Origin of the sequence: Microbacterium sp. BWT-B31 (assembly GCF_041379855.1) — a bacterium.
Taxonomy (GTDB): domain Bacteria; phylum Actinomycetota; class Actinomycetes; order Actinomycetales; family Microbacteriaceae; genus Microbacterium.
The window spans coordinates 55,753-113,423 of sequence record NZ_JBFECU010000008.1; the positions used below are offsets into that span (position 1 = coordinate 55,753).

The 57,671-nt window shown below is 70.0% G+C and carries 50 protein-coding genes (2 of these 50 only partly in view); 12 read left to right on the forward strand and 38 right to left on the reverse strand.

Annotated features, from left to right (window positions below; genetic code table 11):
• From AB1K54_RS10010 to AB1K54_RS10020, 3 genes are all read right to left on the reverse strand, one after another.
• On the reverse strand, positions 1 to 313 hold the beginning of the coding sequence (locus AB1K54_RS10010) for an ABC transporter ATP-binding protein (RefSeq protein ID WP_371202601.1). Its footprint begins 548 nt before the window's first position; only the first 313 of its 861 coding nucleotides appear in the window; its start codon is at positions 311 to 313; its stop codon lies beyond the left edge, outside the window.
• Between the two features lie 107 nt (positions 314 to 420).
• Positions 421 to 2,085, reverse strand: a complete 1,665-nt coding sequence (locus tag AB1K54_RS10015) for an ABC transporter substrate-binding protein (RefSeq protein ID WP_371202602.1) — start codon at positions 2,083 to 2,085, stop codon at positions 421 to 423.
• 85 nt (positions 2,086 to 2,170) lie between these two features.
• The gene (locus tag AB1K54_RS10020) at positions 2,171 to 4,654 is read right to left on the reverse strand and encodes a beta-glucosidase (protein WP_371202603.1); all 2,484 of its coding nucleotides are present in this window, start codon (positions 4,652 to 4,654) and stop codon (positions 2,171 to 2,173) included.
• Between the two features lie 124 nt (positions 4,655 to 4,778).
• On the opposite strand from AB1K54_RS10020, the gene AB1K54_RS10025 reads away from it, so the two are divergent.
• Positions 4,779 to 5,495, forward strand: a complete 717-nt coding sequence (locus AB1K54_RS10025; protein WP_371202604.1) for a TetR/AcrR family transcriptional regulator — start codon at positions 4,779 to 4,781, stop codon at positions 5,493 to 5,495.
• Positions 5,496 to 5,506: 11 nt separating this feature from the next.
• Here AB1K54_RS10025 and AB1K54_RS10030 read toward each other — a convergent pair whose 3' ends face one another.
• The 9 genes from AB1K54_RS10030 to murC all read right to left on the reverse strand — a co-directional run bounded on the left by AB1K54_RS10030 (position 5,507) and on the right by murC (position 13,087).
• Positions 5,507 to 6,427: an RluA family pseudouridine synthase gene (locus AB1K54_RS10030; RefSeq protein WP_371202605.1), complete on the reverse strand. Its 921-nt coding sequence runs from the start codon at positions 6,425 to 6,427 to the stop codon at positions 5,507 to 5,509.
• 1 nt (position 6,428) lies between these two features.
• Positions 6,429 to 7,058 carry a signal peptidase II gene (gene lspA, locus AB1K54_RS10035; protein WP_371202606.1) on the reverse strand — a complete coding sequence of 210 codons (630 nt, stop codon included), beginning with the start codon at positions 7,056 to 7,058 and terminating at the stop codon, positions 6,429 to 6,431.
• Between the two features lie 9 nt (positions 7,059 to 7,067).
• On the reverse strand, positions 7,068 to 7,646 hold the full coding sequence (locus AB1K54_RS10040; protein WP_371202607.1) for a DivIVA domain-containing protein: 579 nt from the start codon (positions 7,644 to 7,646) through the stop codon (positions 7,068 to 7,070).
• A 157-nt stretch (positions 7,647 to 7,803) separates the two neighbouring features.
• Complete coding sequence (locus AB1K54_RS10045; protein ID WP_371202608.1) at positions 7,804 to 8,103, reverse strand: YggT family protein; 300 nt, start codon at positions 8,101 to 8,103, stop codon at positions 7,804 to 7,806.
• A 3-nt stretch (positions 8,104 to 8,106) separates the two neighbouring features.
• Positions 8,107 to 8,562 carry a cell division protein SepF gene (locus tag AB1K54_RS10050; protein WP_371202609.1) on the reverse strand — a complete coding sequence of 152 codons (456 nt, stop codon included), beginning with the start codon at positions 8,560 to 8,562 and terminating at the stop codon, positions 8,107 to 8,109.
• 45 nt (positions 8,563 to 8,607) lie between these two features.
• Positions 8,608 to 9,291: a YggS family pyridoxal phosphate-dependent enzyme gene (locus tag AB1K54_RS10055; RefSeq protein WP_371202710.1), complete on the reverse strand. Its 684-nt coding sequence runs from the start codon at positions 9,289 to 9,291 to the stop codon at positions 8,608 to 8,610.
• Positions 9,292 to 9,309: 18 nt separating this feature from the next.
• Positions 9,310 to 10,476, reverse strand: coding sequence for a cell division protein FtsZ (gene ftsZ / locus AB1K54_RS10060; RefSeq protein WP_371202610.1), 1,167 nt, complete (start codon positions 10,474 to 10,476; stop codon positions 9,310 to 9,312).
• Between the two features lie 166 nt (positions 10,477 to 10,642).
• On the reverse strand, positions 10,643 to 11,656 hold the full coding sequence (locus AB1K54_RS10065; protein ID WP_371202611.1) for an FtsQ-type POTRA domain-containing protein: 1,014 nt from the start codon (positions 11,654 to 11,656) through the stop codon (positions 10,643 to 10,645).
• A 6-nt stretch (positions 11,657 to 11,662) separates the two neighbouring features.
• Positions 11,663 to 13,087 carry a UDP-N-acetylmuramate--L-alanine ligase gene (gene murC, locus AB1K54_RS10070; protein ID WP_371202612.1) on the reverse strand — a complete coding sequence of 475 codons (1,425 nt, stop codon included), beginning with the start codon at positions 13,085 to 13,087 and terminating at the stop codon, positions 11,663 to 11,665.
• Between the two features lie 117 nt (positions 13,088 to 13,204).
• On the opposite strand from murC, the gene AB1K54_RS10075 reads away from it, so the two are divergent.
• Positions 13,205 to 13,558 (forward strand): GntR family transcriptional regulator, encoded by a 354-nt coding sequence (locus AB1K54_RS10075; protein WP_371202613.1) that lies wholly within the window; start codon positions 13,205 to 13,207, stop codon positions 13,556 to 13,558.
• An 87-nt stretch (positions 13,559 to 13,645) separates the two neighbouring features.
• Here the strand turns inward: AB1K54_RS10075 and AB1K54_RS10080 are convergent, their stop codons facing one another.
• The 10 genes from AB1K54_RS10080 to AB1K54_RS10125 form a co-directional block, all read right to left on the reverse strand.
• The gene (locus AB1K54_RS10080; RefSeq protein ID WP_371202614.1) at positions 13,646 to 14,734 is read right to left on the reverse strand and encodes a glycosyltransferase; all 1,089 of its coding nucleotides are present in this window, start codon (positions 14,732 to 14,734) and stop codon (positions 13,646 to 13,648) included.
• A gap of 58 nt (positions 14,735 to 14,792) precedes the next feature.
• Entirely contained in the window at positions 14,793 to 16,028 is a 1,236-nt protein-coding gene (gene ftsW / locus AB1K54_RS10085; protein WP_371202615.1) for a putative lipid II flippase FtsW, read from the reverse strand.
• Positions 15,988 to 17,526, reverse strand: a complete 1,539-nt coding sequence (murD, locus tag AB1K54_RS10090) for a UDP-N-acetylmuramoyl-L-alanine--D-glutamate ligase (protein WP_371202616.1) — start codon at positions 17,524 to 17,526, stop codon at positions 15,988 to 15,990. The genes ftsW and murD overlap by 41 nt, the downstream gene beginning before the upstream one ends.
• Positions 17,523 to 18,635 (reverse strand): phospho-N-acetylmuramoyl-pentapeptide-transferase, encoded by a 1,113-nt coding sequence (mraY, locus tag AB1K54_RS10095; protein WP_371202617.1) that lies wholly within the window; start codon positions 18,633 to 18,635, stop codon positions 17,523 to 17,525. Before mraY ends, murD begins: the two co-directional genes overlap by 4 nt.
• Positions 18,632 to 20,044, reverse strand: coding sequence for a UDP-N-acetylmuramoyl-tripeptide--D-alanyl-D-alanine ligase (gene murF, locus AB1K54_RS10100; RefSeq protein WP_371202618.1), 1,413 nt, complete (start codon positions 20,042 to 20,044; stop codon positions 18,632 to 18,634). The genes mraY and murF overlap by 4 nt, the downstream gene beginning before the upstream one ends.
• A 23-nt stretch (positions 20,045 to 20,067) precedes the next feature.
• On the reverse strand, positions 20,068 to 21,855 hold the full coding sequence (locus AB1K54_RS10105; protein ID WP_371202619.1) for a peptidoglycan D,D-transpeptidase FtsI family protein: 1,788 nt from the start codon (positions 21,853 to 21,855) through the stop codon (positions 20,068 to 20,070).
• A 4-nt stretch (positions 21,856 to 21,859) separates the two neighbouring features.
• Complete coding sequence (locus AB1K54_RS10110) at positions 21,860 to 22,477, reverse strand: hypothetical protein (protein ID WP_371202620.1); 618 nt, start codon at positions 22,475 to 22,477, stop codon at positions 21,860 to 21,862.
• Positions 22,474 to 23,445, reverse strand: coding sequence for a 16S rRNA (cytosine(1402)-N(4))-methyltransferase RsmH (gene rsmH / locus AB1K54_RS10115; protein WP_371202711.1), 972 nt, complete (start codon positions 23,443 to 23,445; stop codon positions 22,474 to 22,476). The genes AB1K54_RS10110 and rsmH overlap by 4 nt, the downstream gene beginning before the upstream one ends.
• A gap of 109 nt (positions 23,446 to 23,554) precedes the next feature.
• The gene (mraZ, locus tag AB1K54_RS10120) at positions 23,555 to 23,986 is read right to left on the reverse strand and encodes a division/cell wall cluster transcriptional repressor MraZ (RefSeq protein ID WP_371202712.1); all 432 of its coding nucleotides are present in this window, start codon (positions 23,984 to 23,986) and stop codon (positions 23,555 to 23,557) included.
• Between the two features lie 251 nt (positions 23,987 to 24,237).
• Positions 24,238 to 24,603: a DUF3040 domain-containing protein gene (locus AB1K54_RS10125; RefSeq protein ID WP_371202621.1), complete on the reverse strand. Its 366-nt coding sequence runs from the start codon at positions 24,601 to 24,603 to the stop codon at positions 24,238 to 24,240.
• 66 nt (positions 24,604 to 24,669) lie between these two features.
• Between AB1K54_RS10125 and AB1K54_RS10130 the strand changes: the two genes are divergently transcribed.
• A complete protein-coding gene (locus AB1K54_RS10130; protein ID WP_371202622.1) occupies positions 24,670 to 25,770 on the forward strand; it encodes a polyprenyl synthetase family protein in 1,101 nt (366 codons plus the stop codon).
• Between the two features lie 21 nt (positions 25,771 to 25,791).
• Here the strand turns inward: AB1K54_RS10130 and AB1K54_RS10135 are convergent, their stop codons facing one another.
• Positions 25,792 to 26,142: an Rv2175c family DNA-binding protein gene (locus AB1K54_RS10135; RefSeq protein WP_371202623.1), complete on the reverse strand. Its 351-nt coding sequence runs from the start codon at positions 26,140 to 26,142 to the stop codon at positions 25,792 to 25,794.
• A 191-nt stretch (positions 26,143 to 26,333) separates the two neighbouring features.
• On the opposite strand from AB1K54_RS10135, the gene AB1K54_RS10140 reads away from it, so the two are divergent.
• Both AB1K54_RS10140 and pknB read left to right on the forward strand, forming a co-directional pair.
• Entirely contained in the window at positions 26,334 to 27,404 is a 1,071-nt protein-coding gene (locus tag AB1K54_RS10140; RefSeq protein WP_371202624.1) for a LysM peptidoglycan-binding domain-containing protein, read from the forward strand.
• Between the two features lie 57 nt (positions 27,405 to 27,461).
• Positions 27,462 to 29,402 (forward strand): Stk1 family PASTA domain-containing Ser/Thr kinase, encoded by a 1,941-nt coding sequence (gene pknB / locus AB1K54_RS10145; protein ID WP_371202625.1) that lies wholly within the window; start codon positions 27,462 to 27,464, stop codon positions 29,400 to 29,402.
• Positions 29,403 to 29,431: 29 nt separating this feature from the next.
• On the opposite strand, the gene AB1K54_RS10150 is transcribed toward pknB, so the two are convergent.
• From AB1K54_RS10150 to AB1K54_RS10160, 3 genes are all read right to left on the reverse strand, one after another.
• Positions 29,432 to 30,769, reverse strand: a complete 1,338-nt coding sequence (locus AB1K54_RS10150; protein ID WP_371202626.1) for a class II 3-deoxy-7-phosphoheptulonate synthase — start codon at positions 30,767 to 30,769, stop codon at positions 29,432 to 29,434.
• 103 nt (positions 30,770 to 30,872) lie between these two features.
• The gene (locus AB1K54_RS10155) at positions 30,873 to 31,592 is read right to left on the reverse strand and encodes a lysophospholipid acyltransferase family protein (protein ID WP_371202627.1); all 720 of its coding nucleotides are present in this window, start codon (positions 31,590 to 31,592) and stop codon (positions 30,873 to 30,875) included.
• 2 nt (positions 31,593 to 31,594) lie between these two features.
• Positions 31,595 to 32,548: an ROK family glucokinase gene (locus tag AB1K54_RS10160; RefSeq protein ID WP_371202713.1), complete on the reverse strand. Its 954-nt coding sequence runs from the start codon at positions 32,546 to 32,548 to the stop codon at positions 31,595 to 31,597.
• A gap of 622 nt (positions 32,549 to 33,170) precedes the next feature.
• Between AB1K54_RS10160 and AB1K54_RS10165 the strand changes: the two genes are divergently transcribed.
• Entirely contained in the window at positions 33,171 to 37,409 is a 4,239-nt protein-coding gene (locus tag AB1K54_RS10165) for a hypothetical protein (RefSeq protein ID WP_371202628.1), read from the forward strand.
• Between the two features lie 98 nt (positions 37,410 to 37,507).
• Here the strand turns inward: AB1K54_RS10165 and AB1K54_RS10170 are convergent, their stop codons facing one another.
• A complete protein-coding gene (locus AB1K54_RS10170; protein WP_371202629.1) occupies positions 37,508 to 39,925 on the reverse strand; it encodes a LuxR C-terminal-related transcriptional regulator in 2,418 nt (805 codons plus the stop codon).
• Between the two features lie 185 nt (positions 39,926 to 40,110).
• On the opposite strand from AB1K54_RS10170, the gene AB1K54_RS10175 reads away from it, so the two are divergent.
• Complete coding sequence (locus tag AB1K54_RS10175; RefSeq protein WP_371202630.1) at positions 40,111 to 41,937, forward strand: long-chain fatty acid--CoA ligase; 1,827 nt, start codon at positions 40,111 to 40,113, stop codon at positions 41,935 to 41,937.
• Between the two features lie 74 nt (positions 41,938 to 42,011).
• Here AB1K54_RS10175 and AB1K54_RS10180 read toward each other — a convergent pair whose 3' ends face one another.
• Genes AB1K54_RS10180 through AB1K54_RS10190 form a run of 3 tightly spaced genes read right to left on the reverse strand, consistent with a single transcriptional unit; the run spans position 42,012 to position 47,730 of the window.
• A complete protein-coding gene (locus AB1K54_RS10180; RefSeq protein WP_371202631.1) occupies positions 42,012 to 42,503 on the reverse strand; it encodes a peptide deformylase in 492 nt (163 codons plus the stop codon).
• A 4-nt stretch (positions 42,504 to 42,507) separates the two neighbouring features.
• Complete coding sequence (locus tag AB1K54_RS10185; RefSeq protein ID WP_371202632.1) at positions 42,508 to 44,274, reverse strand: MinD/ParA family protein; 1,767 nt, start codon at positions 44,272 to 44,274, stop codon at positions 42,508 to 42,510.
• A gap of 48 nt (positions 44,275 to 44,322) precedes the next feature.
• On the reverse strand, positions 44,323 to 47,730 hold the full coding sequence (locus tag AB1K54_RS10190; protein ID WP_371202633.1) for a pyruvate carboxylase: 3,408 nt from the start codon (positions 47,728 to 47,730) through the stop codon (positions 44,323 to 44,325).
• Positions 47,731 to 47,805: 75 nt separating this feature from the next.
• Between AB1K54_RS10190 and AB1K54_RS10195 the strand changes: the two genes are divergently transcribed.
• On the forward strand, positions 47,806 to 48,618 hold the full coding sequence (locus AB1K54_RS10195; protein WP_371202634.1) for a ParA family protein: 813 nt from the start codon (positions 47,806 to 47,808) through the stop codon (positions 48,616 to 48,618).
• A gap of 111 nt (positions 48,619 to 48,729) precedes the next feature.
• On the opposite strand, the gene AB1K54_RS10200 is transcribed toward AB1K54_RS10195, so the two are convergent.
• The 3 genes from AB1K54_RS10200 to AB1K54_RS10210 all read right to left on the reverse strand — a co-directional run bounded on the left by AB1K54_RS10200 (position 48,730) and on the right by AB1K54_RS10210 (position 50,580).
• A complete protein-coding gene (locus tag AB1K54_RS10200) occupies positions 48,730 to 49,275 on the reverse strand; it encodes a MerR family transcriptional regulator (RefSeq protein ID WP_371202635.1) in 546 nt (181 codons plus the stop codon).
• A gap of 106 nt (positions 49,276 to 49,381) precedes the next feature.
• On the reverse strand, positions 49,382 to 50,071 hold the full coding sequence (locus tag AB1K54_RS10205) for a MerR family transcriptional regulator (RefSeq protein WP_371202636.1): 690 nt from the start codon (positions 50,069 to 50,071) through the stop codon (positions 49,382 to 49,384).
• Complete coding sequence (locus AB1K54_RS10210) at positions 50,071 to 50,580, reverse strand: FHA domain-containing protein (protein WP_371202637.1); 510 nt, start codon at positions 50,578 to 50,580, stop codon at positions 50,071 to 50,073. The genes AB1K54_RS10205 and AB1K54_RS10210 overlap by 1 nt, the downstream gene beginning before the upstream one ends.
• Before the next feature lie 181 nt (positions 50,581 to 50,761).
• Here AB1K54_RS10210 and AB1K54_RS10215 point away from each other — a divergent pair, with 181 nt between their 5' ends.
• Entirely contained in the window at positions 50,762 to 51,106 is a 345-nt protein-coding gene (locus AB1K54_RS10215; protein ID WP_371202638.1) for a hypothetical protein, read from the forward strand.
• A gap of 21 nt (positions 51,107 to 51,127) precedes the next feature.
• On the opposite strand, the gene AB1K54_RS10220 is transcribed toward AB1K54_RS10215, so the two are convergent.
• Positions 51,128 to 51,523 carry a hypothetical protein gene (locus AB1K54_RS10220; RefSeq protein ID WP_371202639.1) on the reverse strand — a complete coding sequence of 132 codons (396 nt, stop codon included), beginning with the start codon at positions 51,521 to 51,523 and terminating at the stop codon, positions 51,128 to 51,130.
• 106 nt (positions 51,524 to 51,629) lie between these two features.
• Between AB1K54_RS10220 and AB1K54_RS10225 the strand changes: the two genes are divergently transcribed.
• Positions 51,630 to 52,328, forward strand: a complete 699-nt coding sequence (locus AB1K54_RS10225; protein ID WP_371202640.1) for a copper resistance protein CopC — start codon at positions 51,630 to 51,632, stop codon at positions 52,326 to 52,328.
• 9 nt (positions 52,329 to 52,337) lie between these two features.
• Positions 52,338 to 53,738, forward strand: a complete 1,401-nt coding sequence (lpdA, locus tag AB1K54_RS10230) for a dihydrolipoyl dehydrogenase (RefSeq protein WP_371202641.1) — start codon at positions 52,338 to 52,340, stop codon at positions 53,736 to 53,738.
• Positions 53,739 to 53,876: 138 nt separating this feature from the next.
• Here lpdA and AB1K54_RS10235 read toward each other — a convergent pair whose 3' ends face one another.
• The gene (locus AB1K54_RS10235) at positions 53,877 to 54,506 is read right to left on the reverse strand and encodes a CYTH domain-containing protein (protein ID WP_371202642.1); all 630 of its coding nucleotides are present in this window, start codon (positions 54,504 to 54,506) and stop codon (positions 53,877 to 53,879) included.
• The gene (locus AB1K54_RS10240) at positions 54,506 to 54,733 is read right to left on the reverse strand and encodes a response regulator (RefSeq protein WP_371202643.1); all 228 of its coding nucleotides are present in this window, start codon (positions 54,731 to 54,733) and stop codon (positions 54,506 to 54,508) included. The genes AB1K54_RS10235 and AB1K54_RS10240 overlap by 1 nt, the downstream gene beginning before the upstream one ends.
• 44 nt (positions 54,734 to 54,777) lie before the next feature.
• Between AB1K54_RS10240 and AB1K54_RS10245 the strand changes: the two genes are divergently transcribed.
• Positions 54,778 to 55,509, forward strand: a complete 732-nt coding sequence (locus tag AB1K54_RS10245; protein ID WP_371202644.1) for a glutamine amidotransferase — start codon at positions 54,778 to 54,780, stop codon at positions 55,507 to 55,509.
• 44 nt (positions 55,510 to 55,553) lie between these two features.
• Here the strand turns inward: AB1K54_RS10245 and AB1K54_RS10250 are convergent, their stop codons facing one another.
• Entirely contained in the window at positions 55,554 to 56,456 is a 903-nt protein-coding gene (locus tag AB1K54_RS10250; RefSeq protein WP_371202645.1) for an endonuclease domain-containing protein, read from the reverse strand.
• Positions 56,457 to 56,826: 370 nt separating this feature from the next.
• Positions 56,827 to 57,671, reverse strand: the 3' portion of a protein-coding gene (locus tag AB1K54_RS10255; RefSeq protein ID WP_371202646.1) for a glycogen/starch/alpha-glucan phosphorylase. The gene runs 1,672 nt beyond the window's last position; 845 of the gene's 2,517 nt are visible here — the last part of the coding sequence; its start codon lies off the right edge, out of view — the gene reads right to left on this strand; the stop codon is at positions 56,827 to 56,829.

A 57,671-nucleotide genomic window follows, 5' to 3' on the forward strand; every position in this document is an offset into this window, starting at 1 on the left:
TCGCCCCCTGGAACACCATCGACGCCTTGTCCCAGCGGAACGCCCGCAGCTGGTCGGTCGCGAGGCTCATGATGTCGATGTCGTCACCGTCGCGATCGTGGAACACGACGCTGCCGCTGATGACGGCCGGCGGCTTCAGCAGCCGCTGGATGCCGTAGGCCAACGTCGTCTTGCCGCAGCCGGACTCCCCTGCCAGGCCCAGGATCTCGCCGCGTTCGAGCGCGAGCGAGACCCTGCGCACCGCGTGGACCGGCGGCTGGACGTCGTAGACGACATCCACCTCCTCGATCGTGAGCAGCGTCGCTCGGGTCACTTCCATCTCCAAGGATCTGCCTGCCTCGCACAGGGGCAGGGCGTTGGTACGGCGGGTGCGCCCGCAGTTCGGGCTCCGGGCGCACCCGCCGTGCTCGTGCGGCCGTCTCAGCCGGCAGGCTGCAGCTTCGTCAGGATGAGCAGCTGCTGCGGGCGCGTGGGCTCGGGAACCGCGTACGGGTCCTCTTCGCTCGGCCACCCCACGTAGTTGCGGGTGTTGAACTCGCCGATGAAGGGGCGCGTGCCGATCGGCAGGATGACCGCCTCGTCGACGAACGCCCGCTGGATGGTGTCCAGCGCCGTGGCCCGCTCCTGGTCGCTCGCGGCGGTGGCGTACGCGGCCAGCGCGTCGGTGACCTCCTGGCTCTGGTAGCGGCCGAAGTTGTAGCCCTCGGACTGCTCGCCCAGCGGCAGGTAGCGCGCACCGTCCATCGCGTCGGAGTAGATGTCCCACGGGGTCAGGCCCGTGTCGGTCCAGTGCAGGATGGCGTCGAAGTCACCCGTGCCCTTCGCGGCCCACCACGTGTCGACATCCGGTGTGTCGATCGTCGCGTCGATGCCGATCTGCTTGACCTCGTCGGCGATGAGCGTGATGCCCGTCACATAGTCGCTCCAGCCCTGGGGCACCTGCAGCGTGAAGGTGACCGGCGCGCCAGACGCGTCGAGCAGCTTGCCCGAGGCATCCCACGTGTAGCCCGCCTCGGTGAGGATGGCCTTGGCCGCCTCGACGTCGACGGTGTACTCCTGGCCGGCGTACTCGTCGATGATGTACGGGTCGCCGGCGGGGGTCGGCAGGCCCGTCACCGAGGTGAGCGCCGGCACCGAGCCCTCGCGCGCGATCTCGCGGTGCTTGCCGCGGTCGACGATCAGGTTGAGCGCCTGACGCAGCGCCACGTCGTCGAACGGCTTGCGGGTGGTGTTGAACCACACCGCGTCGACGCCCAGCCCCGCGGGAGCCCAGTACTGGTTGGCGTCGTCCTTCGACAGGTAGGCGTCCTCGATGTTCGGGATGAACGCCTGCGCCCAGTCGGCCTCGCCGTTGGCCAGAGCGGTCGTGAGCGCGGTGTTGTCGTTGTACGAGACGTAGTACAGCGTCGGCACGGCCAGCTCGCCGCCCCAGTAGTCGTCGCGCAGGTCGACCCGGACGCTCTGCGAGCTGAAGCTCGTGAGCGTGTACGGGCCGGTGCCGACCGGGTCGGGGTTCGTCTCGGTGGTGACGTCCTCGACGTCCTTCCAGATGTGCTCCGGGACGATGAAGCTCTGCAGCACCTTGTCCTGCTTGACGAACATCGAGCTGCCGAACGTCACGGTGACCGTGTTGCCGTCGACCGAGATGTCCTGGAAGTCGATGGCCGCGGGGTTGATCGCGTCGTTGTCCTTCATCAGCTCGAGCGTGAACGCGATGTCGTCGGCGGTGAAGTCCTCGCCGTCGTTCCAGGTCACTCCGTCGCGGGCGGTGAGCGTGATGCTCTTGTAGTCGTCGGCCCACTCGATCTCGGACGCGAGCCACGGCACGACGTCCTGCGAGGGGTCGATCAGGTTGACGAACGCGAGCGGCTCGAAGATGACGTTCGCGTAGCCGAGCTTGAGGGCCGACGAGTCGCCGATCCACGGGTTGTTGCTCTCGGTGGCGATGGCGCCGTCGGGCTTGGCGATCGTGAGCGCGGCGCCGGCCGTGGCGTCGTCGGTGTCTGCGCCACCGCCCGCGCAGCCGGTGAGCAGCATGGTCGCCGCAAGACCGACGGCGGCGACCGAGGTCATCCACTTCTTCATGGACTGTCTCCTTGTGATGTAGGTGAGAGGTTCCGGCACGCGCCGGGTTGGTGAAGGTGCTGCCCGCGAGTGGTGCTGTGTCTCCTTACGGTGCGACGGGAGGATCGACCTGGACCGCGGCGTCCAGCTCGATCTGACGGGAAGATCGCCCGATCCCGAGCCCATAGGACCCGACAACGGTAATCCAGCGATCCCGGGTGGTGTCCCAGGCCTGAAACGACCGTCTGGGGACGGTCACCGCGACCCGGCGGCTCTCACCGGCGGGGACGTCTGCGCCGGCGAATCCGGCGAGCCAGCGGACCGGGCGCTCGATGGCCGTCTCCGCCGGCGGCTCGAGATAGACCTGCACGGTCTCGCGCGCGTCGCGGGCGCCGGTGTTGGTCACCGTGAGGGCGACCACGAGGTCGCCCTCGGGTGTCCACGCCGGCTCTTCGAGGTCGCTGTAGGCGAAGCTCGACCACCCGAGTCCGTGTCCGAAGGGCGCCGCGGGCACGGCGCCGGCGCGCTCCCACGCGCGGTAACCGACGTGGATGCCCTCGGTGTAGTGCAGGCGGCGGTCGGTTCCGGGGAGGGCGTCGGGCACGGGGACGTCGGCTTCTGAGGCCGGCAGCGTCCACGGCAGGCGTCCGGCGGGCTCGAGGTCGCCGCCGAGGATGCCGGCCAGCGCGTGGCCCATCTCCTGACCGGGGAACCACACCCACAGCACGGTGCGCGCCCGGTCGAGCCACGGCAGCACGACGGGCGCTCCGGCGTTGACGACGACGACCGCGTCGGGGTCGGCATCCAGCACGCGCTCGACCAGTTCGTTCTGCCGCCCCGGCAGCTGCAGATCGATGCGATCCCACCCCTCGGACTCGACCTCCTCGTTGGTTCCGACGACCACGACGGTCAGGTCGGCGACGGATGCCGCGGCCACCGCCTCGGCGATCTCGGTGTCGACATCGGTGCCGGGCGCGCGGTGGCGGAAGCCGGCGCGCACGATCTCGCCATACCCCCCGGCGCGGATGACCGTGTGGGCGGACTCGACCACGACGGTGCGCGGCTCGGTGATCTCGATGTCGCCGCCGTAGCCGTCGGGGGTGTTGATCGACGAGTCGAGGATCACCTCGACGCCCGCGGGCGCCGTGCTCTCGGCGACGAGCATGCCGTCGAGCCAGAAGCGGAAGGAGCCGACCGTCGCGACCTCGATGCGGTGCGTGCCGGGCTCGGCGAGCACGACCTCGGCGCGCACGACGACGGTGTGCACCTCGCCCAGGTCGCGCAGCCAGCCGTCCCACGAGGTGAGCCGGCGGGTGCCCCGCACCGTGCCGTCCTCGGCGAGGAACGTCGCTTCGAGGAGTGCGCCGTCGCTCGCCGCCGTGCGCAGGGCGAGGTCGAGGTCGGGTGCGTACCGGCGCGAGTCCCCGCCGCGGCGGACGTCGACCTCGGCGTCTGCGAACCGCGCGACCAGCCCTTCGGCGGGGCTCACGACGTGCGGGGGGTGCACGGTCGAGCTCCCTCCGCCGAGCACGTGCGGGCGCACGGCGTTGGGGCCGATGAGCGCGATGCGCGCGGGGGCGGGCCGATCCCACACCGGCGACTGGTCGTCGCGGCGCAGGACGACCGTCGACTGTGCGGCGACGCGGGTGATCAGCTCGTCCAGGGCGGGGCCTGTGTCGATCGCCTGCTCGGGGAGGTCGAGCGCCCCGACGCGACGGGCGAGAAGAAGGATTCGCGCCACCTTGTCGTCGATGACCTCTTCGGGCACCTCGCCGGCGCGGACGGCGTCGAGGAGGTTCTGCTCCCACGGTCCGCCCGGACCCGGCATCACGATGTCGAGACCGCCGAGGGCGCTGCCGACGGTGGTGCGGGTGGCCATCCAGTCCGACACGACCGCGCCGTCGAAGCCGAGCTCGCCTTTGAGCAGCTCGGTCAGTAGGCGCCGGTGGTCGGTCATCGGGGATGCCTCGACACCGTCGTCGACCTGGTTGTACGCGGCCATCACCGACCATGCCCCGCCCTCGCGAACGGCGTGTTCGAAGGGCGCGAGGTAGACCTCGCGCATCGTCTGATCATCGACCGTCGCGATGTACTCGGTGCGGTCGGTCTCGGAGTCGTTCGCGATGAAGTGCTTGACGCATGCGGCGACGCCCTGGTCCTGGATGCCGCGGATGACCCGCGTGCCCACGACCGAGGTCAGCAGCGGGTCTTCGGAGTAGCACTCGAAGTGGCGGCCACCGACCGGCGTGCGCTGGATGTTCACCTGCGGCGCGAGCACCACGTCGACGCCATGGGCGCGCGCCTCCTGCGCGAACGCGCGACCCACCTCGTACGCGGTGGCGGGGTCCCACGTCGCGCTCACGGCGCTCGGCGACGGGAACAGCGCCGAGGTCTCGCCCTCGACCTCGCCGAGCCCGCGGACGCCGACGGGACCGTCGGACATGGTGAGCGAGCGAAGGCCGACGGCGGGAAGCTCGTGCAGGCGCCAGACCGCCTTGCCGGTCAGCAGGCGCACCTTGTCTTCGAGGCTGAGAAGCCCGAGAAGCTCGCGGACATCACCGCCGAGCTGGAGTGCCACGGGCTTGCTCACAGATGGTCTCCTCGTCGTTGAGTGCAAGGCGCAAGAACTGCTGTCGAAATACTTACATGCCGGTCAGCAACCTTGCAACCCATTCCTGACAGGTCTGTAAGTAGACGGCTGGTAGAGTCCCGGCATGAGTGAAACCCGGCGCCGCGAGCCGAAGATGCGCCAGGAGACCATCCAGCGGCGAGAAGAGATACTGAAGGCCGCGCTGCAGACGTTCGGGAGCAAGGGCTACAACAAGGCGCCCCTCACCGAGATCGCCGACCAGGTCGACATGACGCACGCCGGCATCCTCCATCACTTCGGCTCGAAGGACCGCCTCTTGCTCGAGGTGCTCAGCTACCGCGACGAGGCCGACGTCGCCCACCTCGAGGGCCGGCACATCCCCGGCGGCAGCGACCTCTTCCGCCACCTGATCCTCACGGCGATCCTCAACAGCCGCCGCGCGGGCATCGTGCAGGCCTACACCGTGCTCTCGGCCGAGTCCGTCACCGACGACCACCCCGCAAAGGAGTTCTTCCAGCGGCGGTACCTCACGCTGCGCAGCGAGGTGCGTGACGCGTTCGAGGTCGTCTGCGCCGAGCACGGCGTGACCGACCGCGGCGTGATCGAAGACGCCGCGGCATCCATCCTCGCCGTCATGGACGGTCTGCAGGTGCAGTGGCTGCTGGCCCCCGACGCGGTCGACCTCGCCCGCGCGACCGAATTCGCGATCCGCGCGATCGTCGCGGGCGTCGTCTCGCCCCAGCCGTCGACGATCGGGCCAGTGGATGACCCGACCGAGGCATCAGACACCTCAGTCGCCGTGGCCACCGCCGCCTCGCCCGCCGCGACGCAGCCGGTGTAGCGCCGGGCCGGTCAGTCCGCGCGGAGCACCTCGAGCGCATGCGCGAGGTCGTCCGGGTACGGCGACGTGAAGGTGACCCACTCCCCCGCGGTCGGGTGCGCGAACGACAGTTCGTGCGCGTGCAGCCACTGGCGGGTCAGTCCGAGCCGTGCCGACAGCGTCGGGTCGCCGCCGTACAGCGGGTCGCCCACGCACGGATGGCGGTGCGCGGCCATGTGCACGCGGATCTGGTGGGTGCGCCCCGTCTCGAGGTGGATCTCGAGCAGTGCCGCGCCGCGGACGGCCTCGAGCGTCTCGTAGTGGGTCACGGAGTCCTTGCCCTCGGGCGTCACCGCGAACTTCCACGAGTGGGAGGGGTGGCGGCCGATCGGCGCGTCGATCGTGCCGGACAGGGGATCGGGATGCCCCTGCACGACGGCGTGGTAGATCTTCTCGACCTCGCGCTCCTTGAACGCGCGCTTGAGGGCCGTGTACGCCCGCTCGGACTTCGCCACGACCATGAGCCCGCTCGTGCCCACGTCGAGCCGGTGGACGACCCCCTGGCGCTCCGCCGCCCCCGTGGTCGCGATGCGGTAGCCGCCTGCGGCCAGCGCGCCCAGCACGGTCGGACCCTCCCAGCCGAGCGAAGGGTGTGCGGCCACGCCCGCAGGCTTGTCGACCACGACGATGTCATCGTCGTCGTACACGATCCCCAGGCCCGGCACCGCGACCGGCACGACACGCGGCTCCTCCTTCGGCGCCCACTCCACCTCGAGCCACGAGCCGCCCCGAAGCTTGTCGGACTTGGCGAGCACGCGTCCGTCGAGCGCGACGCCGCCTGCTTCGGCGACCTCGGCAGCGAACGTCCGCGAAAAGCCGAGCAGCTTCGCGAGCGCGGCGTCGACCCGCATGCCGTCGAGGCCGTCCGGGACGGGAAGGCTGCGTGACTCCACGTCAGTCCTTCGCGGCGCCGGGGATCGCGTCGCCGGCGTCACCCGCGTCACCCGCGTCGGCGGCCGGTGCGACAGCGCCCGCGGCCTCTTCGATCGTCGTGCCGCGCCGCTCGCGCGAACCGTCCAGGTGCACACCGACCAGCACGAGCACGGCGATCGCGATCATCATCGTCACGATGAACATGTCGGCGACGTTGTAGATCGCCGGGTTGAACCCGAGCCACATCCAGGGCGTCAGGATGAAGTCGACCACGTGGCCGACCGCGAAACCGGGCTCGCGGAACAGCCGATCGCCGAGGTTGCCGAGCACGCCGCCCAGGAGCAGGCCCAGGGCCACGGCCCACAGGCGCGAGCGGACGCGCGTGGCGGCGAGCCACACGACCACCGCCGCGACCGCCGCGAGGGCGATCGTGAAGACCCACGTGACGCCCTCGCCGAGCGAGAACGCGGCACCGGGATTGCGCGTGAGGACGAAGATCAGAAAGTCGCCGATGACGTGCACCGGCTCGCCCGGCGGCAGGTTCTGGATGGCGAGGTACTTCGTGAACTGATCGGCGGCCAGCACCAGGATCGCGAGAATCGCGACGATGGCGCCGGCCGCCGCAGGACGCAGGGGACGACGGTTCGTCAAAAGACCGGCCTACAGGCCGATGCTCGACACCGGAGTGGAACCGGATGACGTGGCGGTGGTCTCGAGGTCGCGGAGCTTGCCCTCGATGAAGCCGCGCAGCTGCGAGCGGTAGTCGCGCTCGAAGCTGCGAAGCTCGGTGATGCGGCCCTCGAGCGACGAGCGCTCGGACTCGAGGCGGGCGACCTCGTCGCGACCGCGAGCCTCGGCCTCGGCGACGATCGTCGCGGCCTGGGTCCTCGCCTCGGAGATGAGCTGGTCGCGCTTGGCGGCGCCCTCTTCGACGTACTCGTCGTGCAGGCGCTGGGCGAGCTCGATGATGCTGGCACTGGCTGCGGCGGGCTGAGCGGACGAAGCCGGCTCGAAGGCCGGGGCGGACTCAGGGGCCGCGATGGGCGCGGGGGCGGGAGCGGCGGCACCCGACTCGTACGCGGCGAGCTTCGCCTTCAGCTCCTCGTTCTCGGTGAGCGCCTTGCGCCACTCGACGACGATCTCATCGAGGAAGTCATCGACCTCGTCGGGGTCGAAGCCCTCCTTGAATCGGACGTGCTGGAACTGCTTCGTGACGACGTCATCCGGAGTCAATGCCATTGTTTTTCCTCTTTCGCGCGCGCGTGTCGCTGGCCGATGTCGGGGTCGGTCGCCGCAAGCGGCGGGCCGTACCAAGACAGCATAGCCGCGGCCCCTGAGAGTGTCGAAGGAGTCGAGGCGTGCGTGTCGGCGCGTTAAGCTGCGGCGGGCGCGGCTCTCAGCCGGCCACCGCTCGGGTGATCGAGATCAGAACGAAGCACAGCAGCATCGTCAGCGCGAAGGCGAAGTCGATCGCCACACCTCCGACGCGCAGCGGTGGGATGAACCGGCGGAAGAACCGGATCGGCGGGTCGGTGACCGTGTACACGAGTTCGGCGAACACGAGCAGGCCGCCCTTGGGACGCCACGAGCGGTTGAAGAACGGGATCCAATCCAGGACCAGGCGCACCAGAAGCACCAGGACGTAGATCAGCAGCAGTGCGTTGAGGATCCCTGCGATGAACTGAAGGACGAACACGGGCTAGGGAGCGAACGGCACCGCGTCCGGATCGGCCTGAGCGACGTTCCCGTCGCCCGACACCGACACGTGCTCGGGTGAGAGCAGGAAGACCTTGCTCGTGACCCGTTCGATGCGCCCGTAGAGACCCAGCGACAGCCCGCTCGCGAAGTCGATCAGGCGCCTGGCGTCGGCGTCGCTCATCTGCGAGAGGTTGATGATGACCGGGATGCCGTCGCGGAAGTTCTCGGCGATCACCTGTGCGTCGCGGTACTGCTTGGGGTGGACGGTGAGGATCTCGGAGATCGCACCGGCAGCCGGCTGCCGCACGACGGCGGGGCGGTGGATGGGAGTCACGGGAGCGGCTTTCTCGACGGCCTTGGGCGCGCGCTGCACCGGCTGCGGCGCGGGCTCTTCGTAGGCCTCTTCCTCGTCGGCGAGGCCGAGGTACACCATGGTCTTCTTCAGCGGGTTAGACATCGCATCCTCCGTCATCACGTCGTGTGTGCTCGTCCTGTTCCGAGGTTAACCGTGGACCGGCCTCGGTCCGGTGATTGCCGTCCCGATCCGCAGGTGTGTCGCGCCCTCGGCGACCGCCTCCGCGAAGTCCCCGCTCATGCCCGCCGAGATCCACGTCGCCCCCGGCGCGATCGCCCGCACGCGGTCGGCGAGCTTCCGAAGCCGCGCGAACGCCGCGGCGGGCTCCTCGCCGAGCGGGGCGACCGCCATGACGCCGCGCAGGCGCAGGGTGGGGCATCCGATTATGTGCTCGGTCAGCGTCTCGGCGTCGGCCGGCAGCACTCCCCCGCGCTTCGGGTCGTCGGTGAGGTTGAGCTGCAGCAGCACGTCGAGGGCGCCTGCGCCGGGCTCGGCCGCGCTCTCGAGCGCGTCGGCGAGCCGTGCGCGGTCGACGGAGTGCACGACGGATGCCGCGGCTCTGATCGCCCGCGCCTTGTTGGTCTGCGCCTGCCCGAGAAAATGCCATCTCAGCCCGTCGAGATCGCTGATGCGAGAGGCCTTGTCGGAAAGCTCCTGCTGGCGGTTCTCGCCGACGTCGCGCACGCCGAGCCGATAGAGCTGCTCGACGAGCGACACCGGGTGGAACTTCGTCACGACGATGCGGGTGATCTCGGCGGGGTCGCGCCCGGCGGTGCGGGCGGCGTCGGCGATGCGCGCATCCACCTCGCCGAGGCGCTCACCGAGATCCACCGCTGTCAAGCCCCCGCGTCACTTGAGGAAGTCGGGGATGTCGAGGTCGTCGTCGTCCTTGTCGATGTTCGTCGACGAGACCACGGCACCGACCGAGACCGGGACGCGGCCGGGCTGCTCGGCGACCTGGTCGACGACGGAGTCGGTGCCGGGCAGCGGCGGCAGCTCGGGCTTGGGCAGGGCGGTTGCGGCGGGCGTCGAGCGCACGGTCGAGGTCGGCTCGAGGCGAGGCAGCGGCTCGCCGCTGTCGAAGCCTGCCGCGATCACTGTCACGCGCACCTCGTCGCCGAGGGTGTCGTCGATGACCGTTCCGAAGATGATGTTCGCCTCGGGGTGCGCGGCCTCCCGCACGAGTTCCGCGGCGTCGTTGATCTCGTAGATGCCGAGGTTCGAGCCGCCCTGCACCGAAAGCAGCACCCCGTGCGCGCCCTCGATCGACGCCTCGAGCAGTGGCGACTCGACCGCGAGCTCCGCCGCCTTGATCGCACGATCCGCCCCGCGTGCCGAGCCGATGCCCATGAGCGCGGAGCCGGCGCCCTGCATGACCGACTTGACGTCGGCGAAGTCGAGGTTGATGAGGCCCGGCGTCGTGATGAGGTCGGTGATGCCCTGCACGCCGGCCAGCAGCACCTGGTCGGCGGTCGCGAAGGCCTCGAGCATCGAGATGCCGCGGTCGCTGATCTCGAGCAGACGGTCGTTGGGCACCACGATGAGGGTGTCGACCTCTTCCTTGAGCTTGGCAACCCCCGTCTCGGCCTGCTGCTGCCGCCGACGGCCCTCGAACGAGAAAGGCTTGGTCACCACGCCGATGGTCAGCGCGCCGATCGACTTCGCGATCTTCGCCACCACCGGTGCGCCGCCGGTGCCCGTTCCGCCGCCCTCGCCCGCCGTGACGAAGACCATGTCGGCGCCGCGCAGCGACTCCTCGATCTCTTCGGCGTGGTCCTCGGCGGCGCGTCTGCCGACCTCGGGGTCGGCGCCGGCGCCCAGGCCGCGGGTGAGCTCGCGCCCGACGTCGAGCTTGACGTCGGCGTCGCTCATGAGCAGCGCCTGTGCATCGGTGTTGATCGCGATGAACTCGACCCCGCGCAGACCGAGGTCGATCATGCGATTGACGGCGTTGACGCCGCCACCACCCACGCCGACGACCTTGATCACGGCGAGGTAGTTCTGGTTCTGGCTCATGCCGGCCTCCGAATCGTGCGGATCCAAACCTTCAACCTCTAGTAGAGGTAGAAAGAATTGCTCGGTATGCAATTCCTCTGATTGAAAGTAAGCGGATGCCTCCCCCGAACCTGGAACCCGCTGGGCGTGTCGCGCCACTCGCGTCCGAATCCGCGACTGGATCGCGTCAGCGGACGGTGGCTGCCTCGGGCGCCGACACGTCGTACACGCTCACCGAGTCCGGCGGGCGCTGCGCCATGAGCGCCTTCAGCACGAGGGCCTTCTTCGCGGAGTGCTCCGCGCTCCCCCACACGATCCGCGCGTTCGCGCCGCCGAGCGTCAGGACCACGTCATCGGGGGACGACGCCGAGACCACCGTCACCTGGGGCGGGATGTCGGCCGGCAGAGACCTGACCACCAGGCCCACGGCGGTGAACGACGGCGAGGGGATTCCGCTGGGCACCTCGATCATCGGCATCCCCGCGACCGGCGTCTCGCTCGTCGAGAGCGTCACCCCCGCGGCATCGACGACCGAGAACCCGGCGCGCGTCTGCACGACGCCGATGGGCGTGCGCTCGACGATCCGCACGACGAGATCGTGCGGCGGGCGCGCCTCGAGGCGATACGACTCCACCAGCGGGAAGCCGACGAGAGCCGCCTTGACGGCGCTGTCGTCCACGAGCGGCAGGGGCGTCCCCAGTTGATCCGAGAGGGATGCCTCGACCGCGGCCGCGTCCAGCTGCTGCGTGCCGACGACATGGATGGTCTCCACAGCGAACAGCGGGCTGTAGGCGGCGCCCAGCGTGCCCAGCACGAGCAGCACGAGCGACGCGGCCACTCCCGTCCACAGCAGGCGGCGGCGGCGCTGGCGCACGGTGAAGCGCCGGATCTCGGAGCGCAGCGCCTTGCGCCGCGCCCGCGCCGAGCGCCACACGTCGCGCAGGCGCACCTCGTCGGGCGCGGCATCCGGCCCAGCCTCGGCCTGCGTCGCGGCCCCAGACCCGCGGCCGGAGTCCGGCAGCGGCGACGGAGCGCCCGGGGGGCGCGCCTCGCTCAGCGGGATGACCGGCGCGACCTCGGGGGCCGCGCCGACGGGGCGTGCGTGCTCGCCCGGATCGCCCGCAGGCGCGGCATCCGTCCGCCCTGAGGTCACCGACTCCGCCGGCGCCGGCGGAGTCGGAAGCGGCGACGGCCTGCGCATGCGGCCCTACTCCCCCGCGCTCTCGCCCGGGCCGTCCACAGAGGCCGCCAGCGCGTCGAGCACCTGCGGGATGATCTGGTACACATTGCCGCACCCGAGGGTGATGACGTAGTCGCCTTCGCGCGCGACCGTCGCGGTGTAGTCGGCGGCGGCCTGCCAGTCGGCCACGAAGTGCACGTGCGCCGGGTCGGCGAACGCACCGCTGACCAGCTCGCCGGTCACCCCGGGCACGGGGTCTTCGCGCGCGCCGTACACGTCGAGCATCACCGTGTGGTCGGCGTACCGTTCGAGAACCTCGGCGAATTCGCGGTACATCGCCTGCGTGCGCGAGTACGTGTGCGGCTGCTGAATCGCGATGATGCGCCCATCGCCGACCACCGTGCGCGCCGCAGCCAGCGCCGCCGCGACCTCGGTCGGGTGGTGCGCGTAGTCGTCGTACACGCTCACGCCGCGCTCGACGCCGTGCAGCTCGAAGCGCCGCACGGTGCCGGAGAAACCCTCGACCGCGCGGACGGCGGGCTCGAGGCCGTAGCCCAGAGCGAGCAGCACCGCCACCGCGCCGGCGGCATTGATCGCATTGTGCGCCCCCGGGATCGGCAGCTGCGCGGCCACGGTCGTGCCCTCGTGCGTGATCGAGAACGAGACCGGGCCGTGGGTGCGAATGCCGCTCACCCGAACTGTCGCGTCATCGGCCTCACCGAACGTGATGACGTTCGAGTGCGAGAGCTGCGCTGTGACCGCCCGCGCGCCCGCGTCGTCGGACGAGATGACGACCGCCTCGCGCGCCTGGTTCGCGAAGCGCGCGAACGCCGCATAGAACGCCTCGCGCGAGCCCCAGTGGTCGAGGTGGTCGGGGTCGACGTTGGTGACGAGCGCGATCGAGGTGTCGTACAGCAGGAACGTGCCGTCGGACTCGTCGGCCTCGATGACGAACAGATCGCCGGTGCCGGTGCCGCTCGAGACGCCGAGCTGCGCGATCACCCCGCCGTTGACGAACGTCGGGTCGGCGGCGAGGTCGCGAAGGGCCGTGACGATCATGCCGGTCGAGGTCGTCTTGCCGTGGGCGCCGGCGACCGAGACCAGCCGACGTCCGCCGATGAGCCAGTACAGGGCCTGCGAACGGTGGATGACGTGCAGTCCGCGCTGCTTCGCGAGCACGAACTCGGGGTTCTCGGGCCAGATCGCCCCCGTGTGCACCACGGTGTCGACATCGGCGGCGAGGTTCGCGGCGTCGTGACCGACGTGGACCGCAGCTCCCGCGGCGGCCAGGTCCCGCAGCGCCTGGCTGTCGGCCCGGTCCGAGCCAGAGACGCGGATGCCGCGCTCGAGGAACATGCGCGCGAGCCCCGACATGCCGGATCCGCCGATTCCGATGAAGTGGGCGGACTCGATGGTCTCGGGAATGGGAAGGGTGAGGTCGGGTCTGATCATGACTCGTCAATCCTAAAGTCGGGATCCGGATGCCCCGCCCTCGGCGCGCGCCGGAGCGCGGCATCCTTCTGCCGTCGATGTTTTGACACGTCGGCACGGACGCGGTACGAAATCGTCATGATCGTCATCGACCCCGACTCGGCCGTACCGCCGTTCGAGCAGCTGCGCGCGGGACTCGTGGACGCCGTCGCGTCGGGCGAGCTCGCCGCGGGCGAGCGCCTGCCGACCGTGCGGCGCCTCGCCGAAGACCTCGGCATCGCCCCGGGGACCGTCGCGCGCGCGTATCGCGAGCTCGAGGCATCCGGCATCATCGAGACCCGCGGACGCAACGGCACGTTCGTGTCGTTCGACGCCGACCCCGCCCGCCAGCAGCTGCAGCGCGCCGCCGCGGCGTTCGCCGCGCAGGCGCGTGAGCTGCGGCTCGACGCCGACGAGGCCCTCGCGATCGTCGCCGCCGCCCTGCGCTCATGACCGAGATCAGGAGATGAGCCGAGATCAGGATGGATCCGGCCGATTCGTCCTGATCTCGATGCGGCGCCCTGTTCCGGCGATGTCGCGTCACCGCCCCCGCAGCGCCTCGTCGACGAGCGCGATGACGTTCTCGGTGCCGGTGCGCGTGCCGACGGACGCCGCGGCCTCGCGCATCGCTCCTCGCCGTGCGTCGTCAGCCAGAAGCGGCACGACCTCCTCGCGTACGCGCGAACTCGTGAAGTCGGCATCCGGAATGAGCGTCGCCGCTCCCGCGGCGACCGCCGACGCGGCGTTCTTGGCCTGCTCGCCGTTACCGACCGCGTACGGCACGTAGACCGCCGGGATGCCCAGCGCACTGATCTCGCTCACGGTCGCCGCGCCCGAGCGCGCGACGATGAGGTCGGCCAGCGCAAAGGCGAGGTCCATGCGATCGACGTACCGGCGCACCGCGTAGCCCCGGGCGCCGGGGTCGGCGATCTCGGAGCGCTCGCCGGTCACGTGCAGAAGCTGCCAGCCGGAGTCGAGGACGTCGCGCCACGCCGCCCCGTGGCCCTCGCCGAACGCCTCGTTGAGCCGCTGCGCGCCGAGCGAGCCGCCGAAGACGAGCAGCGTCGGCCGATCCACGTCGAGTCCGAAGTGCGCCGCGGCCTCGGCACGGAGCGCGGCACGGTCGAGCGTCACGATCTCACGGCGCAGCGGCATGCCCACCACTCTCGCACCGCGCAGGGACGTGCCCGCGAACGCGACGCCCACGCGGGTCGCACCGCGGGCGCCGAGCACGTTGGCCAGGCCCGGCCGGGCGTTGGCCTCGTGCACCACGAACGGCACGCCCTCGCGGCGCGCCGCCACGTACGCGGGCGCGGCGGCGTACCCGCCGAAGCCGACGACCACGTCCACCTGGCGCGCGCGGATGTGCTCGCGCACCTGAGCGATCGCGCGGCGGTAACGCGCCGGAAAGGTGGCCGCGGCCTTGTTCGGCCGCCGCGGGAACGGCACCTTGTCTACGAACAGCAGTTCGTAGCCGCGATCGGGCACCAGCCGTGCCTCCAGCCCCTCGCGGGTGCCGAGCACCAGCACGGCGGCCCCCCGGTCGCGGTCACGAAGGCCGTCGGCGACAGCGAGCAGCGGATTCACATGCCCGGCGGTTCCCCCGCCGGCGAGCAGATACGTCGACATCGGGTCGATTCTTCCACGCGCCCGGGCATGTGACCGATGCCGCGGCATCCGTCACCGGTCAGCGCGACGCGACTCGTCTGGGCGAACGCACCGGCTGAGCCGACCGCTTGACGGGCAGAGTCCTCGCGAACGACAGCAGCACGCCGCAGGCGATGAGTCCCGACAGCAGCGATGTGCCGCCCTGCGACATGAACGGCAGCGGCACGCCCAGCACGGGGAACACCCGCAGCACGACGCCGATGTTGATGAGCGCCTGCCCGACGATCCAGACCGTGATGGCACCGGCGACCACACGCACGAACGGGTCGTCCGTCTTGCGGATGACGTGGAACGCGCCGACCGCGAACAGCGCGAACAGGGCGAGCACGACCGCACAGCCGATGAGCCCGAGCTCCTCCCCCACGATCGCGAAGATGTAGTCGTTGGGCGCGGCCGGCAGCCAATCGTACTTCTCGCGCGAGTTGCCCAGGCCCCGCCCGAAGATCCCGCCGCCCGCGAGCGCCCAGATGCCGTGCAGGGGCTGGTAGCAGCTGTCGAAGTAGTCCACGCACCTCTGATCGAGAAAGCTCATGATGCGCGCGACGCGGTTCGGGCTCGTGATCGCGAACACCGCGAGCATCACGGCGCCGAGGATCGCCGGCAGGATGAACAGCCGCAGCTTCACTCCCGAGAAGAACAGCGCTCCGAGCACGACGAGCACGAGGATGATCACGGTTCCGAGGTCGTGCCCGGCGAGCACGGTCGCGATCACGGCGACCGACACCGGGATCACGGGGATGAACACGTGATGCCACACACCCAGATTGGTCTGCTTGCGCAGCAGGATGAGACCCACCCACAGCGCGAGGGCGAGCTTCAGAAACTCGGAAGGCTGAGCCTGCAGGCCCGCGATCTCGATCCAGTTGCGGTTTCCGTAGGCCTCGACGCCGAGCGGCGTGAAGACCAGCAGCTGAAAGACGACCGCCGCCAGAAGCAGCGGCCATGCCGCCTTCTTCCAGAAGGCCAGCGGAAAGCGGCTCACGATGAACATCACCGGCAGCCCGATCGAGGCGAAGACGAGCTGCTTCAGCATCGCCTCGTACGGCTCCTGCCCCGCGGCCGTCGCGGTCGCCGACGTCGCCGCCAGCACCATCACCAGTCCGAACCCCGTGAGAAGGACGGCCGTCGACGAGATCAGCAGGAACTCGCTGGGCACCGGCGCGAAGACCTTGCCGAGCGAGATGCGCGCCGCGAGCCCTCGCCGTGCCGGGCGCTCAGGCGAGGCCGGGGCGGGGCGAGTCTGCGTCGTTGTCATTCTCGCCTCCTGTTCCGAACCGCTCCCTGACCGCTGCCGCGAACCTGCGGCCGCGATCGGCATAGGACGCGAACTGGTCGAAGGATGCCGCAGCCGGAGCCAGCAGCACCACGTCTCCGTCTTCGGCGACCCCGACCGCCAGCTCGACGACCCGCGTCATGACCCTCTCAGTCTCATCGTGCTCGACCTCGAAGACCCGCACGTTCGGCGCGTGTCGCGCGAACGCCGCCACGACGTCGGTGCGGTCGGCGCCGATCACGATCGCCGCCTTGACCTGGGCCCCCCGCCCGGCCACGAGACCCGAGATGTCGACTCCCTTGAGCAGTCCCCCGACGACCCAGACCGCGCCAGGGTAGGCGGCGAGGGACGATGCCGCGGCGTGCGGGTTGGTCGCCTTGGAGTCATCGACCCACGTGATGCCGCCCGACACCGCGACGACCTCGATGCGGTGCGGGTCGAGCCGGAAGCCGCTGAGCGCGTCGCGGATCGCGGCCGGAGAGACCCCCAGCGAACGGGCGAGCGCCGAGGCGGCGAGGATGTTCGCCACGATGTGGGGCGCCGCGAGCCCCGCTGCGGCAAGATCGTCGAGCGTCGCGAGCTCGAGGGCGCTGTTGCGGCGGTCGTCGAGGAACGCGCGATCCACCAGGATCCCGTCCACGACGCCGAAATCGCTCGGACCGGGCACGCCCAGGTCGAAGCCGATCGCACGCGCACCCTCGACGACGTCGGCGTCTTCGACCATCTCGCGGGTCGCGGCGTCGGCCTTGTTGTACACGCACGCGATACGCGTGTTGTCGTACACGTGCGCCTTCGCCGCGCGGTACTCGTCGAATGAGCCGTGCCACTCGAGGTGATCGTCGGCGAGGTTCAGGCACACCGCCGCGTGGGGCGAGACCGGTTCGGGGCCGGCCTGGCGCCCGAGGTACCAGAGCTGGTGGCTCGAGAGCTCGACCACGAGCACGTCGAAGCCGGCGGGGTCGCGCACCGCGTCGAGCACGGGGGTGCCGATGTTGCCGACCGGGGCGGCGCGCAGCCCGCCCGCGACCAGCATCGTGGCCGTCAGGCGCGTCGTGGTCGTCTTGCCGTTCGTGCCGGTGATGAGCACCCAGTCGGCGGGGGTCCCGTCGGGGCGCACGACCTTGTCGCGCACGCGCCACGCCAGCTCGATATCGCCCCAGAGCGGGATGCCGCGCTCGATCGCCCACGCGATGACCGGATGCTGCGGTGCGAAGCCCGGCGAGGCCACGATCACCTCGGGCGCGAAGTCGGCGAGCTCGTCGGGGACCGTGTCGATCGGCCCGATCGCCGCGCGCGCGCCGATCACCGGAAGCAGGCGCTCGTACTCCTTCTCGGCGGACTGCGACACGACGAGCACGTCGGCGCCGAGCTCGGCCAGCGTGTCGGCGACCGCGAAGCCGGTGACCGACAGACCCAGCACGGCGACGCGCAGGCCCTTCCAGTCGGCGTGCCAGCTGGTGAGTTCGTCGAGCCGGCTCATGTGTGCGAGAGCCATTCGACGTAGAACAGCCCGATGCCGGCGATCGCGAGGATCCCGGCGATGACCCACATACGCACGACGATCGTGATCTCGGGCCATCCGCGCATCTCGAGGTGGTGGTGGAACGGGCTCATCAGGAACAGCCGCTTTCCGCGTGTGAGCTTGAAGTAGACCCGCTGCAGCACCACCGACCCGGGGCCGATCACGAAGACGCCCGCGACCACCAGGGCGAGCAACTCGGTGCGCGTCAGGATAGCCATCGCCGCGATGACGCCGCCGATCGCCATCGAGCCGACGTCGCCCATGAAGACCTTCGCCTTGGGGGCGTTCCACCACAGGAACCCGACGAGTGCGCCCACGAACGACGACGACACGATCGCCAGGTCGAAGGGGTCGCGGGTCGGATAGCACGCGGCCTGCAGGCTGGCCGCCAGCGCCTCGTTGCCCCAGCACGCCTGGTTGAACTGCCAGAAGGCGATCAGGGCATAGGCGCCGACGACGAAGATCCCGGCGCCGGTCGCCAGGCCGTCCAGGCCGTCGGTGACGTTCACGCCGTTCGAGAACGCCACCCCGATGAAGCTGACCCACACCGTGTAGAGGATCCAACCGGCGATCACGCCGAGGGCCATGAACGACAGCACCGGGATGTCGCGGAACAGAGACACGTACGCGGACGCGGGCGTCTGTCCGATCGCGTTCGGGAAGCTCAGCGCGGTGACCGCGAACGGCACCGCCACGAGCACCTGGCCGAGAATCTTGCGCCAGCCGGACAGGCCGAGGCTGCGCTGGCTGCGCACCTTCATGAAGTCGTCGATGAACCCCACGACGCCGAACCCGACCATCATCCAGATCACGAGGATGCCCGAGATCGTCGGCGGGTTGTTGCCCGTGTAGCAGCCGATGAGATACCCGACGACGGTGCCGACGATGAAGATCGTGCCGCCCATCGTCGCCGTTCCGCGCTTGGCGCCGTGGCTCGGGTTGCGGATGTCATCCGGAGTGCGGATGACCTGGCCCCACCCCCACCGGCGGAACAGGCGCAGGAAGACCGGCGTGAGGAACAGGGTGAAAGCGAGCGAGATCGCCGCGGCGGTCAGGAGTGATCTCACGAGAACGATTCTCCCAGACGATCACCGAGAAAACGGAGCCCGGCGGAGTTCGAGGACTTGACCAGCACGCAGTCCCCGTCGCGGAGCTCGCCCATCAGATAGTCGTACGCCTCGTCGGCAGTGGCGAAGAACACGGCCTCATCGGACCACGAGCCCTCGCCGATCGCCGAGATGTACATCCGCCGCGCCTCGGGGCCGACCACGACGATCCGCGGGATGCGCAGGCGCACCGCCAGCTCGCCGATGCGATCGTGCTCCTCGCCGGTCGACTCGCCGAGCTCGCTCATGGCCCCGAGCACCGCCACCATGCGCTGGTCGGGTCGTGTGATCTGCGCCAGCGTGCGCAGTGCCGCGGCCATCGAGTCCGGACTGGCGTTGTAGGCGTCGTTGACGATGCGGACACGGTCCGAGCCGAGGGGCTGCATGCGCCACCGCTCGGCGATCTCGAGCGTCGATAGACGCTCGGCGCACGCGGGCAGCGCGACGCCGAGCGCAGTGGCCGCGGCGATCGCGGCAAGAGCGTTCATGACGTGGTGGGCCCCGAGCACCTGCAGGTCGAGGCGCACGGTCTCGCCCGCGAAGGTCACCGTCGACGTCGTCCCGTCGGCGCGCACCTCGACGTCGTCGGCGCGCACCTGTGCGGCCGGGCCGCGGCCGAACCAGCGCACCGAGGCACCCCGTTCGGCGGCGATCGCGGCCATGCGCGCCACACGGGCATCGTCGGCGTTCAGCACCGCGACGCCGCCCGGCCGCAGCGCCCGCACCAGTTCGGACTTGGCCTCGAAGGTCGCCTCGATGCTGCCGAAGCCGCCCGCGTGCGCGAGGCCGACCATCAGCACCACGGCCACGTCGGGCTCGACGAGCCCCGCGAGGCGCGCGATCTCACCCGGGCCGCTCGCGCCGAACTCGCTCACGAGGAACCTCGTCGCGTGCGTGACGCGCAGCATCGTCAGCGGCGCCCCGACCTCGTTGTTGAACGACGCGCGCGGGGCGACCGTCTCGCCCTCTCGCTGCAGGATGCGGGCGAGCATGTTCTTCGTGGTCGTCTTGCCGTTCGAGCCGGTGATGCCGACGATCTGCAGGTCGCCGCCCGCGCGCACGCGCGCGACCACCTCGCGGGCCAGGTCCGCGAGCGCGCGCACGACATCGGCGACGACGACCTGCGACACCTCGGCCTCCACCTCGCGCTCGACGATGGCGAGCACTGCCCCGCGCTCCACCGCGGCGCCGACGAACAGGTGCCCGTCGGTCTCGGCGCCGGGCTTGGCGACGAAGACGCCGCCCGGCTCGATGAGCCGCGAGTCGGTGTCGACGGCGCCTGAGACGACGGTGTCGGGCGTGTCGCCCGGTGCGAGTCGGATGTCTCCGCCGACAGTGCGTGCCAGTTCGGCGATGGTCAGGGCGATCATGAGTTCTCCAGCGATCGGGCGTGTCACCCGAACACGGGCAGCAGCTCAGGGGCCGTCGTCGAGGGCATGACGCGATAGGTCTTGAGCACCTGGGTCATGGCCTTCTGCCACGCGGACGCATTGGCCGCAGACGACCTTACCGCGGTCGGCTCGTCGAGCGTTACCGCGACCAGGTACTGGGGGTCGTCGGCCGGCGCGAAGCCGATCATCGTCGTGAAGTAGACGCCGTCCTTGTAGCGGCCGGTGCCTTCGTCGACCTTCTGGCCGGTGCCCGTCTTGCCCGCGACCCGATACCCGGGGATCGCGACGTCCCGGGACACGCCGCCCTGCACGAACACCTGCTCCAGCATCTGCTGGACCGTCTTGGCCGAGTCCTCGCTGATCACGCGCACCGGTTCGGGCGCGTCGGGTGCAACGACGGTTCCGTCGGGCTTGGCGCAGCCCTCGACGATCGACAGCGGCATCCGCAGTCCGTTGTTGGCGATGGCGCCGTATGCGCCCATCAGTTCGGGAAGGGTCGTGGTGACGCCCTGACCGTACGAGGTGTCGTAGAGCATCTGGTTGTCCCAGTCCGACACCGGATGCAGCAGACCGCTCAGCTCGCCCTCGAAGCCGATCGCGCTACCTTCGCCGATGCCGAACTTGCGCAGGTAGTCGTACCGCGCCTGCGGATCGATCCTCTCGCTGAACTTCGAGATGCCGACGTTCGAAGAGTCGACGAGCACACCCGCGAGCGTGTAGTTCGTCGGATCGTGCCAGAAGGCGTCGACGACGACCGCACCGTTGGCGAACTCCTCGCGGTCCGGGACGACCTCGGTCGAGCTCGCGTTCTGCCCCGCCCCGTCCACCAGGGCCGATGCGGTGAGCGCCTTGAACGTGGACCCCGGCTCGAACCACTGGGTGAAGGCGCGGCTGGCGCGGTCGGCCTCGGCCGAGGCATCCACATTGTTCGGATCCACGGTCGGGTACTCGGCGACCGCGCGCACCTTTCCGGTGGCGACCTCGGTCACCATGATCGCCCCGCTCTGAGCGCCCATGTTCTGCGCCTGCTCGGCGATCAGCTGCTGCAGGAACCACTGCAGATCGCGGTTGATCGTCAGCTGCAGCGTGCCTCCGTCGACGGCGTCGTCGCGCTCCTCGGTGCCCGGGATGACCACGCCGTCCTTGCCCCGTTCGAAGGTCTCGCTGCCGTCGCGGGCGGCCAGGCACGCGTCCTCGGACTTCTCCAGGCCCGCGAGCGGGTCGCCGTCGACCCCGACGAACCCGACGAGGTTGCCCGCGACGGCGCCGTCCGGGTAGGTGCGCGCCGGGTGCGGCTCGAAGTAGAGGAACGGGATGTCCAGATCGGCCAGATCCCGGTACTGCTCGGTCGACAGGCCCTTGGCGAGAAGGGCGTACTGGGACTTCGGGTCGTTCGCGAGCGCTGCCTCGACGATCGCGCGCACCTCTTCGGGCGTCTGGCCCGTGATCGCCGCGATCTGGGCGGACGTCTGCTCCCACGTGACTTTCACCGACTCGCCGGCGGCGTCCTTGCGCGTGATGGTGCGCACGTTGGACGGGTCGAGCTGGGCGTCGTAGAGCAGGATGCTCCCTGCCAGCGGCTGCCCCGTCTCGTCGACGATCGCGCCGCGCTGGCCGTACAGCGTGCGTGCGGCGCCGAGCGCGCGCTCCTTGGACTCGGCGATGTGGTCGTCGGCGTTGACGACCTGGATGTCGACGAGCCGCACGATGAACGCCGCGAGGACCGCGAGCACGACCGCCAGCGCGATCACCGTGCGACGACGCGGGCTGCGTGTGGCTTTCGTCGTCATATGCTCAGTGTGTCTCGGGGGTGGGCAGTCCGTCGGTGATCGGCGGCGGAGAGTCGACGACTCCGTCGCCGCCGGTGACGGTCACCGGCACGTCGGGCACGCCCTCGATCGTGGCCTTCGGGTCGGTCACCAGCGGCGTGTCGGCCACGAGCGCGTTCGGCACGGCGGCGCGGCCCAGGGCGTCGATCGACGACGAGCCGATCGCCGCCTGCCCGGTGCCCAGCAGCGCCCCGTCGCTCAGACGCAGGTAGGACGGCGCCTCCTCGATGACGAGTCCGAGCGCCGAGGCGTTCGCCGCGAGGAACTGCGGCGAGCTGAGCCCGGCGAGGTCGTCGTCGAGGATCTGCTTCTTCCACGCGAGCTCTCGCTGCTGCTGGGCGAGCTCCGACAGCTCGTAGGAGCTTTGCGTCGTGAGGATCGACACGGCCATCTGGGCAGAGCCGATGACGAGCGCGCCGGCGAGCGCGACGATGCCGTAGACGAGCGTGGGGCGACGACGACGCCGCGGGAGCGCGTCGAGCAGGCGCAGGCGGCGGGGCGGGGCATCCGTCTTCGGAGCCCGCGCCGGCGAGACGGCGGTGGCCCCGACGACGGCGAGCAGGTCGCTGCTGTCGACGGTCATGGCCTCGCCTGCTTCCCGTGCGCGGGCCGCACCCGCTCGGCCGCGCGAAGCCGCACGGGCGTGGCGCGCGGGTTGCGGGCGCGCTCTTGGTCGGTCGCGAGCTCGGCGCCCTTGACCAGGAGTGTGAAGCGCGGTGCGTGCTCGGGAAGCTCCACCGGCAGGCCCGCGGGGGCGGTGGATGCCGCGGCCTCGGCGAACGCCCGCTTGACGATGCGGTCCTCGAGCGACTGGTACGACAGCACCACGACCCGCCCGCCGACCCGCAGCAGGTCGAGCGCGGCGGGGATGGCACGGTCGAGCACCGACAGCTCGCGGTTGACCTCGATGCGCAACGCCTGGAAGACGCGCTTGGCCGGATGCCCCGTCCGCTGCGCGGCCGCAGGGGTCGCCGCCTGCAGGATCTCGACGAGCCGGCCCGACCGGTCGATCGGCGACTCGGCCCGGGCGGCGATGATGGCCCGGGCGTAGCGGCCGGACAGCTTCTCTTCGCCGTACCGCTCGAAGATGCGGCGCAGCTCGCCCTCGCTGTAGGTTGCGACGACGTCGGCCGCGGTCACGCCGGAGGACTGGTCCATGCGCATGTCGAGCGGGGCGTCCTGCGCGTAGGCGAAGCCGCGGCCCGCCTCATCGAGCTGCAGCGACGACACGCCCAGGTCGAAAAGGATGCCGTCGACGTGGGAGCGGCCGGTCTGGGCGACCGCCTCGGCGATGCCGTCGTACACGGTGTGGACGAACGTGACCCGGCCGGCGAACGGTGCGAGCCTCTCCCCCGCGATCCGCAGCGCCTCGGTGTCACGGTCCAGGCCGATGACGTGCAGGCGCGGGAAGCGCTCGAGGAACGCCTCGGTGTGACCGCCCATGCCCAGCGTCGTATCGACGAGGACGGCATCGTCCGCCTCGAGAGCGGGGGCGAGCAGCTCGATGCAGCGCTCGAGCATGACGGGGGTGTGGATGTCGCGCAGGTTCATGAGCGTCGTGGGCATCCCGAGTCCCTCGGTCCGGATCCCCATCCGCTCTGACCTGGCGCCGGGGAAGGTGCGCCAGGGCGGGAGCGGCTGGGAGTCAGGCTCGAGGGCCTCAGAACAGGCCCGGAATCACCTCCTGCTCCAACTCGGCGTAGCTCTCTTCGTTGCCTTCGACGTAGGCGTTCCACGCGTCGGCGTTCCAGATCTCGGCGTGCGCGCCCACGCCGGTCACGACGAGGTCGCGCGAAAGCCCCGCGTAGGCGCGCAGCGGAGGGGGGATCGTGATGCGGTTCTGGCTGTCGGGCTTCTCGGCGCTGGCGCCCGAGAGGAACATGCGGAGGAAGTCGCGCGCCTGCTTGTTCGACAGCGGCGTCTCGCGGATGCGCTCGTGGATCCGCTCGAACTCCTCGGTGCCGAACACGTAGAGGCAGCGCTCCTGCCCGCGGGTGACCACGACTCCGGAGCCGAGGTCGTCACGGAACTTCGCAGGGAGGATGACGCGGCCCTTGTCGTCGAGCTTGGGAGTGTGCGTGCCCAACAGCATCGGCACCTCACCCCCTCCGACCGGCCCCCGCCAGGTTGCGCACCACTTTACTCCACTCTCCTCCACTTTGTAACCCACTCGTGACGGAGTGTCAGATTCGGGGCGATCGATACCCTGATCAGAGGAGAGAAAGCGCGGTGGAGGGAGGCGCGCGAGCCGGCCCGCCGGCCCGTTGGCCACCCGGCGGACAGGCAACAAAAAAAGCACCGACCCGAAGGTCGGTGCCTGTTCGCCTCAGCGTCGCGCGAGGATCAGCGATCCTCCTGCCGACGGTCCCAGCGGTCGTTCATGCGGTCCATGAACGACGACGAACCGGACTTCTGCTTTCGCGGAGCCTGCGTCTGGACCGCGGGGGCCGACCCGCGCATCGGGGTGACGGCGAGGATGACTCCGCCGAGCATCGCGATGAACCCGATGACGCCGACCACGATGAGCGGAACCGAGACGCCGACGATCAGCCCGCCGAGCCCGATCAGCACGAGAACCGTGCCGAGCACGATGTTGCGATAGCTGAGGGTGCGGCCCTCGCCGCGCGCGCGAACGACATCGGCGTCGTTGTGCATGAGATGGCGCTCCATCTCATCGAGCAGACGCTGCTCCTGTTCGGAGAGTGGCATGCATCCCCCTCTTCTGGGCCTGGACGCCATGATTCTACGCGCGGCGTCAATCACTAGGCTAGGCCCGTGTCACCCAGTTCCGATCCGGTCGAGGTGGTTTCCCAGCGACTGGACATCTTCGTCACGGAAAGGCGCGCGGACGCCGCCGCGATGGGCGCCGAGGCGGTGCTGTTCGTCGACGCGGCCGCCGCGACGCTGCGCGGCGGCAAGGGCCTGCGCGCACGGTTCTGCATCGCCGGGTGGAAGGCTGTGGAGGAGGCATCCGCAACCGCGCTCAGCAGCGGGATCGCCGATGCTGCGGCCACCGCCGCAGCGGCCCTCGAGGTGTTCCACGCGGCAGCCCTCGTGCACGACGACCTCATCGACAACTCCGACACCCGCCGCGGCCGCCCCGCCGCGCACCGCGCCCTCGAGCAGGCCCACCGCGACGCCGACTGGCACGGCGACGCCGAGTCGTTCGGCCGGTCGGCTGCGGTGCTCCTGGGCGATCTGCTGGTCGCCTGGAGCGACGACCTGTTCGAGGAAGCCCTCGGCGCCCTCGACGCCGAGCACGCCTCCGCCGCGCGCGCCGAATACGCCCGCATGCGCCGCGACGTCACGGTCGGTCAGTTCCTCGACGTCGCCGAGGAGTCGGCGTTTCGCACCGAGCCGGACGACCGGCACGCCGACCGCGCGCTGCGCGTGGCATCCTTCAAGTCCGCCCGCTACAGCGTGCAGCAGCCGCTCGTGATCGGCGCCGCCCTGGCCGGAGCCGACGACGCGCAGCGTGCGGCGCTGGCCGCGTTCGGGCATCCGCTCGGCATGGCGTTCCAGCTGCGCGACGACGTGCTCGGGGTCTTCGGCGATGCCGCCGTCACCGGCAAGCCCTCGGGCGACGACCTGCGCGAGGGCAAGCGCACCGTGCTCGTGGCCTACACACGCACCGCCCTCGGAACCCCCGCTCGGCGCATCGTCGACGAACTGCTCGGCGACCCCGGGCTCGACCCGTCGCAGATCCGGTTCCTGCAGCAGACGATCACAGCCACCGGGGCGCTCGATCGCGTCGAGCAGCTCATCGCCGACTACGCGCACGAGGCGGACCGGGCGCTCATCGGCGCACGGCTCGGCAACGCGGCCGTCGGCGAACTGCGCGATCTCGCGCGTGCCGCCACCGAGCGGCGCCAATAGCCGCGGGCCGCCCGCAGCCGGTCAGGCGAGCGTCTGGGCGACGCGGCGCACTTCGCGCTTGCGCCCGGCGCGCAGCGCCTCGATGGGCGCCGTGCCGATGGAGTCCTCGCTCGTGAGCAGCCAGTCGATGGCCTCGTCGTCCGAGAACCCGCCATCGCGCAGCACGATCACGGTGCCGCGCAGTGACGACAGCGGCTTACCGTCGACGATGAAAACCGACGGCACCTTCGGCGGCCCTTGACGTCGTGAGGCGATCAGGTGGGACTCGTCGAGCAGCCGCCGCACGCGGCCGAGCGGTTCGCCGAGAACCTCGACGAGATCGGGAAGAGTGAGCCAATCGGTTTCGATGCGCGGCGCGGAATCTGCGGTCACCCAGCAACTATCTCATCCCGACACCGCTCTCGCAGACGAAGCCGCGGCACCACCTGTCACATCCGTCACAGCAGACACCCCCGTTGACACGCGTTTACATCCGTGCCACGGTGTTGCGCAGTCAGCAGAGGGGGGATCTCTTGCCAGACCACAGCCGTTCGACGCCGACCCGGGAATGCGCCGCATCACGCGTGCGCGCCCGCGCCCTCACCGTCGGCGCACCGATCACCGTCGCCGGCTCGATCGCCCTGCTGCTCGCGGGGGCGCCGGCGAACGCCGCCGAGCCGAACCAAGAGCACAGCGAGCGGATGCCTCGCCCCGACGCCCGCGCGTCGGCACGACCCGCGGCGGCGCTTCCCGTCGCCGCTGCGGCTGCGTCCCGGGGCCTTCCCGCGAAAGCCGTCCCCGACCGCGCGGTCGCCCCGCGCGCGACGATGCGCACCTCGCTCGCCGCCCCTGAGACCTACACCATCCAGCCCGGCGACACGGTGAGCGCAATCTCCGAGCAGTTCGGTCTGCGCACCGCCGACGTGCTCGCACTGAACGGCCTCGCGTGGAGTTCGATCATCTACCCCGGCGAGGTGCTGCGGCTCACCGGGGAGCCCGAGCCCGCGGCGGAGCCCGCCCCCGCTCCCCCCGCCGAGACGGCCGCGCCGCCCATTGGCGAGAGCTACACCGTGCAGTCGGGCGACACGATCTGGGCCATCGCGGAAGGTCGCGGGGTGAGCACCGACGCCGTGCTCGCGGCGAACGGCCTGGACCGCGCCAGCATCATCTACCCCGGGCAGGTCATCGCCGTTCCGCCCGCAGTGGCCGCGGCATCCTTCTCGGCCCCGGTGCCGGTCTCGGTGCCGGGGCTGGACGATGAGCAGGTCGCCCACGCGCAGCTCATCATCCGCGTCGCACGTGAGCTGGGCGTGCCGGACCGCGGGATCGTCGTCGCCCTGGCTTCGGCCATGCAGGAGTCCGGGCTGCGGAACCTCGACTGGGGCGACCGGGACTCCCTCGGGCTCTTCCAGCAGCGGCCCAGCACCGGGTGGGGCACCGAAGCCGAGGTGCAGGATCCCGAACGCGCCACACGGCTCTTCTTCGGCGGGCCGGACGACCCGAACGGATACCAGACGCTGGGCCTTCTCGACATCCCGAACTGGCAGCAGATGACCGTGACCGAGGCCGCGCAGGCCGTGCAGATCTCGGCCTACCCGGACGCCTACGCGCAGTGGGAGCAGCCCGCGACCGCCTGGCTCGCCGCGCTCGGGTGAGCGTAGGCGGGTGAGCCGCTGCGCGGACAGCCCTCGCGGCGTCCGTAGACTCTCAGCGTGAGCACGAGTCAGCAGGTCGACCCGCTGATCGGCCGTCTCGTCGACGGCCGATACCGCGTGCGTGCTCGCATCGCCCGCGGGGGCATGGCGACCGTCTACGTCGCGACCGATCTGCGGCTCGAGCGACGCATCGCGCTGAAGGTGATGCACAGCCACCTCAGCGACGACGCCGTGTTCCAGAGCAGGTTCATCCAGGAGGCCCGCGCAGCCGCGCGACTGGCCGATCCGCACGTCGTCAACGTCTTCGACCAGGGGCAGGACGGCGAGATGGCCTACCTGGTGATGGAGTACCTGCCGGGCATCACGCTGCGCGAGCTGATGCGCGAGCAGCGGCGGCTCACCGTGCCGCAGACGGTGACCGTCATGGACGCCGTTCTGTCGGGCCTCGCCGCGGCGCACCGGGCCGGCATCGTCCACCGCGACGTGAAACCCGAGAATGTGCTGCTCGCCGAGGACGGCCGCATCAAGATCGGCGACTTCGGCCTGGCGCGCGCGACGACGGCGAACACCGCCAGCGGCGCGCAGCTGCTCGGCACGATCGCCTACCTCGCGCCCGAGCTCGTCACGCGCGGAACGGCCGACGCCCGCAGCGACATCTACGCTCTCGGCATCATGCTGTACGAGATGCTCGCCGGCGAGCAGCCCTACAAGGGCGAGCAGCCCATGCAGATCGCGTTCCAGCACGCGACCGACTCCGTGCCGCGCCCCAGCGTCAAAAACCCCGGTGTTCCCGAGCAGCTCGACGAGCTCGTGCTGTGGGCGACGGAGAAGACACCCGACGACCGGCCGACCGACGCGCAGACGATGCTCGACCGGCTCCGCGAGATCGAGCGCGAGCTCGGCATCACGCCCCACGCCGCGCGCACCGCGCCGACGGGCGTCATCGCCGCCGACGGCATCCCCTCCGGAGAGCTGACCGTGGTGCTGCCGACGACCGGCGCCACCCCGGCGGCCCCCACCGAGACGGCCGACAACGCCACTCGCCTGCGCCGCGCGACCCGGCGCCGGGCGGCCAAGGGCGCGTGGATCATCGCGCTCGTGCTGCTGCTGGCAGGTCTCGCGGGCGCGACCGGATGGTGGTTCGGATCAGGCCCCGGCTCGCTCGTCGCGGTGCCCGACGTCGCCGGACGCACCTTCGACCAGGCGCAGGCGATCCTGCAGGACAGCTCGCTCATCGCCGTGCAGCAGGGCGAGAGCAGCATGCAGGTCGATCCCGGCCTGGTGATCCGCACCGACCCGCCGCCGGGCGCGCGACGCGACAAAGACACTGAGGTGAACGTCATCGTCTCGACCGGCCCGGCCGAAGTCGCCTTCGACGCTCTCAACGGGCAGACCGACAGCGCGGTGCGGGCGCTGCTCGACGCGCAGAGCATCACCGCCGGCGCGAGCGAGACCTACTACACCGACGGTGCGCCCGAGACGGTGCTGTACGTCACGATCCATCCCGCCGCCGGCGGCGAGGACATCGAGTGCGGCGAAGGCTGCACCGTGCACGAGGGCGACACCGCGACCATCGGCGTGTCGCTGGGGCCCATCCCCGACGTCACCGGGCAGAGCGAGGGGTCTGCGCGCAGCGACCTCGAGAAGCTCGACCTCGTCGTCGCCGACCCCTCGCCGACCGAGGCGAGCGAGACCGTCGACAAGGGCGAGGTCATCCGCGTGATCGGGCGCGAGGACGGCGGCTGGCTTCGCCCGGGCGACACCGTCACCCTCGTGGTGTCGTCTGGGCCGCCGCTGTTCCCGATTCCGGACGTGCGCGACCTCACCCGCAACGAGGCGATCGAGACGCTCGAAGACGCCGGGTTCCAGGTCGACTACGCCGTCTTCTGGGGGCCGTTCCCGAACTCGCTCACGCGCGTCACGGGCACTGATCCCAAAGCCGGAGAGGAACGCGTCAAGGGTTCGCGCGTCACCCTGCAGATCACCGCGTCCGGCTGATTGCGCCAGAGGCAAGCGCCTTCCGGCGATCAGAGCTTCTCGAGCTCCTCGGCGACCAGGAAGGCGAGCTCGAGGGACTGCATGTGGTTCAGGCGCGGGTCGCACAGCGACTCGTAGCGGGTCGCGAGGGTGGCCTCGTCGATGTGCTCGGAGCCGCCGAGGCACTCGGTCACGTCGTCGCCGGTGAGCTCGACGTGGATTCCGCCGGGGAACGTTCCGACAGCCCGGTGCGCCTCGAAGAACCCGCGCACCTCGTCGACGACGTCGTCGAAGCGCCGCGTCTTGTAGCCGGTCGGGGTGGTGATGCCGTTGCCGTGCATCGGGTCGGTCACCCACAGCGGGGTCGCGCCCGAGTCCTTCACGGCCTGCAGCAGCGGGGGCAGCGCGTCGCGGATCTTGCCAGCGCCCATGCGCGTGATGAACGTGAGGCGGCCGGGCTCGCGCTCGGGGTCGAGCTTGTCGATGAGGGCGAGGGCCGTCTCTGCGGTCGTGGTCGGGCCGAGCTTCACGCCGATCGGGTTGCGGATCTTCGAGAAGTAGTCGACGTGCGCGCCGTCGAGCTCACGCGTGCGCTCGCCGATCCACACGAAATGCGCCGAGGTGTTGTACGGCGTGTTCGTGCGCGAGTCGATGCGGGTCATCGGACGCTCGTAGTCCATGAGCAGGCCTTCGTGGCCGGTGAAGAACTCGACGCGCTTGAGCTCGTCGAAGTCGGCGCCGGCGGCTTCCATGAACTTGATCGCCCGGTCGATCTCGCCCGCCAGGCGTTCGTACCGCACGTTCGCGGGGTTCTGGGCGAAGCCCTTGTTCCACGAGTGCACCTCGCGCAGGTCGGCGAAGCCTCCCTGCGTGAATGCGCGGATCAGATTGATGGTGGATGCCGCGGTGTGGTACCCCTTCAGCAGCCGCTGCGGGTCGGCCTGGCGCGAGCCCTCGGTGAAGTCGTAGCCGTTGACGATGTCGCCGCGGTAGGCCGGCAGCGTCACATCGCCGCGGGTCTCGGTGTCGCTGGAGCGGGGCTTGGCGAACTGGCCCGCCATGCGCCCCATCTTCACGACCGGCATGGACGCGCCGTAGGTGAGCACGACCGCCATCTGCAGCACCGTCTTGATGCGGTTGCGGATCTGCTCGGCGGTCGCGCCCGCGAACGTCTCGGCGCAGTCACCGCCCTGAAGCAGGAACGCCCGCCCCGACGCCGCTCGCGCGAGCTTGTCACGAAGCTGGTCGACCTCGCCGGCGAAGACGAGTGGCGGGAGCGTGGCCAGTTCGGCGGATGCCGCGGCCACGGCGTCTGCGTCGGGCCAGTTCGGCTGCTGCTTGATAGGCAGAGTCCGCCAGTGGTCGAGCGCGTCGAGCTGCTGAAGCATCCTTCGAGTCTAACGGGGTCTCGACACGCGGCTCCGCCGCTGCGCGACCTTGATCCGCGCCGCCTCAACGCGTGGCGCCGCTGTGAGGCCGATCGAGCCTGCGTCAGGCCGCCGTGCTCCCGGACCCGTCGGCGGACGCCGCGGGTCTTTTCAGGCGATCCTTCACGGTCGAGGCGTAGACATCCTCGTACTCCTGCTCGCCCAGCCGCTGCAGCGCGATCATGATCTCGTCGGTGATCGACCGCAGAATGTAGCGGTCGTCCTCCATCCCGGCGTAGCGCGAGAAGTCGAGCGGCTCGCCGATCACGACCCCCACCCGCACCACCCGGGGGATCTTCGTTCCGATCGGCATCATCGTGTCGGCGTCCACCATCACGACCGGCACGACGGGCACGCGCGCCTCGAGCGCCATGCGCGCGATCCCCGTACGGCCGCGGTACAGCTTGCCGTCAGGGCTTCTGGTGCCCTCGGGGTAGATCCCGAGCAGGTCGCCGCGCCCCAGCACCTGAAGGCCCGTGTTTAGGGATGCCTCGGACGCCTGCCCGCCCGAGCGGTCGATGGGGATCTGCCCGGTGCCCTTGAAGAAGAGGCGCGTCGCCCAGCCTCTCAGTCCGCGCCCGGTGAAATAGTCGCTCTTGGCGAGGAACGACACCGGCCGGTCGATCATGATCGGCAGGAAGATCGAGTCGACGAACGACAGGTGGTTGCTCGCGAGGATCGCCGCGCCTTCGGCGGGCACGTTGCGCCGGCCGACGACCCACGGGCGGAAGATCGCCCTGACGATCGGTCCGATCACCACGTACTTCATCAGCCAGTAGAACACCGTCAGGCCCGGCTCTCCACCAGGATGCGGCCGGCCAGATCAGCGGCCCCGATCATGCCGGCGTCATTGCCGAGCTTCGCGATCGTGAAGTCGGCCACCGGACGGTCGCCGTAACCGGGAAGCGCCGTCTCATACGCGATGCGCACGGGCTGGAGGAGGGTCTCGCCCAACTGCGCCACTCCCCCGCCGATCACGAACAGTTCGGGGTCGAGCACGGCCTGGAACTCACCGCACGCCTCGCCGAGCGCGGTGGCCACGCGCAGCAGCGCCTCCTGCGCCCCCGCGTCGCCCGCGAGCACGAGCCGCGACACAGCGGGACCCGAGATCGAGCCCTTCTCCGCGCGCACGGCAGCCAGCGCACGGCCCCGCTCGCCGCCCTCGTCGGCGATGGCGTCCGCCTCGCGCTGCAGTGCGCGACCGGAGGCGTACTGTTCGAGGCATCCGTTCTGTCCGCAGCCGCAGCGGCGTCCGTCGCGGATGAAGCGCACGTGACCGAGCTCGCCGGCGATGCCGTGGCCGCCGCGGAAGAGCTCGCCGTCGATCATGATCGCCCCGCCGACACCGGTGCCCAAGGTCAGCATCACCATGTCGTCGACGTCACGTCCCGCGCCGAAGCGGAACTCGCCCCATCCGGCCGCATTCGCGTCGTTCTCGATGGTGACAGGCCACGAGATGAGCGCCTGGAGCGTCTGGCGAAGCGGGTAGTCGCGCCACGCGATGTTCGGGGCGTGGATGACCACCGACTGGGATTTGTCGATGAAGCCGGCTGCGGCCACTCCCACCGCCGAGACGTCGTGGTGGTCGGCGAGGTGGTTGGCCATGTCGGCGACCGCATGCGACAGCTCGGTCGTGTCGACGGGTGTCTCGACACGCAGCTGATCGATGATCTCGCCGCGCTCATCGACGACACCCCCGGCGATCTTGGTGCCGCCGATATCGATCCCGATGTTGAGCAACTCGAACTCCCTCTCAGCCGACACTCGCGCGCGCCGCCTTGAAGTCTAGGCCGTCACCGCCCCGGCAAGGACCCCGAAAGGCGATCGCGAGCACCCCTCATGCCGCTGGTCAGGCCCGCCACTCACGCACTTGCGCGCTCGCACCCGGTTGCACGCGCATCGACACGGGCAGCGTGAGTGCTCATCACCTATTCGACGATCGGTCGCCCGGGATCGGCGATAGCGTCGCCGGCGCAGGCCGCCTCGCACGTCGGGGTGTTCGCGCCCCCGACGCGCGAACGCGGACGACGTGTCAGGAGCGTCGACGTCGATGGAGGTTCGGATGCGGCAGTCCCGGGGGGATCGGTCCGGCAGGGTCGCACGGGCGACAGCGGCGCTTGTGGCGACGGCGCTGCTGGCCTCGGGCATGCTCGCGCTCAGCTCGGATCCCGGGCTGGCCGGTCCGCCGCCGAACGGGACGCCGCTGCTGGCGGAGACCTTCCGGGGCGCGTTCGTCGAGGATCCCTCGTGGAAGATCCAGGGCAGCGCCTGCCTGACCGGCACCCCCTCAGGGACAAGTCCCGCTCCCGGTCACGCTGCCATCCCCCCCTGCGACCCACACCAAGTCGGCCCCGTGCCGCCGATGGGGGGCGCACCGGATGGGTACCTCCAGCTGACCGACGCAAGCACCAGTCACTCGGCCGCGGTGCTCTACGACCAGCCGCTGTCCGCGCGCGCCGGCATCTCCATCACGTTCGATCTGTACCAGTACGGCGGCTCAGGGGCCGATGGTGTGAGCTTCTTCCTCGTGGACGGATCGGTCTCACTCACTCACGCCGGCGCCCCCGGCGGCAGTCTCGGATATGCGCAGAGAGGAAACCAGTCAGGGGTGGATGGGGCGTATCTCGGCGTCGGCCTGGATGCGTGGGGGAATTTCTTCGCCGATACGGAGGGTCGCGGGACAGGCTGCCCGCCCGATCAGCGCTCCCCCGGTGACGGCTTCGGCTTCGCACCGCAGGTCATCACCCTCCGCGGCCCGGGGCAGGGCCAGCAGGGGTACTGCTGGATCGATGCCACGATCCGCAGGCCCATCAAGTACCCGGGAAACCCCGGAACGAGTCTGAACGGCGGGACCGGCACGCTGCGCGCCGGGACACGAGAGCAATCGCACCGGGTCGTGAACCTGCAGGTCACGCCCGTCACAGCCTCGTCGCCGGTGCCGCGCGTGATCGTGCAGGTCCAGTACCAACCGAACGGCCCCTGGGTGTTGGAGCTCGACGCCCCGGGTCCCCCGAACCCGCCCAGCACGTACAAACTCGGCTACTCCGGTTCGACCGGCGGTGCCACCGACGTGCACCTCGTGCGCAATGTGGTGGTCTCCACGGTGGAACCCATCGAAGGACTGATTCTGGACAAGCAGGTGGACCGCTCCGGTCCGCCGCTCGCGCCCGTGCTGCTCGAAGGGTCGCACATTCCCTACCAGTACACGGTGACGAACGTCGGCGCGCCCGTTCACGCGCTGCACATCTCGGACGACCGGGTCGTCGACGGCTCGATCACGTGCGATCGCACGAGCCTGACGATGGCGCCCGCAGCCGGGTCGGTCGCGGTGTGCCGCGGCTTCCACACCGTCACGGCCGAGGATGTGGCTGCGGGGAGTGTCACCAACGTCGCCACGGCCGATGGGCTGCTTCCTGCCGGAAACCCCATCGTGTCCAACCCCGATACGGTGACGGTGCCGCTGCACGCCGCGGTGGAGCTCGAAAAGCACGTCGAGACCCCGCCGCCGTACTCGCCCGGTCAACAGGTCACCTACGCCTACACCGTCCGCAACACAGGAGGCGCCGATCTGGTCCTGCCGCGTGTCACGGACAACCGGATCCCGTGGGGCACCACGTGCGAGTCGACGACCGTGCCAGTCGGACGGTCCACGACCTGCCGCGGAACTCACACCCTCGAGTCGTGGATGGTCGAACCGGACGGGTACGTGGTCAACACCGCCTCCGTGACGGCGCAGACCTCGATCGGCCAGACTGTGACCGACGGCCCGGTGACCGCACGGATCCCCTTGGGGCTCGACATCGCCGTGACCAAGTCGGTCGACGACCCCACCCCGCAGGTCGGGTCTGCGGTCACGTTCACGGTGACGGCGATCAACAACGGTCCGGCCGACGCCACCGGGATCGTGATCACCGACGTGATTCCCGGCCCAGACCCCGCATCGGCTATCGAGTACCTGTCGTCGACTCCGGCTGCGCACACGACGTACGATGCCGCCTCCGGGGCATGGTCCATTCCCACCCTCGCGGTCGGCGAACAGGTCGCACTCGAGATCACCGCGCTGGCGAACACCTCCACCCCGTATACGAACACGGCCGCCCTGACGCACGTCGATCAGCCCGACCTCGACCGAGGCAACAACACCGCGCAGGCGACCATCCGCGCATTCGAGCCGTCAGTCGACATCGCCGTGACCAAGACTGTCGACCGGGAACGGATCCCTGTGGGCGCACAGGCAGTCTTCACCGTCACCGCATCCAACAGCGGGCCCTCAGCGGCGACGGGGATCGAGTTGCTCGATCCACTGCCCGCGGGGCTCGCGCTGGACCCGGTGTCCTCCACCGGCAACGGGGTCTACGACTCCGGCACCGCAACCTGGAGCATCGACCGCATCGACCCTGGTCAGAGCGCGTCCCGCACCTTCGTCGTCACCGGCGTCTCGCTCGGCACCTATACGAATCTGATCGCGCTCACGGGCAATTCCGGCGCCCCCGACTCCGACCCGACGAACAACTCCGCATCGGCGCAGCTCGAAGTGATCCGGGCAACGGCGGACCTGGCCGTCTCCAAGTCGGTCGAGCCTGCGACCGCGACGATCGGAGACACCGTCGTGTTCGAGCTCCGTGCCGAGAACCTCGGTCCCGACGCTGCCCAGGCCGTCGTGGTCACCGACATCCTCCCCAACGGACTCACCGTCATCGAAACGACGGCGACGACCGGAGCCATCAGCAGCGACGGCGCCGAGTGGGAGATCGGCGACCTGGCTCCCGGGCAGACCGGCGTTGTCGCAACGATCACGGTGCTCGTGTCCGCGGCCGGAGCGCACGTCAACACCGCGACGATCGGGTCCGCGCTCGTCGACGACCCGGATCTTTCGAACAACTCGGCATCGGCGACCGTGCAGGGCACCCCGCCGGTCCTCGATCTCGCGGTCACCAAGTCGGTGTTCGTTCCCTCGGGCGCCTCGCCGACCGCGGTCCCTGTCGGCGAGGAGGTCGAGTTCGTCATCACCGTGTCCAACCCGGTGGTGCGGCGGCCTTTGGTCGCGAACGATGTGATCCTCACAGATCAGCTGCCCGTGGGGCTGACGTACCTGTCGAGCAGCGGCAACGGCACCTACGACGAGGCGACCGGGCTCTGGTCGCTCAGGTCGATCGCGCCCGACGGCACCGCTGTGCGCACGATCCGGGCGCGCGTCGACGAGGCCGCGGTGCTCAGCAACACCGTGACGCTCAGTTCGCTCGCCGAGACCGACCGCGATCCCACCAACAACAGCGCCACGACCGCAGTGACCGGTATCGCCTGGGCGGACCTGGCGATCACGAAGACCGTGGAACCCGAGATCACCCGGACCGGCAACGCGATCGAATACACCTTGAGGGTGAGGAACAACGGCTCGCACGATGCGACCGAAGTCGCGGCGTTCGATCCCCTCATGCCAAATGCCACGCTCATCGATGCCGAGATGGATATGGGCTCCTTCGACCCCACGACCCGCATCTGGCAGATCGGAGATCTTCCCGACGCCGCGACGGCGACGCTCACCGTCCACGTCTCCACGACACGCCCGGGGCTTCATCGGAACACCGCCGTCGTGCACAGCTCCCGCCAGCCGGATCAGGAACCGCGCAACAACGAGGCTTTCGCAGATATCTACGAGCCCTCCGCCGACATCGTGGTCGTCAAAGCCGTCGACCGCCCGGCGATCCTCGTCGGCGAAGAAGTGGTCTTCACAGTCGGCGTCACCAACCGCGGACCCGACATCGCGGATGCCGTCACCGTCGCAGATTCCCTCCCGGCCGGCCTGGAGTACGTCTCCCACACCGCCACGATCGGTCGCTACGACCCGCACACCGGGGACTGGTCTGTGGGCGACCTGCCCGTCGCCGACCCGGACTCGACCGAGGCGCAGGGGGTCCTGCTCATCACCGCCGTCGGCGCTGCCGCGGGCACGTTCACCAACCATGCCGCGTCGGACCGTTCCGAGGCGTTTGCCATCGATCCTGACCCGTACAACAACGCGGCGCAGGCCACGACCGTCGTGACGGCTCCCCCTGCTGAGCTGCACGTCACCAAGAGGGTGGATCGCTCCGCTGTGCAGATCGGCGACACCGTGACCTACACCATCGAGGTTCGCAACAGCGGCAACGCGGATGCCGAGTCCGTCGCGGTGATCGACGAGTTCCCCTCGGGCATCGCGGCGACGCAGACGAGCACGCCGGGGTGCGCGATCAACGGCCAGGTGCTCAGCTGCGATCTCGGCGCCATCGGAGTCGGCGCGACCGCCTCGATCGACGTGTCCGGCACGGCTCGCGAAACCGGGCAGTTCACCAACACGGCAGTCGCCTCGACTCCGGAGCCCCTGTCGCCGCTCTCGACGCTCTCGGCCAGTGCATCCGTCGAGGTCTCGGCGACGACGAGCTCGCCCGCCGGCCCGACGTCTCTTCCGCCCACCGGCCCGACGTCTCTTCCGCCCACCGGCGCGTCGAGCCCGCCGGCCGTTCCGCCTCTCGGGGGCATCCTCATCGCGGCAGGGATGGCGACTCTGCTCGCCGCACGGCACCGGCCGCGCCCCGCCCCCGAGACGATCCGCAAGCGATGAGCAGGAGTGCGCAACCGTAGCGGATCGGCGCGGTGACGGGGCAATCGGGGGTACCCGTCACCGCGTGCTCGCCTGCGATCACCGGCCGAAGCCGTGCTTCACCGCGCCTCGCTGACCAGTTGGGCAAGGTCCGATCGCGACCGCATGCCCGTCTTGCGCAGTGCGTTGGAGATGTGGTTCTCGACAGTGCGGATGCTGATGCCGAGCCTGTGAGAGATGTCGCGGTTTCGCAGGTGACCGGCCAGCGTCGCGATCTCCAATTCGCGGGAGGTGAGCCGCTGCGCGGGCATCGACGAGTCGATGACGGCGGCCGGGAGGCGGCTCACACCTGCCGTCCGGTCGATGATCGCCGCGAGCGCATCGACAAGACGCCGATCGCCCTCAGTCTCCGCCCGGCGACGAGCGGCGTCCAGCGTCTGTGTCACCAGAGCGGAGTCGCCGCGGGGCGTCTCGTCCGCAAGTCGTGCGAGCGCTGAGACATCGCCGACCGAGGCCGCAGCCGAGGCGCGCAGAGCCCGGTCGAACAGTGGGATGGTCACCCGATCCAACAGCGCCGCCGCTTCGCGGGCGAGAGCGGGGCCGGCGCAGAGCGTGCCCGCGAACACGGCGCACGACGCTGCCGCGGTGAGATAGCCGCGGTCCATGCGCGTACGGACGACGACCGCCAACTGTTCGTCGACCTCCGCCGGGGTGAGCCCGGGAGCGACCAGGCACGATGTCAGGTCCGTTCCCATGCCGTAGAGCGGCCCCGGGTCGCCGGCGTAGGCGAGTGCGTCGTGCAGTAGAGCCTCACTGTCCCGACCCGACCGAATCGCGTCGAAGGCATGGATGTTCAGAAGACACCCGAACAGCGGGCGGGCCACCATGCTCACGCGAGCCAGACTGAGCCCGCTCGAGACGACGTGTTCGCTCGCCTGCGGGCATCCGGCCGCCGATGCGGCGAAGGCGGACACATAGGAGGCCCCGACGTACCCGAGCCGGTCTCGCGCGACGAGAGCGCGCTCGCGGATCTCGGCCGCGCGATGGTACGCCACCCACGGTGCGCCCTCCAGGGCGGTCACAAGAGCCTCCACGAACGGAAGGAGAAACTCTCCGTAGAGGCCGGACGCGCTCTCGGGCAGTTCACGACGGGCCGCAGTGACGTCGCCGCCGAACAGGACCAGCAGCGCCTTGACGATCTTGACCGCTCCGGTCGTGTCGTGCGCGGCCTCGATGTCCAGTCTCCCGATGTCATCGGGAGACACCCGCTCCAGCATCGAGGTCAGGAAGCACGCCGCCAGCTCGGCCCCGGCGCGGGAGTCGGGCGCAGCCTCGCCGAGGTCGCGCAGCCGCTCCAACGCCCCGGCGAGATCCCCACGGTCGAATGCGAGCCACTCCGCGTGCTGCACGACGAACTCGAGGGTCTCCAGGGGTGGTGCCCCGCCGAGGTGCGTCTGGCTGAACACGCGCTCGATGTCGGAGCGCTCCACGGAACTGCCGGTCGCCCTGAGCAGATAGGCCGTCGCGTGCTTCGGGGACTTCGCATCCTCCCAGGCGACCAGTTCGCGCTGCGCGCGGGACGTCTCCTGCATGAAGTACCCCGCCACCGTCACCGCCTCGACGGCCGGCGACCCGCCAGAGCCGATCTCGGATGAGGGCGGCAGCAGGAGACCGGGCCCGGGCATCTCGTCCGCGGTCGACGCACGGGGCATCTCGTGGCGGGCGAGCATCTCGCCGATCAACGGCGGCCACAGCGACGCGACAGGCATCCGCCCTTCGGTGCGGACAGCGCGGATCAGCCCTCGACGGATGAGACCGACATAGCCCGGCTGATCCTGCAGCCCGGTTCGCTGCGGCGACTGCACCCCGAGCACCGCCGCCAAGCGGGCCGCGCTGAGCTCTGCGTCCGAGAGCCCGCGAAGCCGCCATTCCACGAATGGCCGCAGATGCTCGTTCCACAGCGAGGGGGCCGCGAGGTGCCATCGGCCGTCGCGCTGCGCGATGAGACCCGTCACGCGGGCGCTGTCGGCGATAGCCACGACGAGCTCCGGGATGCCTCCGGACTTGCCGAGGATCCGTGCCGTGAGAGAGGTTGCGGCCGGCGCGCCGAGCACGTCGCCCACCAAGCGCTTCACATCCGCGTACCTCAGCGGCGGCATGGTCAGCGAGACCTCCGGCCAGGTCGGTTTGTGCGCGCTGCCCAGGCCGATGCCCATCACGCGGATGCAGCGAGCCTGCTCGCAGACGGTGGACAGCAGCTGCACCGAGAGTTCATCCCCGAGGTCCCAGTCGTCCAATGCGAGCACTGTCATCGGATCGGCCAGCAGCTTCGCCCGGATCGCGTCCGCCACACGGTGCGGGCGCCGATCGTCCGTGGCCGACAGGACGCCGAGCTGGCCGAGAAGCTGTCCGCGCAGGCCGTCCCCGCCTCCCCCTCCACCGGCCCTCAGAACGCGGATTCCGCGGGAGACCAGCGTGTGCACGATCTCGTCGAGCGTGGTCGTCCTTCCGCTTCCGGGCGCACCGACCAGCCGCACCCTTCGACCCTGAAGGATGTGCTTCACCGCGAGTTGCGTGATTTCGGGAAAGTAGGACACTACCGTTCGATCTGCTCAGAAAACAGCCGCAATCCGAGCATAGCGACAACCACGAAACGTGGTCGAGACACCCGACTAAGCTCGACTGCATGCCCGAACTCCCCACCGGTGCCGAAGGAGCTGCCGTGACCCAATTCGAAGTCCCTGCGATCGTCCCTGCCGACCCGCAGGCGAACATCACAGATCTTCTCGTCGATCGCGTCGCCGCGACTCCCGACCGCGCACTGTTCGCGGTCCCCGAAGGCGACGGCTGGCGCGACATCACCGCTGCGCAGTTCCAGCGCCAGGTCGTCGCCCTCGCCAAGGGCTTCGCCGCCGCCGGCATCGAGCCCGGCGACAAGGTCGGCTTCATCGCGCGCACCACCTACGAGTGGACGCTCGTCGATTTCGCGCTCTTCTTCGCCGGCGCCGTGATGGTCCCCGTCTACGAGACGAGCTCCGCGACGCAGATCGCGTGGAACCTCGCCGACTCCGGCGCGATCGCGTGCATCGCCGAGTCGCCCGAGCACTCCGCGCGCATCGCCGAGGTCCGCGGCGACCTGCCACTCATCCGCTCGGTGTGGGCGATGCACGACGGCGACCTCGACAAGCTCGTCGAGCAGGGCAAGGGCGTCGACGACGCCGAGATCGAACGCCGTCGCAAAATCGCGCGCGGAGACGACATCGCGACCCTCATCTACACGTCGGGCTCCACCGGCCGCCCCAAGGGCTGCGTCCTGACCCACGGCAACTTCGTCGAACTCGCACGCAACTCGGCGTCCTCGCTCGCCGAGGTCGTGAACACGCCCGGCGCATCGACGCTGCTGTTCATCACGACCGCGCACGTGTTCGCCCGCTTCATCTCGATCCTCAACGTGCACGCGGGGGTCAAGACCGGCCACCAGCCCGACACGAAGCAGCTGCTCCCCGCGCTCGGCTCGTTCAAGCCCACGTTCCTCCTCGCCGTCCCGCGCGTGTTCGAGAAGGTCTACAACTCCGCCGAGCAGAAGGCCGAGACCGGCGGCAAGGGCAAGATCTTCCGCGCCGCCGCGCACACCGCCGTCGAGCACTCGAAGCTGCAGCAGGAAGGCAAGAAGGTCCCCTTCGGCACCCGTCTCAAATTCAAGCTGTTCGACAAGCTCGTGTACGGCAAGCTCCGCGAGGCCATGGGCGGTCGCGTCGTCTACGCCATCTCGGGCTCCGCACCGTTGGGCGAGCGCCTCGGTCACTTCTTCCACAGCCTCGGCGTCGTGATCCTCGAGGGCTACGGCCTCACCGAGACCACCGCGCCGGCCACCGTGAACATCCCGACCAAGTCGAAGATCGGCTCGGTCGGTCCGGTGCTGCCGGGCGTCGGCATCCGTCTCGCCGACGACGGCGAGATCCAGGTGCGCGGCATCAACGTCTTCAAGGAGTACTGGCGCAACCCCGAGGCCACCGCTGACGCCTTCGACGGCGACTGGTTCAAGACCGGCGACCTCGGCTCGTTCGACGACGAAGGCTTCCTCACGATCACCGGACGCAAGAAAGAGATCATCGTCACGGCCGGCGGCAAGAACGTCGCCCCCGCCATTCTCGAAGACCCGATCCGCGCCAACCCGATCATCGGCCAGGTCGTCGTCGTCGGCGACCAGAAGCCGTTCATCTCGGCGCTGATCACCCTCGACCCCGAGATGCTGCCCACGTGGCTCGCGAACAACCACTTGCCCGCCGACCTGAGCCTCGCCGACGCGGCAAAGCACCCGACGGTGCTGGCCGAGGTGCAGCGCGCCATCGATCACGCCAACACCGCAGTGTCGCGCGCCGAGTCGATCCGCAAGTTCACGGTGCTCGACAGCGAATGGACCGAGGCGAGCGGACACCTGACGCCGAAGCTCAGCATCAAGCGCAACGTCATCATGAGCGACTTCGCGGGCGACATCGAAGCGATCTACGCCGTTCCCGTCAACACGACGAACGTCTCGCTCGCATAGCGGACGGCTCGCACCACGATCGAGCCCCGGCCCCTTCTGGGACCGGGGCTCGATCTGGCTTCACGTCCGGCTGCTCAGAACCAGTCGCTCTCGCGCACCGCGCGCATCGCGACCCGACGCGTGTCGGGCTGAAGCCGGTCGAGATAGAGCAGTCCGTCGAGGTGGTCGGTCTCGTGCTGCAGCGCCTGCGCCAGCAGGCCCTCCCCCTCGAGAACGACCTCGTTGCCGTCGAGGTCGATGCCGACGACCTTCGCGTACGGATGCCGCGGCGTGTCGTGCCACAGGCCGGGCACCGAGAGACACCCCTCGCCGACCAGCTCGGGCTCGCCCTGCACCTGGACGATCACGGGATTGAGCACGTAGCCGATCACGCCGTCGACGTTGTAGCTGAACGCGCGCAGGCCGACGCCGATCTGCGGGGCCGCGACGCCGGCGCGGCCGGGCAGCTCCACCGTGTCGAGCAGGTCCTGGACGAGGGCTCGCACGCCGTCGTCGATCGTGTTCACCGGTGCGCAGACAGACTTGAGAACGGGGTCGCCGAAGAGGCGAATGGGTCGCACCGCCATGCGATCAGGCCGCCACCGCGACCGAGCGCAGTCCCTCGACGACCGTCGCCGCGAGCTCGCGAGCGGCCTGGCGCGTGGCCGGGCTGAGGTCGCGGAAGGTGATCGCCGTGCCGGCCGCGATGTGCGCGTCGTACGGGATCTGCACAACGGCGCGCACACGCGAGCGGAAGTGCGCCTCGAGTTCGTCGGCGCGCACGAGGGGCGTGCCGGGACGGGCATGGTTGAGCACCACGACCGCGTTGCGCACGCGCTCGGCATAGCCGTTGGTCTCGAGCCAGGTGATGGTCTCAGAGGCCAGTCGCGCCTCGTCGACGCTGAGCCCGGCCACGATGACCAACTCGTCGGCCAGACCGAGGGTCGCGCCCATGACCGAGTGCACGATGCCCGTGCCGGTGTCGGTGAGCACGATCGAGTAGTAGTGCGCGGCGATCGATGCGACGTCTTGGTAGTCGCGATCGCTGAAGGCTTCCGAGACCCGCGGGTCGGTGTCGGACGCCAGCACGTCCAGCCGCGTCTCGTCGCGGGCCACGATGTTCGAGATGTCGGCGTAGCCCGCTACGTCGGCACGGGCGCGCACCAGGTCACGCACCGTGCGGCCGTGCACGCGCGCGATGCGATCGGCGAGCGTGCCGCGGTCGGGGTTGGCGTCCACCGCGATGATGCGGTCGTCGCGGGCATCGGCCAGCGCCATGCCCAGCAGCGTCGTCACGGTCGTCTTGCCGACGCCGCCCTTGCGTGAGAGCACGGGCACGAAGCGTGCGCCGCCGGTGAGAGGAGCCGCGATGCGGCGGTCGAGTTCTTTGCGCGCACGCGCGCGCTTGCTGTCGCCCAGGTTGATCCGCTTTCCCGAGATCGCGTACAGGAAGTGCTGCCATCCGCCCTCGGGCTCGGGCCGCACCACCAGGTGCGGGTCGAGCAGGCGGTCGGCGGTGAGCAGGTCGGCCGTCTCGCGGCCCTGATCCATCTCACCGAGCCGCTTCGAGGTCAGGGTGACCTCGGTGCGGGGGTAGTCGCGCTCCACCGCGAACGGACGGTGGTTTGCCTCCCACCGAGTCGCCGGAATCGAGCCGGTCGCCGTCGGGACCGGCTCTGCGTCGGCGCGAGGCTTCGTCTCTGCGCGGGGCGCGGCATCCGCTTCCGCCGTCTCGGCGGACTCGGCGGCAGCCGTCTCACCGCGGTCGCCGCGCGGGTGGGCCGCGATCGCGCCGGCGATCAGAGCGTCCAGGTCGGCCGTCTCGATCGTCGGCGACGGCTCCGCGCTCTCAGGCGTGACATCGGCTGCGGCATCCGCGGCGTTGTCAGGATCGCGCATGGTCTCATCCTCCGACTCCCCGACGGCAGAAACGTCGGCGGCACCAGCCTGTTCGACGTCCGCCGCGAGCGCAACGGTCACTTCTGGGGCGGGCTCGTTCGCTTCCCCCACGTGAGCGGTCTCCCGAACGTCCGACGGCAGCGGCCCGACGGCGCCGGTGTCGACGACCTCGGCCTCGACCACGTCGTCATCGATCACCGCGGCTGTGGCGATCGAGCCGGTCTCGACGATCTCGGCCACGGCGGTGTCGACGACCTCGACGCTGTACGCCTCGACGACCTCGTCGCCGATCACGTCCTCGTCGAGGTCGTCGTCGGCGTCGTCGATCGGCAGAGAGACCTCGACCTGCTCGGTCGAGCCGCCCAGGATCCCGAACCCTGTCGTGTCGATGCTTCCCGTGTCGGCCAGAACGCCGTTCACTGCTTCGTCGGGGGTCTGCTCGGGTTTGTCAGGCGTCACTGCGGATGTCTCCAGGCGTTCGGGCGCGGGCTCCCGCGCGCCTCCAGGCTAGCGGGCGGGGCGGATGACGACCAAAAGGTCTCCCGCATCCACCTGCTGCGTCGCCGAGATCGCCAGCCGCTCGACGACCCCGTCGACAGGCGCGGTGATCGCAGCCTCCATCTTCATCGCCTCGATCGAGGCGATGGGCTGACCCGCGGTGACGGTCGTGCCCACCTCGGTCTTGAGGGTGACCACGCCCGAGAACGGAGCGGCCACCTGGCCGGACTTCGACGTGTCGGCCTTCTCGGCGGCGACCTTGTCGACCTTGATCGAGCGGTCGCGCACGTACACGGGGCGCAGCTGTCCGTTCAGAGTCGTCATGACGGTGCGGATGCCGCTGGCGTCGGGTTCGCCGATCGCTTCGAGCCCGACGTAGAGCTGCACACCCGGATCGATCTCGGCGATGTGCTCCTCGCCCGGCTTGAGCCCGTAGAGGTAGTCGGGCGTGCCGAGTGCGGCCAGGTCGCCATATGCCTCGCGCAGCTGCTCGAACTGCTTGGTCGGCCCGGGGAACAACAGCCGGTTCAGCGCCGTGCGGCGCTCGGCCGCATCGCCGGCCAGAGCGGCCTGTTCGTCGACGGTGAGCGGCGGGATCTCGATCGACACCGTGCGCCCCTCGAGCACCTTCGAGCGGAAGGGCTCCGGCCAGCCGCCCGGCAGGTCGCCGAGCTCGCCCGCCATGAAGCCGACGACCGAGTCGGGGATGTCGTAGTTGCGGGGGTTCGCCTCGAAGTCGGCCGGATCGGCGCGCACCGCGACCAGCGCCAGGGCGAGGTCGCCGACGACCTTCGAGGACGGCGTCACCTTCGGGATGCGCCCGAGGATGCGGTCCGCCGCGGCGTACATGTCCTCGATGAGCTCGAAGTCGTCGGCCAGGCCCAGCGCGATCGCCTGCTGGCGCAGGTTGGAGAGCTGACCGCCCGGGATCTCATGGTGGTACACGCGTCCGGTCGGGGCGGGCAGACCCGACTCGAAGGGACGGTAGAGCTGACGCACCGCCTCCCAATAGGGCTCGAGGTCGCTCACGGCCTGCAGATCGAGGCCGGTGTCGCGGTCGGTGTGCGCGAGCGCCGCGACGAGCGCGGACAGCGAGGGCTGGCTCGTCGTGCCCGCAAGCGGAGCGGCCGCGGCATCCACCGCGTCGGCGCCCGCCGCACTCGCCGCCAGCAGCGTCGCCAGCTGCCCGCCCGCCGTGTCGTGCGTGTGCACGTGCACCGGCAGGTCGAAGCGCTCGCGGAGCGCCGCGACGAGCTTCGCCGCCGCGGCGGGGCGCAGCAGACCCGCCATGTCCTTGACGGCGAGGATGTGGGCGCCCGAGGCCACGATCTGCTCGGCCAGACGCAGGTAGTAGTCGAGCGTGTACAGCGGCTCGGCAGGGTTCAGCAGGTCGCCGGTGTAGCAGACGGCGACCTCGGCGACCGCGGTCCCGGTCTCGAGCACCGCCGAGATCGCCGGGCGCATCTGGTCGACGTCGTTGAGCGCGTCGAAGATGCGGAAGATGTCGATGCCGGTGGCGGCCGCCTCGCGCACGAACGCGTCGGTGACCGCGGTGGGGCGCGGCGTGTAGCCGACCGTGTTGCGCCCGCGCAGCAGCATCTGGATCGGGATGTTCGGCATCGCCGCGCGCAGGGCCTCGAGGCGCTCCCACGGGTCTTCGGCGAGGAAGCGCAGGGCCACGTCGTAGGTCGCCCCGCCCCACGCCTCGACCGACAGCAGCTGGGGGGTCATGCGCGACACGTGGGGGCCGACCCGCACGAGGTCACGCGTGCGCACGCGTGTGGCCAGCAGCGACTGGTGGGCGTCGCGGAAGGTCGTCTCGGTGACGGCGAGCGCGGTCTGCTCGCGCAGGGCGCGCGCGAACCCCTCGGGCCCGAGGGCGCGCAGGCGCTCGAGCGTGCCGGCGGGAGCGGGCGCGTTCAGATCGATCGCGGGCAGTTTGCTGCCGGGCGAGACCTGCAGCGGCTTCTCGCCGTAGGGCCGGTTCACCGTGACGTCGGCGAGCCAGTTGAGCAGCTTCGTCGCGCGGTCGCGCGAGGGGTGGCTGGTCAGCAGCTGCGGACGCTCGTCGATGAACGACGTGCTGAGGTCACCGGCGGCGAAGTCCGGGTCGTCGAGCACGGCACGCAAGAACGGGATGTTCGTCGCGACCCCGCGAATGCGGAACTCGGCGAGGGCGCGCTTGGCTCGCGCGACGGCTGCGGTGTAGTCGCGACCCCGGCAGGTGAGCTTGGCGAGCATCGAGTCGAAGTGCGGGCTGATCTGCGATCCCGCCGCGGTCGTTCCACCGTCCAGGCGGATTCCGGCGCCGCCGGGCGAACGGTAGGTCGTGATGCGCCCCGTGTCGGGACGGAACCCCTGCGAGGGATCTTCGGTCGTGATGCGGCATTGCAGCGCCGCGCCGCGCAGCGTGATGCGATCCTGCGTGAGGCGGAGCTCGTCGAGGGTCGCGCCCGCCGCGATGCGCATCTGCGCCTGCACGAGGTCGACGTCGGTGACCTCTTCGGTGACGGTGTGCTCGACCTGGATGCGCGGGTTCATCTCGATGAACACGTGCGTGCCCGCGCGCTCCCCCGCCGTGTCGACCAGGAATTCCACGGTCCCCGCGTTCACGTAGCCGATCGAGCGGGCGAAGGCGATCGCGTCGCGGTGGATGCGCGTGCGCAGGTCGTCGTCGAGGTTCGGGGCCGGTGCGATCTCGATCACCTTCTGGTGACGGCGCTGCACCGAGCAGTCTCGCTCGAACAGGTGCACCGTCTCGCCCGTGGCATCCGCCAGGATCTGCACCTCGATGTGACGCGGCCGCACCACCGCCTGCTCGAGGAACACCCGCGCGTCGCCGAACGCGGCACCCGCCTCACGCATCGCCTCGGCGACAGCCGGGGGCAGATCCGCCGGCGTCTCGACGCGGCGCATTCCGCGCCCGCCGCCGCCGGCGACCGCCTTCACGAAGATCGGGAACCCGATCCCCGGAGCCTGCGCGACGAGCGCGTCGACATCGTCGGAGGCCTCGGTCGACGCGAGCACCGGAACGCCCGCGGCGATCGCGTGCTCCTTCGCGGTGACCTTGTTGCCCGCCATCTCGAGAACGTCGGAGGTCGGCCCGATGAAGGTGATGCCGTTCTCGGCCGCGCGCTGTGCCAGCAGCGGGTTCTCGGAGAGGAATCCGTAGCCCGGGTAGATCGCATCGGCGCCCGATTTCAGCGCGACGCGGATGATCTCTTCGACGTCGAGATACGCACGCACGGGATGCCCCCGCTCGCCGATCTCATACGATTCGTCGGCCTTCTGGCGATGGATGGATCCGCGATCCTCGTACGGGTAGACCGCGACCGTGCGGGCCCCCAATTCGAACGCAGCCCGAAACGCGCGGATGGCGATCTCACCACGATTGGCAACAAGGATCTTCCGGAACATTCTCACCTCGCCTCTGAGGCCCCTCCCTGGGGGCTGAGTGTGCTCACAGCCTAGGGGACGGTAACGTAGGGCCTTGTGCACGTACTTTCCGTGAGCTCGCTCAAGGGTGGTGTCGGCAAGACCACCGTGACCCTCGGCCTCGCTTCGGCGGCCTTCGCCCGAGGAGTCCGCACTCTTGTCGTCGACCTCGACCCGCAGTCCGACGTCTCGACGGGAATGGACATCCAGGTCGCCGGCCGCCTCAATGTCGCCGACGTCCTGGCGAACCCGAAAGAGAAGGTGGTGCGCCAGGCGATCACCTCGAGCGGGTGGGCGAAGGTGCACCCGGGCACGATCGACGTGATGATCGGCAGCCCGTCGGCGATCAACTTCGACGGCCCGCATCCGAGCGTGCGCGATGTGTGGAAGCTCGAAGAGGCCCTCGCCACGATCGAGGCGGACTACGACCTCGTGCTGGTGGACTGCGCCCCGTCGCTGAACGCCCTCACCCGCACGGCCTGGGCGGCCTCGGACCGCGTGATCGTCGTCACCGAGCCTGGCCTGTTCTCGGTCGCCGCGGCCGACCGCGCGCTGCGCGCGATCGAAGAGATCCGCCGCGGCCTGTCACCCCGCCTGCAGCCCCTCGGAATCGTCGTCAACCGCGTGCGCCCCCAGTCGATCGAGCACCAGTTCCGCATCAAAGAGCTGCGCGACATGTTCGGTCCGCTCGTGCTCTCACCGCAGCTTCCCGAGCGCACGTCGCTGCAGCAGGCGCAGGGTGCGGCCAAGCCGCTGCACATCTGGCCGGGCGACTCCGCGCAGGAGCTCGCGGCCGACTTCGACGCGCTGCTGGATCGCGTCATGCGCACCGGGCGCATCCCGACGCCGGGCGAGGTGCGCGCACAGTAGGCGTGCGCGGTGGCGCGGGTGGCGGCATCCGCGCCCCGTGGCGACCGCGATGACGGATGCCGCGACCGAAGCGGCCTCGACGGTCTGCGCCCGAACCGCGACGGCCGCGGTTCAGGCGCTGCGCGCTGCGCGCCGCACCGCGAGCTCGTCGAGCACGGCGGCGGACTGCGGCTCGAACTCGATGAGCGTGGACTCGACCTCGCGCAGGACCTTGCCCACCGCGATCCCGAACACTCCCTGACCGCGGCTGACCAGGTCGATCACCTCGTCGTTCGACGTGCACAGGTAGACCGAAGCGCCGTCGCTCATGAGCGTCGTGCCGGTGAGATCGCGGATGCCGGCCGCCCGCAGCTGCTCGACGGCGGTGCGGATCTGCTGCAGCGAGATGCCGGTGTCGAGCAGGCGCTTGACGAGCTTGAGGACCAGGATGTCGCGAAAGCCGTACAGCCGCTGCGAACCCGACCCGCTCGCCCCGCGGACCGTCGGCTCGACCAGCTCGGTGCGGGCCCAGTAGTCGAGCTGGCGATAGGTGATGCCGGCTGCGCGGGCGGCGATGGCTCCGCGGTAGCCGACTTCGTCGTCCATCTGCGGAAGGCCGTCGGTGAAGAGGAGGTCGGTGTCGAACCGAGGCTCGTCTGCCGCTTCTGGAGCGGTCATACGCAATCCCCCCTCATGCAATGCGAATACGTCAACGCTAGATCAGCGATGGGCCTCGGGCAATGACATCCGGCGTGTGTCGCCGACCTCTCGCCCGGCAAGCGGTTCAGGACAGCAGGCGATCGATCGCCGAGCGGACGAACACCGCCCGCACCTCGTCGAGGCGCTTGGCCAGCTCCGGCGCGATCTCGTTCGCGCGGGCGCGGGAGGCGGCATCCGTCCGTCGCAGCTGCGGCGCCAGAGCCGACTCGATCAGGGCGACGTCGCGCTCGGCGCTCTGCTTGAGGGCGCGGACGTGGCGCGGCTCGATGCCGTGACGGTCGAGCGCCACGAGCGAGCGCATGATCGCGACGGACTGGTCCGAATACGCTTCTCCGCGCGGCAGCAGGCCGGTGCTGATCGCGTCGTTGAGCAGCTGGGGCGCCGCGCCGGCTGCCGACAGCAGCTCGTCGCGCTGGTAGCTGCGGCGGGCCGGCACGATCGACGGCGGCACCGTGGCGGACGAGGCCGGTTCACGGCCTGCGTCGAGGTCTTCGAGGTGCTCGCGGATGACGCTCAGCGGAAGGTAGTGGTCGCGCTGGAGGGTCAGCGCGAGGCGCAGTCGATCGAGGTCGGCCTGCGAGAACTTGCGATACCCGGACTCTGTGCGAAGCGGCGCCACGATGCCCTGCACTTCGAGGAAGCGCAGCTTGCTCGAAGTGAGCGAGGGAAACTCGGGCCCCAGCCGGGCGAGCACCTGGCCGATGCTCAGCAGACCCGTGGGCCCGGACGGCTCACGAGCGGTGGCGCCTGACATCACGCGTCCGCGGCCTGTGCCAGATCTGCCGGTGACACGAAGAAGTTGAGCCGGAACTTGCCGATGCGCACCTCGGACCCGTTGGTGAGCGTTCCGCGATCGACGCGCTCGCCGTTGAGGTAGGTGCCGTTGAGCGATCGCTGGTCGACGATCTCGAACGTCGTACCCGAGCGGGTCACTTCGGAATGCCGCCGCGAGACGGTGACGTCGTCGAAGAAGATGTCGGCCTCGGGATGGCGCCCGATCGTCGTGACGTCGCTGTCGAGCAGATAGCGAGCCCCGGCGGTGGGGCCGGAGCGCACGATGAGGATCGCGGCGGCGCTGGGCAGAGCGTCGATCGCGTCGAGTTCGGCGTCGCTCAGGTCGCTGCCGAACGGCACGAACGAGAGGTCGGAGTCGTGCCCGAAGGTCTGCGTCGTGTCGGTCGCGCGGTCGGCGGAACCGGATTCGGCGTCCCCTCCTGCGGCCCGTCGGATCTCGCTCGGCTCGGGGGTGCGATTGTCTTCCACGTGCTCCTCCTCTGAGCGCCCAGCCTAGCCGATCGGAACCGCGCCGAAAGAGGCACATCACCGCGCGTCCCGGCGCGTCGCGGCTCGCCGCCCCGTGTTTCGGCGTGTGTCGGCCGGCATCGCCCGACGCGGCGGCCCGGCTTAGTCTTGCCGCATCAGAACCGAGTGAGAGGACGCCGCCGTGTCGAGCCCGCACCCCCACCTTCCGCCCCTCCAGGTGCGTGAGCGTGCGGCGTGCATGTGCATCCGCGGCGGCGCCTGCTCGACCTTCGCGCCCGGTCACGCGCTGCACCTGATCCAGTCGCGCCTGGCATCGGCCACCCCGTCGGAGTGGGTCGACGCGATCGTCGAGGCGGCGGACGCCGCGGCCGGCACCCTCTCGCTGCGCACGCTCGAGGGCGCGCCGATCACCGTCTGGAGCGGAGCGGGTGCGGCCACCGACGTGGCCGTGGGCGCACCGGTCGCCCTCCACGGGCGCTACGACGTGCTCGCCGCCGGGAGTGCCCGGTTCAACGTGCTCCGCTGACGCGGATAAGGCGATCGCGGGTCAGCCGGCCATCGACGCGCGCATCGCCGTGCACGCCTCCATGCAGGCCTTGCACGCCTGAGCGCACATCCGGCAGACCTCGCTGTGGTCGGCGTGCTTCATGCACTCGTCCATGCAGTACCCGCACATCGCGATGCACGCGTCGAGCATGGCCATCATCGACGCGGGGTTCATCCCCTGCATGCGCAGCATCGCCCGCATCATCGTGTTGCACATGTCGGCGCAGTTCATGCACGCGGGCGCGCACGACATCAGCTGCATCGAACACACCATGCACGCCTGCTCGCAGGCCGAGCAGGCGTCCATACACGCCTGCATCAGGGACATGTCCATCGATTCCATGCCCGGCGTCGACATCATGTCCTTCGACATCATGTCCATCATCATGGAGTCCATTCCGCACCTCGATTCTTCGATCGTCGTGAGCGGGCAGGTCCACCCGCCTGAGGGCATGCTAGGACTCCGGCATCCGCAATCACAGCCCCCGACTAGGCTCGAAGTCGTGTCGTCACAGGAAATCAACACCGCACGAGTGACCGTTTCGGCCCGCTGGATCGGCGCGGTCCTGGCCTTCGCGATCGCCCTGGTCGCCTTCGTCGCGGGCGCCGAGCCCGCCGCGGCCCACGATGAGCTGATCTCGGCGACCCCCGCCGCCGACTCATCGGTCGAAGGCCTGCCCACAGAAGTGCGCCTCGCCTTCAGCGGGGTGCTGTCGGCCGAGCAGGGCGCGACCGAGGTCGCGGTGCTCGATGCGGCCGGCGCCTCGATCGCGTCAGGAGCGCCGGTCGTGCAGGACAACACGGTGACGCAGGCACTGGATGCCGCATCCGCCGCGACCGGAGTCGTCCAGGTGCTGTGGAAGGTCGTCTCCAGCGACGGCCACCCGATCTCTGGCGAGTACTCGTTCACGGTGACCGCCGCCCCGGCCCCGACGCCCACCGAGACCTCGACCGCCGAACCGGCGCCGACCGCCGAACCCGAGTCGCCCCAGCCCACCGAGACCGTGACGTCCGCCCCTGCGCCGGGCGAGGCCGCCTCGTCCTCGAACCCGTGGCCGTGGGTCATCGGGATCGTCGTGGCCGTCCTCGTGCTCGGCGCCGTCAGCTACCTCGTCGCCTCGCGCGTGCGCCGCGACAGGGCGCTCGACGGGCACGGTGCGAACGGCACGCAGACAGAATCCGACGGCCCCCGCGAACGCTAGGCTTGAGGCATGCCTCACTACGACGTCGCCATTCTTGGCGCGGGTCCGGGCGGCTATGTCGCCGCGGTCCGCGCAGCGCAGCTCGGCCTCACGGTCGCGATCATCGAAGAGAAGTACTGGGGTGGCGTCTGCCTCAACGTGGGGTGCATCCCTTCGAAGGCGCTCCTGAAGAACGCTGATCTGGCGCACCAGGTGCTTCACAAGGCCGACCTGTTCGGCATCACCGGCGACGTGCAGTTCGACTTCGGCGTCGCCTGGGACCGCAGCCGCAAGGTGGCCGAGACGCACGTCAAGGGCATCCACTACCTGATGAAGAAGAACGCGGTCACCGAGTACGAGGGCCGCGGCACGTTCACCGACGCGAACACCATCGTCGTGACCAAGGCCGACGGGTCCACCGAGACCGTCACCTTCGACAACGCGATCATCGCGACCGGCTCGAAGGTGCGCCTCCTGCCGGGGGTGCAGCTCGGCGGCAACGTCGTCACGTACGAAGAGCAGATCCTCACCCGCGACAAGCCCGGGTCGATCGTGATCGTCGGGGCCGGCGCGATCGGCATGGAGTTCGCGTTCGTGTTGGTCAACTACGGCGTGAAGGTCACGATCATCGAGTTCCTCGACCGGGCCCTGCCCAACGAAGACGAAGAGGTCTCGAAAGAGATCGCCCGCCAGTACAAGAAGTACGGAGTCGACATCCTCGTGGCGACCAAGGTCGACACCGTCACCGACCATGGCGACCACGTCACCGTCACCTACACCGACAACAAGTCCGGCGCGGCCGGCTCGATCGACGCCGACAAGGTCATGATGTCGATCGGCTTCGCACCCAACGTCGAGGGCTTCGGCCTCGAGAACACGGGCGTGAAGCTCACCGACCGCGGCGCGATCGAGATCGACGACTACATGCGCACGAACGTGCCGCACATCTACGCGATCGGCGACGTCACCGCCAAGCTGCAGCTCGCGCACGTCGCCGAGGCGCAGGGCGTCGTGGCCGCCGAGACGATCGGCAAGGCCGAGACCCAGACGCTCGGCGACTACCGCATGATGCCGCGCGCGACGTTCTGCTCGCCGCAGGTCGCGTCGTTCGGCCTCACCGAGCAGCAGGCGCGCGACGCCGGCTACGACGTCAAGGTCGCGAAGTTCCCGTTCTCGGCCAACGGCAAGGCCAACGGCCTGGGCGAGCCGGTCGGCTTCGTCAAACTCATCGCCGACGCCGAGCACCTCGAACTGCTCGGCGGCCACCTGATCGGCCCCGACGTGTCCGAGCTGCTTCCCGAGTTGACGCTCGCGCAGAAGTGGGACCTCACGGCCCTCGAGGCGGCGCGCAACGTGCACACGCACCCGACGCTGTCCGAGGCGCTGCAAGAGGGCTTCCACGGTCTCGTGGGCCACATGATCAACCTTTGACGCGGGGCGGATCAATGCTGCGCAGCAGCGCTGATGCGGCCCGGGTCAAGATCGAGTAGCGCGCGCAGCGCGCGTATCGAGATCCTGCCCTACCGAACGAGAGCGCCCCGGGTTCGCCGGGGCGCTTGCTCGTGCGCGTCAGTGGCCGAGCGCGCGGGCGAGCTTGGAATCGGATGCCGCTGCCCGGCCACCGGCCGCCAGGGCGGCCTTCTCGACGGCGGCGAAGAACGCCGCTCGACCCGCCGCATCCGCCGGGGCGGAGGGTGCCAGCTCGATCTCCCACTCCCGCCAGGACTGCTCGACCCCGCGCCGTTCGTCGCGCGTGGTGACGTGGTCGTCGGCGAACTCGGCCACCACTCCCCCGGCCTGAGACAGCAGGTACCAGACCGTGCGCGAGTTGCGGATCCGCGCGAGCGGCAGGAACGGGGCTTGCGTCACCGAGGCCAGCTCTGCGCGCGCGGCATCGGGCACCCGGTCCGCCTCGCCGAGCGGCCAGTGCAGTTCGACGCGACCGCCGTCGGCGCCGCGGGGGCCTTTGATGTGCCAGCCTTCGTCGGGGCCGCCGGTTCGCCGGCGCAGCGCGTACCCGGCGCGCGCGAGCGCCGCGTCGTCGGTGTCGAGGTAGACGGCGTCGAGCTCGCGCGGCTCGGGGTCACCCACGCGGGCGACGCCGGGAAGCGCCGACCAGTCCGGCAGCGGCGTGTCATCGTCGACGTCGAACTTGAGCTCGATCTCGACCGACCGCGTCGGCTCGTCGGCTGCGGTCATCAGGCGTCGCGGCCGTCGGGGTCGGGGTTGATGTCCTCGGTCGCCTCGACGAACCAGAACTCGGCCGTGGTCGGGCCGTCGTGGTCACCGGTGTTCTCGGGCGCCCCTGTGCGGCGATAGATGATCTGTCCTTCGCCGTAGGGTGCGATGAACTTGTCGAGATCAGCCTGTTCCAGGGGCAGCACCTGCCCGTCGAGCGGTCCGCCGTGAAGTCGTGCGATCGTCATTGCTCCTCCTGTCGCCAAGGCTATCGCCCATAGACTCTCCCGCGATGAGGCCATTCGTGTTGCTTGCGACTCGCGGCGAAGACATCCCCGCCGACGAGGAGTACGACCTGTTCCTGAGGTACGGCGGGCTCGGCGATCACGAACTGCTGCGCGTGCGCCTCGAGGCGGGCCCGATGCCGACGATCGACCTGCACGCGATCTCGGGCATCTTCGTCGGCGGCGGTCCGTTCAACCACTCCGATCCGCCCGAGAAGAAGTCGGCAGTCCAGGTGCGCGTCGAGGCCGAGTTCCGGATGCTGCTGGACGAGGTGGTCGCGCGGGACTTCCCCTTCCTCGGCGCGTGCTACGGCGTCGGCACGATCGGCATCCACCAGGGCGGGGTCGTGGACGCCACCTACCGCGAGCCGGTGAGCGTCATCGAGGTCGATCTCACCGCGGCGGGGGCATCCGACCCTCTGCTGCGGGGTGTGCCGCCGCGCTTCGCCGCGTTCGTCGGCCACAAAGAGGCGGTGACGGTGCTGCCTGCATCTGCGACCCTGCTCGCGACGGGCGACGGATGCCCCGTCCAGATGTTCCGCGTCGGCGCGAACGTCTACGCGACGCAGTTCCACCCCGAGCTCGACGTCGATGGGATCGCCTCGCGCATCCACGCGTACGCCGACCACGGCTATTTCGCCTCGGACGAGCTGGAACCCACCCTCGATGCCGTGCGACGGCTTCCCGTCATGCACACCGGCGCGATCCTGCAGAACTTCGTCGAGCGCTACGCGCGGTAGCGCCGGCCTGCAGAACTCCTCCATTCCGTCATCCGTCGCCGACCTCAGCCCTCCAGGAGTGCCAGCAGCCGCCGATTGGAGGAGTTCTGCGACGCACCGCGCGGCGGCCCGGGGTTCTGGAGTATCCGCTTCAGCATGCGAAGGACGTCCTCCGGCCGGTAGAGGATGTCCTCGGCGAGAGGCCGGATCGTGGTGAAGCCGAGCGCCGCGGCTGCCAGGTCTCGTCGCCGGTCCCGCTTCTGGCTGTCCCAGCCCTCATGATGGGCTTTGCTGTCGCACTCGATGATGAGCCATCCGTCGACGACGAAGTCGACCCGTCCCACCTCGGGGATCGAGACCTGGATGTCGACGCGGCAGCCGAGGCCGCGCAGCATCAACCGCATGATCGTCTCGGGTCCGGATTCGCTCCGACGCTCGAGCAGGCCGCGGATTCGCGCGTACCGACGAGGCAGCAGCCGGAAGACGGCTGCGATCCCCCGCTCATCCACCAGCCCGTGGTGCCACGCGCTGTCGAGGGTGGCTATCGCGAGGCGCGGCGGCTGGCAACGGCAGGCCTGCACCAGTGCCTCGACGAGGTCGGCGGCGAGCGCCGTTCGAGAGCACTCCGACACGCGCCAGTGAGCGACGATGCCGCTTCGCCGGGGAGGAAGGCGGCTCGCGCCCCGCTCGATCTGGACGTGCAGCCGTTCGTCGGAGTGCACGAAGACGCCGATGCTCCGCAGGAGCGAAACGCAGTCGAGGCGTCCGCCGAGCGTGCCGGCTCTGAGAAGCTCGGGGTGCGTGTCGATGGGTGCATATCGGCCGTTTCGGATCCTCAGCAGGAGGCCTCGGCGGACGAGCGTCGACACGCCGTGGCGACTCAGCCCGCGATCGGTCAGGTTCCGCGGAGTGAGGAAGGCGGCGGGCAGGATCTGTGCGGCCAGACGGCGCGGTTTCGGTGGAGTCACCCTCCGACTGCACTCCATTCGCCGGGTCTGCGCGGCGCGCAAGGGCCGACCTGTGGACGGTTGCGGCCGATGGGGCGACGGGGAGGAGAGGTCGCGGTCGGCAGAACTCCTTCGATCCGGCGCACGCCAGCGGCTTCCGCCCCCCATTCGGGGCCGGGCGCGCGCGGATTGAAGGAGTTCTGCAGGCGCCGCCGATGGCGCGCCGGCGGCGACGCGCTTCGGGCTCGGCGGGAGTCCGGGCTGCGAAACTCCTCCGATCCGACGCGGGTCGCTGGTTCACAGCCCGCTCCCGGGGCAACCCGGGCCGGAATGGAGGAGTTCTGCAGACGCGAGTCGGCGGCGGACCCGCGGCAGGCGACCCGCGGCCGGCTCAGCGCAGGGGCTGGGCGTGCCAGATGCGGTCGATGTAGTCGCGGATCGAGCGGTCGGACGAGAAGAACCCGGTGCGGGCCACATTGAGGATCGACATGCGGGTCCAGCCGTCCTGATCGGCGTATGCCTCGTCGACGCGCGCCTGCGCGGCGATGTACGAGGTGTAGTCGGCGAGCACCATGAACCGGTCGTCGTTCAGCAGGTTCGACACGATCGGCTCGAACACGGTCTTGTCTCCCCGCGAGAACGCGCCGGACGCGATGAGGCCCAGGGCCGAGCTCAGCTCAGGGTCGGCGCCGGCGAACTCGGCCGGCTTGTAGCCCTTCGCCCACAGCGCCATGACCTCGGGTTCGGTCAGGCCGAACAGGAAGAAGTTGTCGTCGCCGACGAGCTGGCGGATCTCGACGTTCGCGCCGTCGTCGGTGCCGATCGTGAGGGCGCCGTTGAGCGCGAACTTCATGTTGCCGGTGCCGGAGGCCTCTTTGCCGGCGAGCGAGATCTGCTCCGAGAGGTCGGCGGCGGGGATGACGCGCTCGGCGAGGGTGACGTTGTAGTTCGGCGGGAACAGCACCTTGAGGCGGCCCTCGACGCGCGGGTCGGTGTTGACGACCTCGCCGACGGCGTTGATGAGGTGGATGATGCGCTTGGCCATCGCGTACCCGGGCGCGGCTTTCGCGCCGAAGATGAAGGTGCGCGGGGTGATGGCCGATGCCGGCACCCGGCCCGACACGATGCGGTCGTACAGCGTCACGATGTGCAGCACCTTGAGCATCTGCCGCTTGTACTCGTGAAGGCGCTTGACCATGACGTCGAGCAGGTGGCTTTCGTCGAGGACCATGCCGT

What these genes read in the sequence shown, in the direction of transcription:
- AB1K54_RS10015 (WP_371202602.1), bottom strand. Translation starts at nt 2,085, where the DNA reads ATGAAGAAGTGGATGACCTCGGTCGCCGCCGTCGGTCTTGCGGCGACC.
- AB1K54_RS10025 (WP_371202604.1), top strand. Translation starts at nt 4,779, where the DNA reads ATGAGTGAAACCCGGCGCCGCGAGCCGAAGATGCGCCAGGAGACCATC.
- AB1K54_RS10040 (WP_371202607.1), bottom strand. Translation starts at nt 7,646, where the DNA reads ATGGCATTGACTCCGGATGACGTCGTCACGAAGCAGTTCCAGCACGTC.
- AB1K54_RS10050 (WP_371202609.1), bottom strand. Translation starts at nt 8,562, where the DNA reads ATGTCTAACCCGCTGAAGAAGACCATGGTGTACCTCGGCCTCGCCGAC.
- ftsZ (WP_371202610.1), bottom strand. Translation starts at nt 10,476, where the DNA reads ATGAGCCAGAACCAGAACTACCTCGCCGTGATCAAGGTCGTCGGCGTG.
- AB1K54_RS10065 (WP_371202611.1), bottom strand. Translation starts at nt 11,656, where the DNA reads ATGCGCAGGCCGTCGCCGCTTCCGACTCCGCCGGCGCCGGCGGAGTCG.
- murC (WP_371202612.1), bottom strand. Translation starts at nt 13,087, where the DNA reads ATGATCAGACCCGACCTCACCCTTCCCATTCCCGAGACCATCGAGTCC.
- AB1K54_RS10075 (WP_371202613.1), top strand. Translation starts at nt 13,205, where the DNA reads ATGATCGTCATCGACCCCGACTCGGCCGTACCGCCGTTCGAGCAGCTG.
- AB1K54_RS10080 (WP_371202614.1), bottom strand. Translation starts at nt 14,734, where the DNA reads ATGTCGACGTATCTGCTCGCCGGCGGGGGAACCGCCGGGCATGTGAAT.
- ftsW (WP_371202615.1), bottom strand. Translation starts at nt 16,028, where the DNA reads ATGACAACGACGCAGACTCGCCCCGCCCCGGCCTCGCCTGAGCGCCCG.
- murD (WP_371202616.1), bottom strand. Translation starts at nt 17,526, where the DNA reads ATGAGCCGGCTCGACGAACTCACCAGCTGGCACGCCGACTGGAAGGGC.
- murF (WP_371202618.1), bottom strand. Translation starts at nt 20,044, where the DNA reads ATGATCGCCCTGACCATCGCCGAACTGGCACGCACTGTCGGCGGAGAC.
- AB1K54_RS10105 (WP_371202619.1), bottom strand. Translation starts at nt 21,855, where the DNA reads ATGACGACGAAAGCCACACGCAGCCCGCGTCGTCGCACGGTGATCGCG.
- AB1K54_RS10110 (WP_371202620.1), bottom strand. Translation starts at nt 22,477, where the DNA reads ATGACCGTCGACAGCAGCGACCTGCTCGCCGTCGTCGGGGCCACCGCC.
- rsmH (WP_371202711.1), bottom strand. Translation starts at nt 23,445, where the DNA reads ATGAACCTGCGCGACATCCACACCCCCGTCATGCTCGAGCGCTGCATC.
- mraZ (WP_371202712.1), bottom strand. Translation starts at nt 23,986, where the DNA reads ATGCTGTTGGGCACGCACACTCCCAAGCTCGACGACAAGGGCCGCGTC.
- AB1K54_RS10125 (WP_371202621.1), bottom strand. Translation starts at nt 24,603, where the DNA reads ATGCCACTCTCCGAACAGGAGCAGCGTCTGCTCGATGAGATGGAGCGC.
- AB1K54_RS10150 (WP_371202626.1), bottom strand. Translation starts at nt 30,769, where the DNA reads ATGCTTCAGCAGCTCGACGCGCTCGACCACTGGCGGACTCTGCCTATC.
- AB1K54_RS10165 (WP_371202628.1), top strand. Translation starts at nt 33,171, where the DNA reads ATGGGGGGCGCACCGGATGGGTACCTCCAGCTGACCGACGCAAGCACC.
- AB1K54_RS10180 (WP_371202631.1), bottom strand. Translation starts at nt 42,503, where the DNA reads ATGGCGGTGCGACCCATTCGCCTCTTCGGCGACCCCGTTCTCAAGTCT.
- AB1K54_RS10190 (WP_371202633.1), bottom strand. Translation starts at nt 47,730, where the DNA reads ATGTTCCGGAAGATCCTTGTTGCCAATCGTGGTGAGATCGCCATCCGC.
- AB1K54_RS10200 (WP_371202635.1), bottom strand. Translation starts at nt 49,275, where the DNA reads ATGACCGCTCCAGAAGCGGCAGACGAGCCTCGGTTCGACACCGACCTC.
- AB1K54_RS10205 (WP_371202636.1), bottom strand. Translation starts at nt 50,071, where the DNA reads ATGTCAGGCGCCACCGCTCGTGAGCCGTCCGGGCCCACGGGTCTGCTG.
- AB1K54_RS10220 (WP_371202639.1), bottom strand. Translation starts at nt 51,523, where the DNA reads ATGGACTCCATGATGATGGACATGATGTCGAAGGACATGATGTCGACG.
- lpdA (WP_371202641.1), top strand. Translation starts at nt 52,338, where the DNA reads ATGCCTCACTACGACGTCGCCATTCTTGGCGCGGGTCCGGGCGGCTAT.
- AB1K54_RS10235 (WP_371202642.1), bottom strand. Translation starts at nt 54,506, where the DNA reads ATGACCGCAGCCGACGAGCCGACGCGGTCGGTCGAGATCGAGCTCAAG.
- AB1K54_RS10240 (WP_371202643.1), bottom strand. Translation starts at nt 54,733, where the DNA reads ATGACGATCGCACGACTTCACGGCGGACCGCTCGACGGGCAGGTGCTG.
- AB1K54_RS10245 (WP_371202644.1), top strand. Translation starts at nt 54,778, where the DNA reads ATGAGGCCATTCGTGTTGCTTGCGACTCGCGGCGAAGACATCCCCGCC.